At 63.4% G+C, this 56,445-nt stretch carries 53 protein-coding genes, 1 tRNA gene, 2 rRNA genes and 3 pseudogenes (2 of these 59 running past the window's edge); 35 read left to right on the top strand and 24 right to left on the bottom strand.

The features are described from left to right. From gndA to X773_RS46655, 6 genes are all read right to left on the bottom strand, one after another. Positions 1-336, bottom strand: partial view of an NADP-dependent phosphogluconate dehydrogenase gene (gene gndA / locus X773_RS46680; RefSeq protein ID WP_023675215.1) — the beginning only. 1,089 nt of this gene lie to the left of the window's left edge; the window shows 336 of its 1,425 coding nt (coding positions 1-336); the start codon lies at positions 334-336; its stop codon lies beyond the left edge, outside the window. A 140-nt stretch (positions 337-476) separates the two neighbouring features. Then, positions 477-2,102, bottom strand: coding sequence for a copper resistance CopC/CopD family protein (locus X773_RS46675; protein ID WP_023675214.1), 1,626 nt, complete (start codon positions 2,100-2,102; stop codon positions 477-479). Positions 2,103-2,158: 56 nt separating this feature from the next. Then, on the bottom strand, positions 2,159-2,677 hold the full coding sequence (locus X773_RS46670; protein WP_023675213.1) for a YcnI family protein: 519 nt from the start codon (positions 2,675-2,677) through the stop codon (positions 2,159-2,161). A 25-nt stretch (positions 2,678-2,702) separates the two neighbouring features. Continuing rightward, positions 2,703-3,239 carry a copper chaperone PCu(A)C gene (locus tag X773_RS46665; protein ID WP_023675212.1) on the bottom strand — a complete coding sequence of 179 codons (537 nt, stop codon included), beginning with the start codon at positions 3,237-3,239 and terminating at the stop codon, positions 2,703-2,705. 101 nt (positions 3,240-3,340) lie between these two features. Beyond that, complete coding sequence (locus X773_RS46660) at positions 3,341-3,697, bottom strand: DUF2946 family protein (protein WP_023675211.1); 357 nt, start codon at positions 3,695-3,697, stop codon at positions 3,341-3,343. Between the two features lie 119 nt (positions 3,698-3,816). Further along, positions 3,817-4,719, bottom strand: a complete 903-nt coding sequence (locus X773_RS46655; protein WP_023675210.1) for a GntR family transcriptional regulator — start codon at positions 4,717-4,719, stop codon at positions 3,817-3,819. Between the two features lie 256 nt (positions 4,720-4,975). Between X773_RS46655 and X773_RS46650 the strand changes: the two genes are divergently transcribed. The 5 genes and pseudogenes from X773_RS46650 to X773_RS46630 all read left to right on the top strand — a co-directional run bounded on the left by X773_RS46650 (position 4,976) and on the right by X773_RS46630 (position 11,523). Beyond that, positions 4,976-6,481 (top strand): altronate dehydratase family protein, encoded by a 1,506-nt coding sequence (locus X773_RS46650; RefSeq protein WP_023675209.1) that lies wholly within the window; start codon positions 4,976-4,978, stop codon positions 6,479-6,481. A 329-nt stretch (positions 6,482-6,810) separates the two neighbouring features. Then, entirely contained in the window at positions 6,811-7,806 is a 996-nt protein-coding gene (locus tag X773_RS46645) for an ABC transporter substrate-binding protein (protein WP_023675208.1), read from the top strand. 103 nt (positions 7,807-7,909) lie between these two features. Continuing rightward, on the top strand, positions 7,910-9,463 hold the full coding sequence (locus X773_RS46640) for a sugar ABC transporter ATP-binding protein (RefSeq protein WP_023675207.1): 1,554 nt from the start codon (positions 7,910-7,912) through the stop codon (positions 9,461-9,463). After that, a pseudogene (locus X773_RS46635) lies at positions 9,460-10,436 on the top strand (ABC transporter permease). Before X773_RS46640 ends, X773_RS46635 begins: the two are co-directional and overlap by 4 nt. A 70-nt stretch (positions 10,437-10,506) precedes the next feature. Continuing rightward, positions 10,507-11,523, top strand: a complete 1,017-nt coding sequence (locus X773_RS46630) for a zinc-binding alcohol dehydrogenase family protein (protein WP_023675206.1) — start codon at positions 10,507-10,509, stop codon at positions 11,521-11,523. A gap of 18 nt (positions 11,524-11,541) precedes the next feature. Here the strand turns inward: X773_RS46630 and phnF are convergent, their stop codons facing one another. Beyond that, positions 11,542-12,285, bottom strand: a complete 744-nt coding sequence (gene phnF, locus X773_RS46625) for a phosphonate metabolism transcriptional regulator PhnF (RefSeq protein WP_023675205.1) — start codon at positions 12,283-12,285, stop codon at positions 11,542-11,544. Positions 12,286-12,420: 135 nt separating this feature from the next. Between phnF and phnG the strand changes: the two genes are divergently transcribed. The 11 genes and pseudogenes from phnG (at position 12,421) to phnE (X773_RS46575) (ending at position 22,805) form a co-directional block, all read left to right on the top strand. After that, positions 12,421-12,882 carry a phosphonate C-P lyase system protein PhnG gene (gene phnG, locus X773_RS46620; RefSeq protein ID WP_023675204.1) on the top strand — a complete coding sequence of 154 codons (462 nt, stop codon included), beginning with the start codon at positions 12,421-12,423 and terminating at the stop codon, positions 12,880-12,882. Then, positions 12,882-13,490 (top strand): phosphonate C-P lyase system protein PhnH, encoded by a 609-nt coding sequence (gene phnH, locus X773_RS46615; RefSeq protein WP_023675203.1) that lies wholly within the window; start codon positions 12,882-12,884, stop codon positions 13,488-13,490. Before phnG ends, phnH begins: the two co-directional genes overlap by 1 nt. Before the next feature lies 1 nt (position 13,491). Beyond that, positions 13,492-14,604 carry a carbon-phosphorus lyase complex subunit PhnI gene (locus X773_RS46610; RefSeq protein ID WP_023675202.1) on the top strand — a complete coding sequence of 371 codons (1,113 nt, stop codon included), beginning with the start codon at positions 13,492-13,494 and terminating at the stop codon, positions 14,602-14,604. Between the two features lie 265 nt (positions 14,605-14,869). Next, a pseudogene (locus tag X773_RS0137305) lies at positions 14,870-15,697 on the top strand (alpha-D-ribose 1-methylphosphonate 5-phosphate C-P-lyase PhnJ); the annotation flags it as partial. Between the two features lie 163 nt (positions 15,698-15,860). Further along, positions 15,861-16,637 carry a phosphonate C-P lyase system protein PhnK gene (gene phnK, locus X773_RS46605; protein ID WP_023675200.1) on the top strand — a complete coding sequence of 259 codons (777 nt, stop codon included), beginning with the start codon at positions 15,861-15,863 and terminating at the stop codon, positions 16,635-16,637. A 211-nt stretch (positions 16,638-16,848) separates the two neighbouring features. Further along, positions 16,849-17,556, top strand: coding sequence for a phosphonate C-P lyase system protein PhnL (phnL, locus tag X773_RS46600; protein ID WP_023675199.1), 708 nt, complete (start codon positions 16,849-16,851; stop codon positions 17,554-17,556). Further along, a complete protein-coding gene (locus tag X773_RS46595) occupies positions 17,553-18,170 on the top strand; it encodes a DapH/DapD/GlmU-related protein (RefSeq protein WP_023675198.1) in 618 nt (205 codons plus the stop codon). The genes phnL and X773_RS46595 overlap by 4 nt, the downstream gene beginning before the upstream one ends. A gap of 236 nt (positions 18,171-18,406) precedes the next feature. Continuing rightward, entirely contained in the window at positions 18,407-19,255 is an 849-nt protein-coding gene (gene phnC / locus X773_RS46590) for a phosphonate ABC transporter ATP-binding protein (protein WP_023675197.1), read from the top strand. Positions 19,256-19,345: 90 nt separating this feature from the next. Next, positions 19,346-20,254, top strand: a complete 909-nt coding sequence (gene phnD, locus X773_RS46585) for a phosphonate ABC transporter substrate-binding protein (RefSeq protein WP_023675196.1) — start codon at positions 19,346-19,348, stop codon at positions 20,252-20,254. Positions 20,255-20,413: 159 nt separating this feature from the next. After that, on the top strand, positions 20,414-21,370 hold the full coding sequence (gene phnE, locus X773_RS46580; protein ID WP_023675195.1) for a phosphonate ABC transporter, permease protein PhnE: 957 nt from the start codon (positions 20,414-20,416) through the stop codon (positions 21,368-21,370). A gap of 67 nt (positions 21,371-21,437) precedes the next feature. Further along, complete coding sequence (gene phnE, locus X773_RS46575) at positions 21,438-22,805, top strand: phosphonate ABC transporter, permease protein PhnE (protein ID WP_023675194.1); 1,368 nt, start codon at positions 21,438-21,440, stop codon at positions 22,803-22,805. Positions 22,806-22,829: 24 nt separating this feature from the next. On the opposite strand, the gene X773_RS46570 is transcribed toward phnE (X773_RS46575), so the two are convergent. The 3 genes from X773_RS46570 to X773_RS46560 all read right to left on the bottom strand — a co-directional run bounded on the left by X773_RS46570 (position 22,830) and on the right by X773_RS46560 (position 26,251). Beyond that, positions 22,830-23,681, bottom strand: a complete 852-nt coding sequence (locus tag X773_RS46570) for a sugar phosphate isomerase/epimerase (protein WP_023675193.1) — start codon at positions 23,679-23,681, stop codon at positions 22,830-22,832. Positions 23,682-23,857: 176 nt separating this feature from the next. Then, positions 23,858-25,045 carry a Gfo/Idh/MocA family oxidoreductase gene (locus X773_RS46565; RefSeq protein WP_023675192.1) on the bottom strand — a complete coding sequence of 396 codons (1,188 nt, stop codon included), beginning with the start codon at positions 25,043-25,045 and terminating at the stop codon, positions 23,858-23,860. Positions 25,046-25,195: 150 nt separating this feature from the next. Then, positions 25,196-26,251 (bottom strand): sugar phosphate isomerase/epimerase, encoded by a 1,056-nt coding sequence (locus X773_RS46560; protein ID WP_023675191.1) that lies wholly within the window; start codon positions 26,249-26,251, stop codon positions 25,196-25,198. A 392-nt stretch (positions 26,252-26,643) separates the two neighbouring features. On the opposite strand from X773_RS46560, the gene X773_RS46555 reads away from it, so the two are divergent. Genes X773_RS46555 through X773_RS46535 form a run of 5 tightly spaced genes read left to right on the top strand, consistent with a single transcriptional unit; the run spans position 26,644 to position 30,881 of the window. Then, a complete protein-coding gene (locus X773_RS46555; RefSeq protein WP_023675190.1) occupies positions 26,644-27,531 on the top strand; it encodes a sugar phosphate isomerase/epimerase in 888 nt (295 codons plus the stop codon). Between the two features lie 54 nt (positions 27,532-27,585). Further along, positions 27,586-28,755 carry a mandelate racemase/muconate lactonizing enzyme family protein gene (locus X773_RS46550; RefSeq protein WP_023675189.1) on the top strand — a complete coding sequence of 390 codons (1,170 nt, stop codon included), beginning with the start codon at positions 27,586-27,588 and terminating at the stop codon, positions 28,753-28,755. Position 28,756: 1 nt separating this feature from the next. Further along, positions 28,757-29,473, top strand: coding sequence for a FadR/GntR family transcriptional regulator (locus tag X773_RS46545; RefSeq protein WP_023675188.1), 717 nt, complete (start codon positions 28,757-28,759; stop codon positions 29,471-29,473). 1 nt (position 29,474) lies between these two features. After that, entirely contained in the window at positions 29,475-30,455 is a 981-nt protein-coding gene (locus X773_RS46540) for a hydroxyacid dehydrogenase (protein WP_023675187.1), read from the top strand. Between the two features lie 42 nt (positions 30,456-30,497). After that, complete coding sequence (locus X773_RS46535) at positions 30,498-30,881, top strand: DUF6748 domain-containing protein (RefSeq protein ID WP_023675186.1); 384 nt, start codon at positions 30,498-30,500, stop codon at positions 30,879-30,881. Between the two features lie 14 nt (positions 30,882-30,895). Here X773_RS46535 and X773_RS46530 read toward each other — a convergent pair whose 3' ends face one another. Then, complete coding sequence (locus X773_RS46530; protein WP_023675185.1) at positions 30,896-32,191, bottom strand: amidase; 1,296 nt, start codon at positions 32,189-32,191, stop codon at positions 30,896-30,898. Between the two features lie 120 nt (positions 32,192-32,311). On the opposite strand from X773_RS46530, the gene X773_RS46525 reads away from it, so the two are divergent. Continuing rightward, entirely contained in the window at positions 32,312-32,659 is a 348-nt protein-coding gene (locus X773_RS46525; RefSeq protein WP_023675184.1) for a GFA family protein, read from the top strand. On the opposite strand, the pseudogene X773_RS46520 reads toward X773_RS46525, so the two are convergent. Next, positions 32,656-33,953 (bottom strand): annotated as a pseudogene (locus tag X773_RS46520) (MFS transporter). The gene X773_RS46525 and the pseudogene X773_RS46520 overlap by 4 nt on opposite strands. Positions 33,954-34,047: 94 nt before the next feature. Between X773_RS46520 and X773_RS46515 the strand changes: the two are divergent. Next, positions 34,048-35,028 (top strand): AraC family transcriptional regulator, encoded by a 981-nt coding sequence (locus tag X773_RS46515; protein ID WP_023675183.1) that lies wholly within the window; start codon positions 34,048-34,050, stop codon positions 35,026-35,028. 12 nt (positions 35,029-35,040) lie between these two features. On the opposite strand, the gene X773_RS46510 is transcribed toward X773_RS46515, so the two are convergent. From X773_RS46510 to X773_RS46475, 8 genes are all read right to left on the bottom strand, one after another. Further along, a complete protein-coding gene (locus X773_RS46510; protein WP_023675182.1) occupies positions 35,041-35,322 on the bottom strand; it encodes a hypothetical protein in 282 nt (93 codons plus the stop codon). 246 nt (positions 35,323-35,568) lie between these two features. Beyond that, a complete protein-coding gene (locus X773_RS46505; RefSeq protein WP_023675181.1) occupies positions 35,569-36,672 on the bottom strand; it encodes an ABC transporter ATP-binding protein in 1,104 nt (367 codons plus the stop codon). Beyond that, complete coding sequence (locus X773_RS46500) at positions 36,672-37,775, bottom strand: ABC transporter ATP-binding protein (protein ID WP_023675180.1); 1,104 nt, start codon at positions 37,773-37,775, stop codon at positions 36,672-36,674. Before X773_RS46500 ends, X773_RS46505 begins: the two co-directional genes overlap by 1 nt. Then, positions 37,772-37,993 (bottom strand): hypothetical protein, encoded by a 222-nt coding sequence (locus X773_RS46495; RefSeq protein WP_023675179.1) that lies wholly within the window; start codon positions 37,991-37,993, stop codon positions 37,772-37,774. The genes X773_RS46500 and X773_RS46495 overlap by 4 nt, the downstream gene beginning before the upstream one ends. Then, the gene (locus tag X773_RS46490; RefSeq protein WP_023675178.1) at positions 37,990-38,949 is read right to left on the bottom strand and encodes a carbohydrate ABC transporter permease; all 960 of its coding nucleotides are present in this window, start codon (positions 38,947-38,949) and stop codon (positions 37,990-37,992) included. The genes X773_RS46495 and X773_RS46490 overlap by 4 nt, the downstream gene beginning before the upstream one ends. A gap of 1 nt (position 38,950) precedes the next feature. Next, positions 38,951-39,856 (bottom strand): sugar ABC transporter permease, encoded by a 906-nt coding sequence (locus X773_RS46485; protein WP_023675177.1) that lies wholly within the window; start codon positions 39,854-39,856, stop codon positions 38,951-38,953. Between the two features lie 73 nt (positions 39,857-39,929). Beyond that, positions 39,930-41,246 carry an extracellular solute-binding protein gene (locus X773_RS46480; protein ID WP_023675176.1) on the bottom strand — a complete coding sequence of 439 codons (1,317 nt, stop codon included), beginning with the start codon at positions 41,244-41,246 and terminating at the stop codon, positions 39,930-39,932. Positions 41,247-41,602: 356 nt separating this feature from the next. Next, on the bottom strand, positions 41,603-42,298 hold the full coding sequence (locus tag X773_RS46475) for a TetR/AcrR family transcriptional regulator (RefSeq protein ID WP_023675175.1): 696 nt from the start codon (positions 42,296-42,298) through the stop codon (positions 41,603-41,605). 107 nt (positions 42,299-42,405) lie between these two features. Here X773_RS46475 and X773_RS46470 point away from each other — a divergent pair, with 107 nt between their 5' ends. From X773_RS46470 to X773_RS46460, 3 genes are read left to right on the top strand one after another with little or no spacing between them, the layout of a single operon-like run. Continuing rightward, on the top strand, positions 42,406-43,602 hold the full coding sequence (locus tag X773_RS46470; protein ID WP_023675174.1) for a Tm-1-like ATP-binding domain-containing protein: 1,197 nt from the start codon (positions 42,406-42,408) through the stop codon (positions 43,600-43,602). An 11-nt stretch (positions 43,603-43,613) separates the two neighbouring features. After that, complete coding sequence (locus X773_RS46465) at positions 43,614-44,486, top strand: phosphoenolpyruvate hydrolase family protein (protein ID WP_023675173.1); 873 nt, start codon at positions 43,614-43,616, stop codon at positions 44,484-44,486. After that, on the top strand, positions 44,483-44,902 hold the full coding sequence (locus X773_RS46460) for a cupin domain-containing protein (protein WP_023675172.1): 420 nt from the start codon (positions 44,483-44,485) through the stop codon (positions 44,900-44,902). The genes X773_RS46465 and X773_RS46460 overlap by 4 nt, the downstream gene beginning before the upstream one ends. A 12-nt stretch (positions 44,903-44,914) precedes the next feature. Here X773_RS46460 and X773_RS46455 read toward each other — a convergent pair whose 3' ends face one another. Beyond that, on the bottom strand, positions 44,915-46,102 hold the full coding sequence (locus X773_RS46455; protein WP_023675171.1) for a Xaa-Pro peptidase family protein: 1,188 nt from the start codon (positions 46,100-46,102) through the stop codon (positions 44,915-44,917). A gap of 362 nt (positions 46,103-46,464) precedes the next feature. Between X773_RS46455 and X773_RS46450 the strand changes: the two genes are divergently transcribed. The 9 genes from X773_RS46450 (at position 46,465) to X773_RS46410 (ending at position 55,036) form a co-directional block, all read left to right on the top strand. Continuing rightward, on the top strand, positions 46,465-48,075 hold the full coding sequence (locus tag X773_RS46450; protein WP_023675170.1) for an ABC transporter substrate-binding protein: 1,611 nt from the start codon (positions 46,465-46,467) through the stop codon (positions 48,073-48,075). Between the two features lie 156 nt (positions 48,076-48,231). After that, entirely contained in the window at positions 48,232-49,218 is a 987-nt protein-coding gene (locus tag X773_RS46445) for an ABC transporter permease (protein ID WP_023675169.1), read from the top strand. Beyond that, positions 49,215-50,045 (top strand): ABC transporter permease, encoded by an 831-nt coding sequence (locus X773_RS46440; RefSeq protein ID WP_023675168.1) that lies wholly within the window; start codon positions 49,215-49,217, stop codon positions 50,043-50,045. Before X773_RS46445 ends, X773_RS46440 begins: the two co-directional genes overlap by 4 nt. After that, positions 50,042-51,037: an ABC transporter ATP-binding protein gene (locus X773_RS46435; RefSeq protein ID WP_023675167.1), complete on the top strand. Its 996-nt coding sequence runs from the start codon at positions 50,042-50,044 to the stop codon at positions 51,035-51,037. The genes X773_RS46440 and X773_RS46435 overlap by 4 nt, the downstream gene beginning before the upstream one ends. Further along, positions 51,034-51,825, top strand: a complete 792-nt coding sequence (locus X773_RS46430; protein ID WP_023675166.1) for an ATP-binding cassette domain-containing protein — start codon at positions 51,034-51,036, stop codon at positions 51,823-51,825. The genes X773_RS46435 and X773_RS46430 overlap by 4 nt, the downstream gene beginning before the upstream one ends. After that, positions 51,822-52,328 (top strand): L-2-amino-thiazoline-4-carboxylic acid hydrolase, encoded by a 507-nt coding sequence (locus X773_RS46425; RefSeq protein ID WP_023675165.1) that lies wholly within the window; start codon positions 51,822-51,824, stop codon positions 52,326-52,328. The genes X773_RS46430 and X773_RS46425 overlap by 4 nt, the downstream gene beginning before the upstream one ends. A gap of 308 nt (positions 52,329-52,636) precedes the next feature. Further along, the gene (locus tag X773_RS46420) at positions 52,637-53,017 is read left to right on the top strand and encodes a transposase (RefSeq protein WP_245274633.1); all 381 of its coding nucleotides are present in this window, start codon (positions 52,637-52,639) and stop codon (positions 53,015-53,017) included. Beyond that, positions 53,014-53,358: an IS66 family insertion sequence element accessory protein TnpB gene (tnpB, locus tag X773_RS46415; RefSeq protein ID WP_023675163.1), complete on the top strand. Its 345-nt coding sequence runs from the start codon at positions 53,014-53,016 to the stop codon at positions 53,356-53,358. Before X773_RS46420 ends, tnpB begins: the two co-directional genes overlap by 4 nt. A 73-nt stretch (positions 53,359-53,431) precedes the next feature. After that, positions 53,432-55,036, top strand: a complete 1,605-nt coding sequence (locus X773_RS46410; protein WP_023675162.1) for an IS66 family transposase — start codon at positions 53,432-53,434, stop codon at positions 55,034-55,036. 186 nt (positions 55,037-55,222) lie between these two features. On the opposite strand, the gene X773_RS46405 is transcribed toward X773_RS46410, so the two are convergent. The 3 genes from X773_RS46405 to X773_RS46395 all read right to left on the bottom strand — a co-directional run. Next, positions 55,223-55,299 (bottom strand) — tRNA-Met (locus X773_RS46405). 130 nt (positions 55,300-55,429) lie between these two features. After that, a 5S ribosomal RNA gene (gene rrf, locus X773_RS46400) occupies positions 55,430-55,544 on the bottom strand. A 96-nt stretch (positions 55,545-55,640) separates the two neighbouring features. Beyond that, a 23S ribosomal RNA gene (locus X773_RS46395) occupies positions 55,641-56,445 on the bottom strand; it runs 1,994 nt beyond the window's last position.

The raw sequence follows: 56,445 nt of genomic DNA, 5'->3' as shown, positions 1-56,445 counted from the left end.
CCGCATCGTATCGCGGAAATTGGCATTGCCGGCGTCGATGACGATGTCGTTGGCCGACAGCACGCCGCGCAATGCCGCGATCTGCTCGTCGACCGGCTTGCCGGCCAGCACCATGATGATGATCGGCCGCGGCGGCCGGATCGCGGCGGCCAGTTCTTCGAGGCTGTAGCAGGGCACCACCCTATCCCGAAGCGCGCCGGCATTTTCGACAAAGGCATCGGTGCGCGCCGCGGTGCGATTGAAGACGGCGATGCGGTGCCCCTTCTCGGCGATATTGAGCGCCAGGTTGGAGCCCATCGTGCCAAGGCCGATCAGGCCTATTTCGGCTTTTTCCATCGTTTCTTCCCTGCTTTCGGATCTTGTTGGTTTGAGCCCGCGATTGGGTTGGACGCCCGTTCTTGATGGCGATGATTGACGGGGGTTCGCGGCCGCGTCAACCGCCTCGCCGAATTGTGTTGCGCGGACCAGCGCCGTCTTCACGGCCTGATGTCGATCGGCGCCTCTATCTTCACCATCTCGAAATCCGAGACCAGGATGTCGAGCCGCGCCGTCCACCGGCCGGCGACCGGGATGACGAGATCGTCGACGCGCCAGGTACCGTCGCCGGGCTTCGTCGCCGGGCGCTTGATGGGTTCGATGCCGGAATCGGGCTTTGACAGCACCAGCGTTACCTGCTTGGCGTCGAGCGGGCCGAAATCGCCGGTCATGATGAAGATCGAAGCGGCAACAGCTCCGGCATGGCCGGGCGCAATGCTGAGGTCGGCCATCGCTTGCAGCGTGTGGATATGCACCGACGCCGGCTGTGCCGCGGCGATCGCCAGCGCGCGCGGCGGCGGCGTGAAGCGCCAGCCGGCGGCAACGCCGAAGATCGCCAGCACGATCAGCAGCTCGATGGCGATCGAGCGGGCCAGCCGCCGCTGGACTTCTGTTTCGCCCGCCTCAGCCGGGGCCGTAAGCTTGAAGCGATTGACGGCGGCGAGTGTGAACAGAAAGACGAGCAGCACCAGCTTGAGCAGCAGCAGCCGGCCGTAAGCGGTATGGACCAGCACCGACGTCGTTTGCACCTGGATGACGGTGAGCACGATGCCGGCTGCCGCAAGCACCGCCACGACGAACAGGATCGCTCGTGAAAACCGGCGCAGCAACGGCCCGGCTTTGTCCGGCTGCCGTTTCAAGGCAAGACCGAGCGGCGCCAGCGCCCCGGCCCAGACGGCGATACCAGTGGCGTGCAGAAACACCATCGGCCGGGTCAGCCATTGCGGCTCGGCGGCACTGGCATGCCCGCTGGCGGCAAGTGCTGCGCCAACGCCAACCAGTCCGGCCAAGGCCAGCGGCTTTGCGTCGGCGGGCGGCACGACCAGCGATAGCAGGCCAAGGCCGAGCGCCATCAGCGCGATCAGCACCGTCCAGCCGAAGCTGGTGCCAAGCCCGGTCTGCCAGATGACCGGCTGCGCCAGCCGGGCAAGCGGCGCGCCGAGTGCATCCAGCCCCTGGAAACCGAGCGACAAGAGTGCGGCGGCCAGCCCGCACAGGATCGCGGCGACGATCATGTTCTGGCCGGATCGGCCGCCTTGCGCCAGCCAGGCCTGCGCAAAGGCACCGCCGACGCCGAAAAACAGGCCGATGTATAGAAAAACCTTGCCGATCCAGATCGCCGTTCGAAGCGCCCGGTCGACAGCTTCGGAGGCGGCCGGCGCAGCACTCGGCGCACCGACCGAGAACAGCACCGAGCCGCCGACCGGATGCCCGTCGGCGGAGATTACCCGCCAGCTCAGCACATGCGTGCCCGACGTCAGCGCCTGCGGATTGTCAATCTCGACGGTCTGGCCGCTGAGCCGGAAAGAGCTCAGCGGGATCGACGTCCCGTCGGGCCGCACCAGCGTCAGCACCAGCGGCGAAACCGGCTCGCTGAAGGTCAGCGACATCTGCGACGGGCTCTGCGCCAGCACCGCACCGTCAGCCGGCTCGGCCTTGATCAGCGCCGCATGGGCGAAGGCTGCGTTTGGCGCGGCAATGGTGGCAAGCAGCACAATCGCAGCCAGCAGGCCTATGGCAAGCCGGCCGGTTGTGCAGGCCGTTCGCAGGATCGATGCCGCGCTCATGTCACCGCCACAAAGACAGCGGCGCGCTCTTTCGGATAGAGCGCGCCGCGTAAGGATCACTTCTTCGGCAGCAGCTTGAGGCCGGGCGCCGGAAATTCCAGCGCGTCCTCAGCCTGCCCGGCCGCCGGAATCTCGATCCAGCGATCGGCAACCCCGTCACATTCCTGCACCACCGGGAAATGCAGCGTCTGGCCTGCCGGCAGGTCGGACGCCAGCGTCGCGCGAAAGACGAATTCGTCGTAGAACTCGTCCGGCAGGCTGCCGGCGCTCCAGTCGATCTCCTTGACGCCGCTGGTCACTGCCTGGCCGTAGAGCTGGTAGGACTTTTCGTATTTGCCGTTCTTGACCTGCAGTGTCCAACCCGGCTTCGGCATCGGTTTGACCGAGAGCACCCCTTCCGGGATCTGCACGCGCAGCGCGGTCGTCGCCTTGCCCTCGCAGCCATGCGGCACCCGAAGAACCGCCTTGTAGGTCGAGCCCACCGCCGCCTCCGGCGTTTCGAGCGTGATGTGGGCAAAGGCCGCGCTGGTCCCGAGGGCAAGAAGCACGCAGCCGGGCAAAAGAGATTTCTTCATGATGCTACCTCTCGAAGCGGCCAAGTCAGTCGTCGTCCTGGGGCGCCGCGCTGCCGATGCCTTGCACGGCGAATTCAATCTGCACGGGCCCGGCTTTCTCGAAGGTCAGCGTGGCGGAGAACGTTTCGCCCTCCTTGGGCTGCCGCTTCAAATCCATGAACATCAAATGATAGCCGTTAGGCGCCAGCGCGACCTTGCCGCCAGCCGGGATTTCGAGGCCGCCGGTGACCGGCCGCATGGTCATGACGCCATTGCTGACGCCCATCTCGTGCAGTTCGGCCTTGGCCGAAATGTCGGAGGTGATCGACAGCAGGCGATCCGGCGCACTGCCGGTGTTGGTGATGGTGAAGTAGCCGCCGGCCACCTTGGCGCCGGCTGGCGTGGCGCGCGACCAGGGGTGCCCGATCTCGAGATCGCCAAGCTTGAACTCGTGTGCCAACACCGTCTGGGCGCTGGCGAACAGGAGGGCAAGAACGCAAAGGGCGATGCCGAGACGCTGCTCGAAACTACCCAGTGCGAAGCGCCTGCGGCTGGATGCGGCAGCGCGAAAAGAGTGAGACATGATTGCTCCGTGGACTTTAAGGGGGATCGCGCCGATTGCCGGTCGCGAACGATGTCGATAAACGCGCCGGCAAAGCGCTGCGCGGCGCGAACCAGAACGGATCAGGCCGTCGCCGGTGGTGCACGCGGATTGGACGGAGTGCGGGCGCGGGCGAAATCGCGATGCCGGAAGGCCGGCAGGAAAAAGGCGATGGTTTCGATGGAAAGGCTGCGAGCCAGGCTCCCGGCTGCATCCAGCGGCGCGTAGACCGCCGAAACGAGATTGCAGCCAAGCATGCAGCAAGCCGGCATGTGCTGCTGATGCGGATCGCCGGCGGGGAGTTGCGCCGCACCGTCATGGGTGCAGATCGTGTTGCCGAAAGCATCGAATTGCGAGGCGTTCGGCGCGACGCCGGAAGCAAACGCGCCGAATATCGACTGGAGCATGAAAAGCCACGCCGCGGCGAACGCGACCGGCATGCTCCATCGTCTCCGGCGTATGGTCAAGAACCAGCCTCTTCACGCAGCAACGTCAGCTCTCTAGCACGGAGCCGGCGGCCGGAAAATCGCCAAAACGTTGCTGCGGCAACGCAACACAATCACGCGCGTTGCGGCTGCCTGCCCTCGGGAATGGACGTCAGCAGCGTGTGGCGGGCCGATTTCAGGTGCTTGCGGCAGGCGGCGTCGACCTTGGCGAGATCGCGCGATTTGAGCGCGGCGATATAGGCGAGATGCTCCTGGACCGCGACTTCGTTGCGCTCGCGCTCCTGCGCCTTGTTCCACTGGTAGTGGTAGTGGAAGATCATGGCGATGACGTCGTAGAAATCGACGATGAAGCGGTTGTGCGACGCCCGATGGATCAGCCGGTGAAAGCGCTCGTCAAGCTCGGAGAATTCGTTGAAGCGCACGGCGATCTCGCGCTCCAGCCGGTGATGCTCGTCTTCCAGGCGGTCGAGGTCGGTCCACACCGGGCTGTCCTCGGGCAGAGCGGCAAAGGCTGCGGCCGAGCGCAGTTCGAACATCTCGCGGATTTCGGTCAACTCCAGCGCGAAGGCGCGGGTAAAGCCTTTCAGCACCCAGTGGCTGTTGCGGCGCTTCTCGATCAGCCCGAAGCGCGAGAAGCGGATCAGGAATTCGCGCACGCTGGTGGTGCCGACGCCGATCTCACGCGCCAGTTCGAGCTCGTTGATCTGCATGCCGGCTTCGGCACCGCTGGCAAGCAGCCGCCGCATGAAGGAGCGCTCGATGATCTCGGCCAGCGTGTCGGTTTCTTCCTCGGGGAAGAAATCGTCCGGTCGCGGTTCGCGCAGGACCGTCTTGCTGCGCTTGTTCCAGTCGATCAGCCCGGTTTCTTCCATGCGCGCAAGGATAGTGCGGACCGTCGTGCGGCTGACGCCGAGCAGCGTACCCAGCTCCGGCTCCGAAGGCAGGCTCCTGGTTTCGTCGAGCAGCCTCAGACCGCGATTATAGGCGTCCTTGTAAACGTTGTTGCTCTTCGACATCCCCTGCCCCGTGGCGCATCTGCGTTTGCGGCCAGTGTGAAGCGTTTCTCGCGCATGAAACCGGTACCTTTTCGGAAAACATCATGCGCAACGCTAGTTTTGGTTGTAGAGCCTACTTCTCGCATCCAAAAGACGCGTCGCGCTCTGGCGAAAAAACAATTGACGCAAAAATGTTTTTTCACGATAAAAGACATTATATGTTAAGAGCCGCGTGTCAATCCGCTCGCGCACCCAGGAACACACCCAGGAAGCTCCCGTGAACGCCGCAAACAGCATTCTTCTGTCTCCCGCCGACAATGTCGCGGTCGCCAATGGCCGCATCGAGATCGGCACCGTGCTGCCGGGCGGCGCCGTCGCCGCCGCAGTGATCGAGCCGGGCCACAAAGTGGCGATCAAGCCGATTGCGGCCGGCGAGGCCGTGGTCAAATACGCCCAGGCGATCGGCCGCGCCACGCAAGACATCGCGCCCGGCGAGCATGTCCATTCGCACAATCTGGTCTTCGAAAGCGGGCGTTTGCCGGTGGTGCCGCCGAGCGAGGCAGTGCATGCGACTGAGGCCGACCGCGCCCGCACCTTCATGGGCTACCGCCGCGCCGACGGCCGCGCCGGCACGCGCAACTTCATCGGCATTCTCGCCAGCGTCAATTGCTCGGCCACCGTCTGCCACGCCATCGCTGACGCGGCGAACCGCACGCTTCTGCCGCAATATCCCGGCATCGACGGCTTCGTCCCGATCGTCCACGGCCAGGGCTGCGGCATGAGCGCCACCGGCGACGGCATGATGGTGCTGCATCGCACGCTGGCCGGCTACGCCCGTCATCCGAATTTTGGTGGTGTGCTGATGGTCGGGCTCGGCTGCGAGGTCAACCAGCTCACCCTCTACGGCCAGAAGGGCGTTGCCGCGGGAAAACGTCATTTCAACATCCAGGAAGCCGGCGGCTCGCGCAAATCGGTCGAGAAGGCGTTGGTCGTGCTGGCCGAGATCGCCGAGGAGGTCGGCAAGCTTCAGCGTGAGCCGATCCCGGTCAGCGAGATCGTCGTCGGCCTGCAATGCGGCGGCTCCGACGGTATGTCCGGCATTACCGCCAATCCGGCGCTGGGTGCCGCGGTCGACATTTTGGCCGGCGTCGGCGGTGTCGGCATCCTCTCCGAGACGACGGAGATCTACGGCGCCGAGCACCTGCTCGCCTATCGCGCCGCCACCCCCGAGATCGCCGCCAAGCTCGACGGTTACGTGAAATGGTGGGAAGACCATGTCGCCAAACATGGCGCTTCCATCGACAACAACCCCTCGCCGGGCAACAAGCGCGGCGGCCTGACCACCATCCTGGAAAAGTCGCTCGGCGCGGTCGCCAAGGGCGGCCAGACGCCGCTCAACGGCGTCTTCGGCTATGCCGAAAAGGTCATCGGGCACGGGCTGGTGTTCATGGACACGCCCGGCTACGACCCGGTCTCGGCCACCGGCCAGGTGGCGGGCGGCGCCAACGTCATCGTCTTCACCACAGGCCGCGGCTCCTGCTTCGGCTGCCGGCCGACGCCGTCGATTAAGGTCGCCAGCAACTCGACCATGTATCACACGATGGAAGAGGACATGGACGTGAATTGCGGCGTCATCGCCTCGGGCGAAAAGACCATCGCCGGCATGGGCCGCGAGATCTTCGAACTGATCGTCGAGACGGCTTCGGGCCGCAAGACCAAGAGCGAAGAGTTCGGCTACGGCGACAACGAGTTCGTGCCTTGGCATCTCGGAGCGACGCTCTAAGCCGGACATGCGCAATAGTCGCGAACACCGGACGTGATCGCCAGGCGTCACAGTTCCAACGCTCCCGAAAAAGAATGAACATTCCATATTGACTGGATGATGGAATTAATATTCCATGCGACGTATTGGAGGAGATTGGCAGCGGAGTTCCGAGGGAGCAAGCTTTCCCGCCCAGCCATTCGAGCGGCCATCAAACATCGCTTGCGCCGACCGAGGTGATGCACTATCAAAATGCGGTAAATGTTTTTTATTGATAAAGTTCCGTTTGGGCCGCGCCATCCGAATGGAGCTTCCGTAACATTCACCGGGCGACTTAGGGAGGACTCCTAATGAAATTCGTGACCAGCATTCTCAATCGCCGCGCCTTCGTGGCACTCGCAGCCGCCTCGATGCTTGCCGGCGTGATGCATTCGGCGCCGGCATCCGCGGCCGACGCGACCATTCCGATCATCGTCAAGGACACCACGTCCTTCTACTGGCAGATCGTTCTGGCCGGCGCCCGCAAGGCCGGCAAGGATCTCGGCGTCAACGTGCCGGAGCTCGGCGCCCAGGCCGAGACCGACGTCAACGGCCAGATCTCGATCCTCGAAAATGCCGTCGCCGGCAACCCGGCGGCCGTCGTCATTGCGCCGACCGAAGCCAAGGCGCTCGGCAAGCCGATCGACGAGGCCGCCACCAAGGTCAAGATCATCGGCATCGACTCCGGCGCCGACTCCAAGGCCTTCACCTCGTTCCTGACCACCGACAACATCCAGGGCGGCCGCGTCGCCGCTGACGGCCTTGCCGCAGCCATCGGCGAAGCCAATGGCGGCAAGGTCGAGGGCGACGTCGCCCTGATCACCGCGCTTCCGGGTGCCGGCTCGCTCGAACAGCGCGCCCAGGGTTTCAAGGAACAGCTCGCCGCCAAATATCCCGGCCTCAAGCTGGTCGCCGACAAATACGCCGACGGCCAGGCCACCACCGGCCTCAACATCGCCACCGACCTGATCACCGCCAACCCCAACCTCAAGGGCATCTTCGCCTCCAACCTGATCATGGCGCAGGGCGTCGGTCAGGCGATCGCCGAGAACAGTCTTGCCGGCAAGGTCGGGCTGGTCGGTTTCGACAGCGACGAGAAGCTGATCAAGTTCCTCAATGACGGCGTCATTTCGGCTCTCGTCGTTCAGGATCCGTACCGGATGGGCTATGACGGCATCAAGACGGCGCTCGCCGCCTCGAAGGGCGAGAAGGTCGAGGCCAATGTCGATACCGGCGCCAATTTGGTTACCAAGGCCAACATGAAGGATCCGAAGATCGACGCGCTGCTCAACCCGAAGCTCGACTGAGCATAGCCGCAAGTGAACTGTTTCCGGGGCCTTTCGCCCCGGAAACATCCCACTCGTGCCAATCGCGAGGCCAATCTTTGGGGGCCAATCTGGGAGGATTGTCATGATGTCGACGGCGCAGGAACTCCATCCGGCCCCAACGCTGGAACCGGGCAGGACCATCCTCGAACTCCGCGGGCTGGAAAAGCGCTATCCCGGCACCCATGCGCTGAAGCCGGTCGATCTCGCCTTCAAGGCCGGCGAGATCCACGCCATCGTTGGCGAGAACGGCGCCGGCAAATCCACCCTGATCAAGCTTCTTACCGGCGTCATGCCGCGCACCTCCGGCGACGTCATCTGGGAGGGCAAGCCTGCCGCATTGGCAACGCCGCATGAGGCGATGGCGCTCGGCATCAATGCCGTGCATCAGGAAGTCGTCCTGTGCCGCCATCTCACCGTCGCCGCCAACATGTTCCTCGGCGAAGAGGATTCCCGCTTCGGCATCCTGCAGCAGCGGGCGATGATCAGGCAGGCGCAGAAGATCATCGACGATCTCGGCTTCGACCTGCCGGCGCATGTCATGCTGGGTGACCTGACCATCGGCCAGCAGCAGTTGATCGCCGCCGCCCGCGCCACCGTGCGCGGCACCAAATTCCTGATCTTCGACGAGCCGACCGCCTATCTTACCCGCAAGGAGGCCGACCAGCTGTTCACGCTGATCCGCCGGCTGAAGGGCGAAGGCGTCACCATCATCTACATCAGCCATCGCATGGAAGAAGTGTTCGAGCTCGCCGACCGCGTCTCGGTGCTGCGCGACGGCACGCTGGTCGGCACCAGGAACATTGCCGAGACCAATGACGCCGAGCTGGTCAAGATGATGATCAACCGCTCGATCGAGCAGGTCTACCACAAGGAGCATTTCACCCCCGGCGCGACCATCGTCGAAACCAGGAACCTGTCCGGCAAGGGTTTCGAAAATGTCTCGATGTCCGTCCGTGCCGGCGAGATCGTCGGCCTCTATGGCCTGATCGGCGCCGGGCGCAGCGAGTTCGTCACCACGCTCTATGGCCGGCACCGCAAATCGGCCGGCCAGATCCTGTGGGAGGGCAAGGAGGTCAAGGTCAATTCCGAACATGACGCGATCAGGCTCGGCATGGCGCTGGCCCCGGAAAGCCGCCGCGACCAGGGCCTCTGCCTCAACCTGCCGGTCGGACTCAACCTCAATCTGCCGATCTACAAGCGCATCTCGAGCAATCTGCTGATCTCCCGCGCGCAGGAAAAGGCGCAAGCCGATCGCCAGATCGCCGACCTGCGCATCAAGACGCCGACGCGCGGCGCGCTGGCCTCCAGCCTGTCCGGCGGCAACCAGCAGAAGATCGTCATCGGCAAATGGCTCGCCCACGGCGCCAAGCTATTCATCTTCGATGAGCCGACTGTCGGCGTCGATGTCGGCACCAAGGCCGAGATCTACCGCCTGTTCGGCGCGCTGTTGTCCAAGGGAGCCGGCATCATCCTGATCTCGTCCTACCTGCCCGAGGTCTATGAGCTCGCCGACACGCTGCACGTGTTCCGGCGCGGCAAGCTGGTGGCCACGCATGGGTTTCGTACCGCTGATCACGAGGAGATCCTCACCCAGGCGCTGGCCGAGAAACAAGAAAGACCGGGAGGGAAGATATGAGCACCGAGGCGATCGCTGCCGAAAGGCCGAAACGCAACTACAACGCCCTGTTCGGGCTGACACTGCTGGCGCTGCTGGTTCTTTTATGGATCATCCTGTCGGTGGCGACGCCGAGCTTCGCCTCCGCCAACAACATCTCCAACCTGTTACGGCAAGGGTCGATGATCGCCATCCTGGCGGTCGGCCAGACCTTCGTCATCATCACCGGCGGCATCGACCTTTCCGTCGGCGCCGTGGTCGGCTTCGCCACCGTCATCGTCGCGATGCTGATCAACGCCGGCACACCGGTTTTCCTCGCCATCCTGATCACCTTGCTGGTCGGCGTCGCCATCGGCATGTTCCATGGGTTCGGCATCGTCAAGATGGGCCTGCCGCCCTTCATCATCACCCTGGCAACGCTGACCTCGCTGCGCGGCATCGGTCTGTTGATGACCAATGGCAACTCGATCTCGATCAACAACGACGCCTTCCAGACGTTCTCGCGCAGTTCCTTCGCCGGCGTCCCCAATCTGTTCTGGATGGTGATCCTGGTCGGCATCCCAGCCTACATCTTCCTGCACCACAGCCGCTGGGGCCGCTATCTGTTCTCGGTCGGCTCCAACGCCGAGGCGTCGCGCCTGTCAGGCGTCAACGTCCAGCGCACCATCTACATGGCCTACACGCTGTCGGGCCTGTGTGCGGCCTTCGTCGGCGTGCTGCTTGCCTCGCGCATCGGCATCNCATCGGCATCGGCAATCCGACACAGGCCGAGGGCTGGGAATTGCAGGCGATCGCCTCCTCGGTGATCGGCGGCACCTCGCTGTTCGGCGCTGTCGGCTCCGTGCACGGACCGCTGCTCGGCGCCTTCATCCTTGCCACCATCAACAACGGCGCCAATCTGCTCAACGTCAACGCCTTCTGGCAGCGCATCATCACCGGCGTGCTGATCATCGTCATCGTCTATTTCGACGGGCTGCGCCGCCGCGGCAAATAGACTGCCTCCCAATAACCGCCGGCCTCGCGACAGCAGGGCCGGCGGTGCCATGAACCGACTGGATTGAAGCATGAAAGCCGTCGTCTGCCGCTCGCCCGGCGAACTTGTCCTCGAAGACCGTCCGGCGCCTGGCGCGCCCCCCGCCGGCTGGGCGCTGGTCGCCGTCAGCCATGTCGGCATCTGCGGCACCGACTATCACATCTTCGAAGGCAAGCACCCGTTCCTCGCCTATCCCCGCATCATGGGCCACGAGGTTTCCGGCACCGTGATCGAGGTTAGTGAGGACGTCGATCTCGCCGTCGGCGAAGCGGTGATCGTCAATCCCTATCTCGCCTGCGGCAAATGCATCGCCTGCCGGCAAGGCAAGCCGAATTGCTGCGTCAGGATCGAGGTGCTCGGCGTCCACCGCGACGGCGCCATGTGCGAGCAGATCCTGGTGCCGGCGCAAAATCTTTATCCGGCAAACGGCCTGTCGCTGGCCGATGCCGCCGCCGTCGAATTCCTGGCGATCGGCGCCCATGCCGTGCGGCGCTCGCTCGCTGATCCAGGTGCGCGCACACTGGTCATTGGTGCCGGCCCGATCGGGCTCGGCACGGCGCTGTTCGCCCGCATCGCCGGGCTCGACGTGACGCTGCTCGACATGAGTGCGGAGAGGTTGGGTTTCGCCGAAAGCGAACTCGGCTTCGCGACCCTCGACGGCTCGCGGGGCGCTGCTGCCGACCTGGTGCGGGAAGCAACCGGCGGCGACGGCTTCGACGTGGTTTTCGATGCCACCGGCAACACCCGGTCGGTGCAGTCGGCCTTCGCCCATGTCGCGCACGGCGGGGCGCTGGTCCTGGTTAGCGTCGTCAAGGACGACATCGCCTTTTCCGATCCCGAATTCCACAAGCGCGAGATGATGCTGATCGGCAGCCGCAACGCCCTGCGTGCCGATTTCGACCATGTCGCCGCCTCGATCCGCAACGGCGCGCTGCCGCTGACAAAGCTGGTCACCCACCGCACCACGCTTGGCGAGACGCCGCACGACCTCGCCCGCTGGGCGCATGAGAAGTCCGGCCTGATCAAGGCCGTCATTCAAGTCGGATGATGCCAGGGCTGCCGCATCTCAGAGCGCCGACAATTTGAGCTCGATCCGCTCGGCCGGGAAGCGCGACTCCGAAAACTGTATCGGCTGACCGTCGGGCGTGACGTTGACGGCGACCGTCACCAGCACGATGGCGCCGGGCTGCAGCTCGAGGTCCGCAAGGTCGGCGGCATCGGCATGGCGCGCCGACAGCACAGTCGATTGCCTGAGATAGTCGTCGATGCCGAAACGTGCCAGCGATGCGGTGATCGAACCGGTTTCCGCCATGGCGGCATCGATGCCGGCAAAGCGCCTGGCATCGAACCAGCCGGCCGCACGAGACACCGGCATTCCATCGGCTTCGCCGCGCGTTTCCAGGCGTATCACATCGGCCCCCGTCGCAAGGCCTAAGCCCTCTGCGACACGACGGTTGGCCGGCTCGATCGATGACGCGAGCAAGGTGATATGCCGCTCGGACGCCTGTCCTTGCAATCCCTCGGAAAAGCGGGTGCGGGCGCCGATCGGATAAGACAGCCGCTTGCGCGACAGCACGAAGGTGCCGCGCCCTTGCTCCGCCCTGAGCACGCCCTCCTGCACCAGCGCTGCGATAGCGCTGCGCACCGTGTGGCGGTTGACGCCATAGCGTCCGGCCAACGCGATCTCCGGCGGCAGCGCCGCATTTTCGGGAAAATCGCCGACGGCAATCGAATGCAGGATCTGATCGGCGATCTGCCGCCACAGCGCGACACCGCTGCGCCGCTCGATGCTGTTGGCTTGTCCGATCATCTCCCGCCCCAATTCCTCGCGCCGATCTTTTGGCCCGTGTCACGTGCCCGTCATGGACACGCGCTAGATAATGGATATAATTTGTATAGTTGTCTATATCAATAGACAAAATGAACGCAGACGAGGAGCACCGCCATGCGAGGACGGGAAGCGCGAGAGCAGGCCGAGCGCAAGGCCGTGATGGCGACGCTGGCGCAATCGGCCGGCGACGACATCGTCCGCCTCTGGGACGAAGCCGGCCTGCCTTGCGAAGCGGAACTTCTGCGTGGCCCCGAAACCGGCCTGGTTACGGTACGCGGCCGCATCGGCGGCGGTGGTGCCCCTTTCAATGTCGGCGAGGCGACGGTCACCCGTGCCACGGTGCGGCTTGCGTCCGGCCATGTCGGCCACTGCTACGCGCTCGGCCGCGACAAGCAGAAGGCAAGGCTGGCGGCAATCGCCGATGCGCTGTGGCAGGACCCGGCCCACCGCAATGAGGTCGAGATCAGGATCGTTGCGCCATTGCAGGCGGCACTGGCCAAGGCGCGTGAACAGCGCCGCGCCGAGACGGCGGCGACCAAGGTCGATTTCTTCACCATGGTGCGCGGAGAAGACTGATGGATATCGCCGCTCAATCCATTGAAGGCGGCTTCGCCGATCCGGTATTCAATGCCCAGACCGTATTCCGTGCCGTGATGGACGCGATGGCGCGGCCGGGCAGCGTCCAGCCCTTGCCGGCCCTTGCCCACCCACCGGCGCCGCTGTCGGCCACCGCCGGCGCCGTTGCGCTGGCGCTGTGCGACAACGACACGCCGCTCTGGCTCGACCCGGCTTTGCAGGTGTCGGCGGTGAAATCCTGGCTTGGCTTCCATACCGGCGCGCCGCTGGCCAACACCCCGGCCGACGCGCATTTCGCGCTGATCGCCACGCCGGCCGAGATGATGGCGCTCGACGGGTTTTCGCAAGGCACCCAGGATTATCCCGATCGCTCCACGACGCTGATCCTCGAGGTCGGCGATCTCATCTCCGGCGCTGCGCTGCTGCTCGAAGGCCCGGGCATCGAGAAGACGGCGACGATCGCGCCGGCGCAAATGCCGCGCCATTTCGTCGAGCAATGGAAGCAGAACAACCAGCGTTTTCCGCGTGGCGTCGATATCATCCTCGCCACGTTCGACGCAATTGCCTGCCTGCCGCGCACGACGCGCATCAAGATGATGGAGGCGTAGCATGTATGTTGCGGTAAAGGGTGGCGAGACGGCCATTCGCAATGCTCACAAACTGCTCGCCGACCGCCGGCGCGGCGACCGTTCGGTGCCCGCACTTCGTCTAGACCAGATCGTCGAGCAGCTGGCGCTCGGCGTCGACCGGGTGATGAGCGAAGGTTCGCTCTACGACAGGGAACTGGCGGCATTGGCGATCGTCCAGGCGCGCGGCGACATGATCGAGGCGATCTTCCTGGTTCGCGCCTATCGCACCACGCTGCCGCGTTTCGGCTACACCAGGGCGATCGACACCGGCACGATGCTGGTCGAGCGGCGGGTGTCGGCGACCTACAAGGATCTGCCCGGCGGCCAGTTGCTCGGCCCGACTTTCGACTACACCCACCGGCTGCTCGATCCCGAACTTGCTGCCGGCGGCGATGTCGCCGAGCCGGAACAGCGTGCAGGCGAGGCGGAGGCGATGCCGCGCGTCTCGGCCATCCTCGCCCGCGAAGGCCTGATCGAGCCCGACGGCGACATGCCCGGCGATCATGTCCCCGGCGACATCACCCGTGAGCCGCTCGAATTCCCGATGGCGCGTGACATCCGCCTGCAGGCGCTGTCGCGCGGCGACGAGGGGTTTCTGCTGGCGCTCGGCTATTCCACCCAGCGCGGCTACGCGCGCAACCATCCCTTCGTCGGCGAGGTTCGCATCGGCGAGGTCGAACTGGAACTGGACGTGCCGGAACTGCCCTTTGCCGTGCCGCTCGGCAGCATCCGCGTCACCGAATGCCAGATGGTCAACCAGTTCAAGGGCTCGGCCAAGGCGCCGCCGCAATTCACCCGCGGCTACGGCCTCGTCTTCGGCCAGAGCGAGCGCAAGGCGATGGCCATGGCACTATGCGACCGCGCGCTGCGCGCCTCGGAGTTGGGTGAGGATGTCATCGCCGCCGCGCAGGACGAGGAGTTCGTCATCTCGCATTCCGACAATGTCCAGGCGACCGGCTTCGTCGAGCATCTGAAGCTGCCGCATTATGTCGACTTCCAGGCCGAGCTCGACCTCGTGCGCCGCATACGCACCGAGCACGACGCCCGCGAAAATGCCGGCAAGGACGAAGAGAAGAGGCAGGCAGCGGAATGACTTCAGTTAGCTCCACCACCGTGACCTCCCCCGTCTGGGGAATGGCCTCCGGATCCGCCGTAACCGCTACTGCCGCCAATGGTCTCGCCTTGCGCGCCTTCCCTCGGCTCAGGAAGAACTATTCTTCGAAGCACAAAGGCAACCACCCCGACGAACACCAGCAACAGGATCCCGAGGCGCATCCATCCGGTCGGGGTCATCGGAGCCCAGCCCCTTTTCCGTGTCTTGGAACTCAATTCGGTAGCACAGAGCGGAAGCGATCGCCATGACCGACATCGCCACCTACAACTTCGCCTATCTTGACGAACAGACCAAGCGGATGATCCGTCGGGCGATCCTCAAGGGCATCGCCATTCCTGGCTATCAGGTGCCGTTCGCCTCGCGCGAAATGCCGATGCCCTATGGTTGGGGCACCGGCGGCGTCCAGGTCACCGCTTCGATCATTGGCCCGGACGATGTGCTCAAGGTCATTGACCAGGGCGCCGACGACACCACCAATGCCGTCTCGATCCGCGCCTTCTTCAAGAAGGTCGCCAATGTCGCGGTCACCACCGAGACGGCCAAGGCGACCATCATCCAGACCCGCCACCGCATCCCTGAATATCCGCTGAGTGCCGGTCAGGTGCTGGTCTACCAGGTGCCGATCCCCGAGCCGCTGCGCTTCCTCGAGCCGCGGGAAACGGAGACGCGCAAAATGCATGCGCTGGAGGAATACGGCCTTATGCATGTGAAGCTCTACGAGGACATCGCCAGGCACGGCCGCATCGCCACCACCTACGCCTACCCGGTCAAGGTTGAGGGCCGCTATGTGATGGATCCCTCGCCGACGCCGAAATTCGACAATCCGAAGATGCACCGTTCGCCGGCTTTGCAATTGTTCGGCGCCGGCCGCGAAAAGCGCATCTACGCGCTGCCGCCCTTCACCGATGTGGTCAGCCTCGATTTCGAGGACCATCCGTTCGAGGTGCAGACCTTCGACCAGCCCTGCGCTCTGTGCGCGGCCGAGAACGTCTATCTCGACGAGGTCATCCTCGACGATCATGGCGGCCACATGTTCGTCTGCTCCGATACCGATCATTGCGAGAAGCGGCGCAACGCCCCTACCTCCCCCTTGTGGGGAGGTCGCGCCGAAGGCGCGGGTGGGGGTACTGCCACCGCCTCACCCNGGGGGGGGGGGGGGGTACTGCCACCGCCTCACCCCCCACCCCGGCGCTACGCGCCGACCCTCCCCACGAGGGGGAGGGTAAGGAGAAGCAATGACCGACGAACCTTTGCTGCGCGTTTCGGCGCTGTCCAAATCCTACGGCTCGCGCGTCGGTTGCGAGAACGTCACTTTTGACCTCTGGCCGGGCGAAGTGCTGGCGGTGGTCGGCGAATCCGGTTCCGGCAAGACGACTTTGCTCAACTGCCTGTCAACTCGACTGCTGCCCAGCTCCGGCACCGCCAGCTACCGGATGCGCGACGGCCAGTTTCGCGAACTCTACCGCATGAGCGAGGCCGAGCGCCGCTTCCTGATGCGCACCGATTGGGGTTTTGTCCATCAGAACCCGGCCGACGGGCTGCGCATGACGGTGTCGGCCGGCGCCAATGTCGGCGAGCGGCTGATGGCGGTCGGCGACCGTCACTATGGCAGGATCCGCGCAACGGCGGTCGACTGGTTGTCTCGTGTCGAGATCGACGAAGACCGCATCGACGACGAGCCGCGCGCCTTTTCCGGAGGCATGCGCCAGCGCCTGCAGATCGCCCGCAACCTCGTCACCGGGCCGAGGCTGGTGTTCATGGACGAGCCAACCGGCGGCCTCGACGTCTCGGTGCAGGCGCGCCTGCTCGATCTGTTGCGCGGCCTGGTCACCGATCTCGGCCTGGCCGCCATCGTCGTCACCCACGATCTCGCCGTGGCGCGGCTGTTGTCGCAGCGCATGATGGTGATGAAGGACGGCCGCGTCGTCGAAAGCGGCCTCACCGACCGCGTCCTCGACGATCCGCGCGCGCCTTATACCCAGTTGCTTGTCTCCTCGATTCTGCAGGTGTGACGATGATTGCTCCGGCGTACCCCCCTCTGGCCTTCCGGCCATCTCCCCCTCAAGGGGGGAGATCAGCAGCTTTTATGTCCCGCCCGTTCTGCGACACAGGAGAATGGCGAAACCGAATGCGACAGCCAATCTCCCCCCCTGAGGGGGAGATGGCCGGCAGGCCAGAGGGGGGTGTTGGCCCGCAGACGAATGACGATTGGAGAACCCTCTGATGGCAACCCCGCTCGTTGTCTCCGATGTCGCGAAGAGCTTCACCATGCATCTGCGCGACGGCATCAAACTGCCGGTGGTCGCCGGTGTCTCGTTCGCGATCAGGGCCGGCGAATGCGCCGTGCTCGGCGGCCCGTCCGGCGCCGGCAAGAGCTCGATCCTGAAAATGCTCTACGGAAATTATGCCACCGATGAAGGCCAGATCATCGTCCAGCACGAGGGCGGGCTCATCGATCTCGCCTCGGCCAGCCCGCGCACCGTGCTTGCCGTGCGCCGGCTTACCATCGGCTATGTCAGCCAGTTCCTGCGCACCGTGCCGCGTGTCTCTGCGCTCGACGTCGTGGCCGAACCGCTGGTCGAGCGCGGCGAGGAGCGCGAGGTCGCGCACGGCAAGGCACGCGCCTTGCTGGCGCAGCTCAACCTGCCGGAGAAGCTCTGGGCGCTGCCGCCGGCGACGTTCTCCGGCGGTGAACAGCAGCGCGTCAACATCGCGCGCGGCTTCATCACCGAGCACCCGATCCTGCTGCTCGACGAGCCGACCGCTTCGCTCGATGCCAGGAACCGCGATGTGGTGATTTCCCTGATCGTCGCCAAGAAGGCAGCGGGCGTCGCTTTGCTCGGCATCTTCCACGATCACGACGTGCGTGAGGCGGTCGCCGACCGCGTCATCGACGTGACCGCTTTTGCCGCCGGGAAAATCGCCGCATGACCAGGAAACTGTCGGAGGCGCCGCTGATCCACGAGACGGCGGAAGTCGAGAACTCGACGCTCGGCCGCTGGACCGAGATCGCCGAGCGCTGCCGGGTTTCCGAAAGCACGCTCGGCGACTATTCCTACATGATGCAGGACTGCGGCGTCTGGTGCGCAACGATCGGCAAATTCGCCAACATCGCCGCAAGCGTGCGCATCAACGCTACCAACCATCCGACCTGGCGGCCGACGCTGCACCATTTCACCTATCGCGCCTCGGATTATTGGGACGACGCCGAGCACGAGAGCGAATTCTTCGCCAAGCGCCGCGCCAAACGCGTCACCATCGGCCACGACACCTGGCTCGGCCACGGCTCGACCATCCTGCCGGGCGTCACCGTCGGCGATGGCGCGGCGGTCGGTGCCGGTGCGGTGGTGTCGAAGGACGTCGCGCCCTACACCATCGTCGCCGGCGTACCGGCCAAGCCGATCCGCGAACGCTTCGACCGCCGCACCGCGGAGCGCTACCAGGCGCTCGCCTGGTGGGACTGGGACCATGCAAGGCTGCGCGCCGCGCTCGACGATTTTCGGGAATTGTCGGCGGAGACGTTTCTGGAGAAATATGGCGGCTAAGGGATCGTGAATGGTGAATGGTGAATAGTGAATGGGGGCAGCGGACAGGTTTCGAGGCTCAGGGAAGCCGTTCTTATCACCATTCACCATTCGAGCTTCTCGCGCCGAGTTGATCCCGCCCCGCTCCAGGCTGTGGGCAGTAACAAAACTGACATCGTTCCGACACCGCAGGTTCATGCGGCTGCGCTAGCCAGGGTAAACAGACCTTCAATTGCGATTGGACTGGAGCCTGCACCATGTCAGCTACGCTCGAAATCCGCGGCGTCACCCGCCGGTTCGGCAAGAACACCGCCGTCAGCAATGTTCACATCGCGATTCCGCAAGGCCAGATGGTCGGCATCATTGGCCGCTCCGGCGCCGGCAAATCGACGCTGCTGCGCATGATTAACCGCCTCATCGATCCCAGCCAGGGATCCATCCTGTTCAACGGCGTCGAGGTCTCCGGGTTGCGCGGCTCGCCGCTCCGGCGATGGCAGCGCGACTGCGCCATGATCTTCCAGCAGTTCAATCTCGTGCCGCGCCTCGACGTGCTGACCAATGTGCTGCTCGGCCGGCTCAACCACCGCTCGACCCTGTCCAACCTGTTCGGCATGTTCTCCCGCGGCGAATGCGCCGAGGCGGTTGCAGCCCTCGAGCGCCTCGACATCGCCCGCACCGCCCTGCAGCCGGCCGGCACGCTTTCCGGCGGCCAGCAGCAGCGCGTTGCGATTGCGCGCGCCATGATGCAGCAGCCGAAGGTGTTGCTGGCGGATGAGCCGATTGCCTCGCTCGATCCGCTCAACGCCAAGGTGGTGATGGATTCGCTGCAGGACATCAATTTGCGCGAGGGCATCACCGTCATCACAAATCTGCATACGCTGGATACGGCCCGCACCTACTGCAACCGCATCATCGGCATGGCCGCCGGCAAGGTCGTCTTCGACGGCCCGCCCGAAGCCCTCAACCGCGAGGCCGTGCGCATGGTCTACGGCGCCGACAGCAATGGCGGCGAAATCTCCGAGGCCATCACCTCCACCAGTGTCGCCATCAAACAGAAAATCGCTGCATCCGCCGGACCGCTCGAGCCCGCATTCCCGGGATATTGAGAACGGCCTGATCGCCCGCCCGCGTCAAAGGCACCTGTCAAAAAATTCGTACGCTACCGGCGCGAGGCCGGGACCAACAGGAGAGAGATAATGTTCAGGAAGATGGTTTTTGGCGCCGTTTCATTGCTCGCTATCGCGGCAAGCGCCGCTCACGCCCAGGATATCAAGGAATTCCGCATCGGCATCCTTGGCGGTGAAAACGAAGCGGACCGGCTGCGCAACTTTCAGTGCCTCGCCGATCACATGAAGTCCGAATTCGGCTTCGAGAAGGTCTCGCTGTTCCCGGCCGCCGACTATGACGGCGTTATCCAGGGCCTGCTCGGCGGCACGCTCGATTTCGCAGAGCTTGGCGCGTCGGGCTATGCCAGCGTCTACCTCAAGGATCCGAACGCCGTGACCCCGATCCTCACCACCCAGCAGACCGACGGCGCGACCGGCTATTATTCGATCGGCCTTGCGCTGAAGTCGTCCGGCATCACCGACATCAAGTCGGCCAAGGGCAAGAAACTCGGCTATGCCGACCCGGATTCGACCTCCGGCTACCTGATCCCGCTGACCCAGATCCCGAAGGACACCGGCGCTTCGAACGAAACCTTCTTCGCCTCGACCCAGTTCAATGGCGGCCACGAGAACAACCTTCTCGCGGTTCGCGACGGCAAGGTCGATGTTGCGGTTGACGATTCCTCGGGCATCGGCGACTTCAAGAACGGCTACACCTCCGGCACCTTCCACAAGGAAGTCGCCAAGGGCGCCGTGGACCCCAACGATTTCGTCGAAGTCTGGCGCTCCGGCTCGATCCCGAACGGCCCGCTGGTCGTGCGCACCGCACTCGGCGGCGATATGAGCGCCAAGCTCGCCAACTTCTTCACCAGCCTGCCGGCCAAGGACAAGCCTTGCTTCGAGGCCATCGAAGGCGGCGATTTCACCGGCTACGTTCCGGTGAAGCCGGACTTCTACAGCGTCATCGTCGAAGCCCGCAAAGCCGCGATCGGCGGCTGACGACAATTGCGGAAAGGGCGGCGTCCATTAGAGCGACGTGCGTCCACTTGGACGCACAAAGTACGCTCTAACACTTAGATGCCGCATCGTGCTTTCCGAAAGTCAACTTTCGGGCCGATGCGGTCGCCGCCCTTTTTGCGTGTCCGCTCGTGACCCCGTATGACCTTCGCCGCTACAATTCGTTCAGACGCGGTCCGGCAGGCAGCAGACGCCTGGCGACGCCAGACGTCCTTGCGCCGGTTCTACACGGCGCTCGGCATCGGCTCACTGCTTGTCGCCATGTGCACAGCCATGTGGTTCGCCGACGAGGCCAATGCCGGACATTTCTTCGATCGGCTGCCGCACATACTGGATTTCCTTAGTTGGCTTGTTCCCAAGGACTGGAACGACGTCTGGCGGGCGCTGTTCGACATCGCATCGCCGCACGACAAGGGCAGCCAAGAGTTCAACTTCCCGCTTGGCCGCGTCTATCTCTGGGGCGGCTTTTATCTACCCGAATATTTCGAGCTGATGCTCACCACGCTTAACGTGGCGCTGGTTTCCACTTTCATCGGCTTTGTCTTTGCGGTGCCCTTTTCCTTCATCGCCGCGCGCAACTTGACGCCCAGTCCGGTGCTCAGGCTCGTCGTCAAGCGCTTCATGGAACTGCTTCGCGCCTTCCCCGAGATCGTCATTGCCGGCCTGTTCGCAGCCATCCTCTCGACCGGCCCGGTCGCAGCCATCATCGCCATCGGCCTGCATTCCATCGGCGCTCTCGGCAAGCTCTTCTACGAGATCAACGAAAACATCGACATGCGCGCCGAAGAAGGCCTGCGCGCGGTCGGCGCCAACTGGTTCGAGCGCGTGCGCTTTGCCGGCCTGCCGCAAGTGCTGCCCAATTTCATGTCCTACACGCTGCTCAGGATCGAGATCAATGTGCGTATCTCGACCATTATCGGTGCGGTCGGCGGTGGCGGCATCGGCGAGGAACTGAAGCTCTCCATCTCGCGCGGCTTCGGCGCCAAGACGCTGGCATTGGTGCTGCTGCTGTTCACGACGATCTTCCTCGTCGACCAGTTTTCCGCCTGGCTACGCCGCAAGCTCGTCGGCGAGCAGGCATTCATGATGGGTGCCTGACCATGATCCCAAAAAGTGGATTCCGGTTTTTGGAAAAGATCATGGCAAATCAACAAGAAGACTGCCCATGGCCGCAATGACCGCCGATCAGATGCGGTCGATCGAGGAGCGCTTTCCCCAAGTGTTCCGGCGGCCCTTGTACAAACGCTTCGGCCCGCTGGTCCTGTTCACCGGCATCCTGCTCTACCTCGTCTATGCCTTGTGGTTCTTCAGCCTGCCGCAAGTGCTGAGGGAATCGCACTGGGAGCGCCTGCCGCTCTTCCTGACGCAATGGATCAGCTACGATCTGCAGCCGGAATTCCGTCTCGACCAGCCTCAGATCACACCCAGATATCCGCGTTTTTCGGCGCTCGGCGAAGACCCGCATCCCGATTGGGTCATCACCAACGCCAACGGCTCCTACACCATCCTGATCGACGGCCGGGCCAAATCGGTCACCTTCGACAAGACCGAGGCGACGCTTGTCGCCAATGGCCAGACGGTGCCGGTGTCCTTGGCCAGCGGCAAACCGGTAATATCCGGCCCGGTGCCGGAGTGGATCACCGCGCATGACGATGAGATCGTCGCCAGGATGGGCTTTGCCGGCGAGGTCCGTATAACCGTCGATCGCGTCAAGGTCCGCAAACGCTTCCTCGGCTGGGCGAATTTCGTCTTCGACACACGCTCGCCCTTCTTCGGCAAGTCGCCCGGCGAGGTGGTCTCGTTGCTGATGTCCGGACCCCAGCTCAAGCCGGGCACATCAAACATTGCGCTGGCCGCCGACAATATCTGGAACAACGCCCAATGGCAGCATGGCGACGTCTGGACGAAGCTGTTCCAGACCATCGTCATGGCGTTTCTCGGCACCTTGCTCGGCGGCATCGTTGCCTTCCCGCTCGCCTTCTTCGCCGCCCGCAACATCACCCCGAGCGGCCTGCTTAGCCAGGTGCTAAAGCGGTTCTTCGATTTCATGCGTTCGGTCGACATGCTGATCTGGGCGCTGTTCTTCACCCGCGCCTTCGGCCCGGGCCCGCTTGCCGGCAGCGCCGCGATTTTCTTCACCGAGATCGGCACGCTCGGCAAAGTCTATTCGGAAGGCCTCGAGAACATCGACGACAAGCCACGCGAGGGCATCCAGTCGACCGGCGCCAACGGCTTGCTGGTGCAGCGCTATGGCGTGCTGCCGGAAGTGATCCCGGTCTTCATCAGCCAGACACTCTATCAGTGGGAATCCAACACCAGGGGCGCGACGATCATCGGCGCCGTCGGTGCCGGTGGCATCGGCCTGAAGCTCTGGGAGGCGATGCGCACCAATTCCAACTGGGCCAATGTCTTCTACATGGTGCTCTTGGTCCTGCTCGTCGTTTTCATCTTCGACAGCATTTCCAATTTCCTGCGCCGCCGCTTGAGCAGGACGATCCACGACTACAACCGGATCCAGGCCGGCCAGGGCTGACGGGGGCGTTACGCAGACGTGCGGTTAGGGCGCCTTCCTCCATCCATTCCTGATATGCCTGTAGCCGTCGCGGTAAACAGCTTCCGGGCCTTCGGAAAAGTCGCGCCACACCTTGGTGGCCGCGGCCAAATCCTTCAGCGAACGCCCGAACGCCTCGATCGTCAGCCAATCGTCGTAGCCGCTCTTGCGAATGGCGGAGAAAGTCTCCTTCCAGGGGACGTGGCCGCGGCCCGGCACGCCGCGATCGTTCTCCGAAATATGGATATGGACGATGTTCTTGCGGTTGCGCGTATAGGCCCCGATCGGGTCAGCTTCTTCGATATTGGCATGGAAGGTATCGTACATCGCCTTGACGTGCGGCCGGTCGATCGCGTCGATATGCTCCGACAAATCGTCCATCGTGTTGAGCAGATAACATTCGAAGCGATTGAGCGCCTCCAGCCCGATAGTGACGTTTCTGTTGCCGGCATGATCGCCGATGGCGCGTTGCGAAGCGACCGAGCGCTTTTTCTCGGCCGCCGTCGGCCCGCTGCCGGAAAAGGCGCCAAGCGTCGAATGCAGCGGACCGCTCAAAGTGTTCGCGCCAAGCGCCTGAGCGCAGTCGATCGCCGATTTCATGTAGTCGATACCGGCCTTGCGCGTCGAGGCGTCGGCCGAGATCAGGTTCATCGCCGGATCGCCCATCGCCGAGACGGCGGTGCGTTGCAGCCCGATACGATCGAGCAGCTCGCCGAGCTTCTTGTAGTCGTCCGGCGTGCCGGAGAAGATCGGTATCTCGACGCCGTCGAAGCCGGTCGCCTTGATATCCCTCAACAACGGCTCGTGTTTTTTCGTGACACTGGTCGTCCACAACAACATGCACATGCCGATTTTCATCGACGCCCCTCCCCTTCATTCGCTCGATCGCCGGAGGGGTGGTGAGATTCAGGTCAGGCCGAGCCGAAAATGGTGGGTTCCGAGAACCGGAGCGGAGCGTACTTTTGGTACATGAGCACCGGAAGCGCAGGAAACTGCCATTTGCAGGCCGGTCTCACCTGAATATCACCACCCCTTCAGAGCTTCGTCCACGCTCCATTCTTCTTCGCCGATTTCACGCAGGCCTCGATGAAGGCCATGCCTTCGACGCCGTCTTGCACAGTCGGGAAAACGACATCCTTAGCCGGCTTGCCGCCCTTCCGGCGCGCCGCACGAATGGCCCGCGCGGCTTCCTGGTAGATGTTGGCGAAACCTTCGAGATAGCCTTCCGGATGGCCTGGCGGAACGCGGCTGACGCGCCCGGCGACGGGCAACGCTCCCGCGCCGTTTCGGGTGATCAACTGCTTCGGCTGGCCGAACGGCGTGTACCAGAGATAGTTCGGATCGGCCTGCACCCATTCGAGCCCGCCCTTCGAGCCGTAGATGCGCAATTTCAGGCCGTTCTCGTGGCCGGGCGCCACCTGGCTTGCCCAGATCATGCCCTTGGCGGAGTGCGACCCGCCGACCGGCTTGAAGCGCAGCAGCACATTGATGTTGTCGTCGAGCAGCCGCCCCGGTACGAAGGCATCGAGATCGGCCGACAACGAATCGAGCTCCAGCCCGGAGACGAAACGGGCGAGGTTGTAGGCGTGCGTGCCGATATCGCCCAGCGCACCGCCGGCACCGGCCTGCTTGGGGTCTGAGCGCCACGCAGCCTGCTTCTGGCCGGTGGCGGCCAGATCTTCGGTCAGCCAGTCCTGCGGATATTCCGACTGCACGATGCGGATATCGCCGAGCTGTCCTTTGGCCACCATCTCGCGTGCCTGCCGCACCATCGGATAGGCGGTGTAGTTATGCGTCAGCACAAACACCTTGCCGGTCTTTTCGACCAGCGCGGCCAGCTTCTTTGCCTCGGCCAGCGTCGTCGCCAGCGGCTTGTCGCAGATGACGTGGATGCCGGCCTCGAGAAAAGCCTTGGCGGCCGGCACGTGCACATTGTTCGGCGTGACGATGGCCACCACCTCGATGCCGTCCGGCCGCTTGGCCTCGGCCTGGGCCATCTCGGCATAGGAGCCGTAGCTGCGTGCCGGATCGAGCCCAAGCTCGGCCGCCGAGGCCTTGGCGCGCTCCGGATTCGACGACAAGGCGCCGGCAACCAGCACGAACTCGTTATCAATGCGCGCCGCGATGCGGTGCACCGCGCCGATAAAGGCGCCTTGTCCGCCGCCAACCATGCCGTAGCGGATCGGACCGCCTCCCGTTTCCGTCTTCGATGCGCCAACCACGATTTTCTCCCTCGTTATCTGAGATACCCCTCCCCCCTTGAGGGGGAGGGTCGACGCGTAGCGCGGGTGGGGTCGCCGGGCATGAAGCTCGGCATGGACCGACCCCACCCGGCCCTCCGGGCCACCCTCCCCTCGGGAGGGATATCTGTGCTAGATCCCCATCATGCCGCGCAGCACCTTTTTATCGGTCGTGCCGCCGGCGAAATCGTCGAATGCTTTTTCCGTCACCCTGATGATGTGGTGCTGGATGAAGGGGGCGCCTTCGGCAGCACCATCCTCCGGGTGCTTGAGGCAGCATTCCCATTCCAGCACCGCCCATGAATCGTAATTGTATTGGGTGAGCTTGGAGAAGATGCCGCCGAAATCCACCTGCCCGTCGCCGAGCGAGCGGAAACGCCCGGCGCGGTTGGTCCAGCTCTGGTAGCCGGAATAGACGCCTTGCCGCCCGGTCGGATTGAACTCGGCGTCCTTGACGTGGAACGCCTTGATCCGCTCGTGGTAGATGTCGATGAATTCGAGATAATCGAGCTGCTGCAGCAGGAAGTGCGACGGGTCGTAGTTGATGTTGCAGCGCTTGTGGCCGCCGACCGCATCGAGGAACATCTCGAATGTCGCGCCGTCGAACACGTCCTCGCCCGGATGGATTTCGTAGCCGATATCGACGCCGTTCTCGTCATAGACGTCGAGGATCGGCTTCCAGCGCTTGCCCAGCTCGGCAAATGCTTCCTCGATCAGTCCCGCCGGCCGCTGCGGCCATGGGTAGAGGTATGGGAAGGCCAACGCGCCGCAAAACGACACCGACGCCTTGAGCCCGAGATTCTTCGACGCCTTGGCGGCGAACTTCATCTGTTCGACCGCCCATTGCTGCCTGGCTTTTGGATTGTTGTGCACCGCAGCCGGCGCAAAGCCGTCGAACTGCGCGTCATAGGCGGGATGCACCGCCACCAGTTGCCCCTGCAGATGCGTCGACAGTTCGGTGATTTCGACGCCGGCATCGGCGCAGATGCCCTTCACCTCGTCGCAATAGGCCTTGGAGGAGGCTGCCTTCTCGAGATCGAACAGTCGAGCGTCCCATGTCGGGATCTGCACGCCCTTGTAGCCCAGACCAGCCGCCCATTTGGTGATCGAGGCCAGCGAATTGAACGGCGCGGCGTCGCCCGCAAACTGCGCCAAGAACAGACCAGGCCCCTTCATCGTCGTCGGCATCGGCATCTCCCTATGTTTCACGACCAAGCATAGCGCCGATTGAAAACAGGGCCAGCGTCTTTGGTCTCTTTGCACAGCGCACTCAGCGCTGCTATTCTGGTATTACCAAATGCCGAAATCTGGTCAAGCCATTTGACGCGCTGCGACGGTCCTGCAACCATGCCGAGTTAAGCCACATGTTTAAGAATAATCAATAGCATAGACAGGAGCCAACGCTTGATGGCAGCAGTTCTTGCCGTCCAGATGAAATTACTGTAGACCTCCCTTCAAGCCCAATTGGTCGAACCAGTTTGCAAAAAATGCTGGGACGCCTTGGGGAGGAATCATGCGGCACGCTTCGGCAGAGTGCGCCGCAGGCGAACTGGTACAGGCGATTCTGGGAAGGATAGACCATGCATCTTTCGACGCACAATTGGATGCGGGCGGAGCCGCTGGAAACGACGCTCAAGCGCATCAAGAAATTCGGCTACGAGTCGATCGAGATCTCCGGCGAACCCGAACAGTACAAGCCCAAGGAGACGCGCGCACTGTTGAACGAGTACGGCATTCGCTGCTGGGGAGCGGTGACGCTGATGCTGGGCGAGCGCAATCTCGCCGCCAAGGACCAGGGCCAGCGCGAGCGCTCGGTGCAGTATGTCAAGGACGTGCTGACCATGGTCAGCGAACTTGATGGCGAGATCATCACGCTGGTTCCGGCCACCGTCGGCAAGGTGGTGCCGGACGGCACCGAGGAAGAGGAGTGGAAATGGGTGGTCGACGCCACCCGGGAATGCTTCACCCACGCCAAGAAGGTCGGCGTCAAGATCGCGGTCGAGCCGCTCAACCGCTTCGAGACCTATCTGTTCAACCGCGGCGCCCAGGCACTGGCGCTGGCCGATGCGGTCAGTCCCGAATGCGGCGTCTGCCTCGACGCCTACCACATCCACATGGAAGAATTTAACGTCTACGACGCCATCCGGCAGGTCGGCAAGCGCCTGTACGACTTCCATGTCGCCGACAACAACCGCTTCGCCGCCGGCCTCGGGCAGATCGACTGGCCGAAGATCGTCGGCACGCTGAAGGAGATCGGCTATGACGGCGCGCTGACCAATGAATTCGTCGCCCCCGTCGACCGCACGCCGGCTGCCCCCTATCCCGACATGGTCGAACGCAACCCCGTCGACATCTCGCCGGAGCAGCTGAAATTCATTCAGGACCACGGCTCCAGCGTGCTCACGGAGAAATTCTACACCGACCAGATGCGCATCAACGCGGAAACGCTGCTGCCGCTGATCAAGTAGCCGAGCCGTTTGGAAAAGCCCTTCCGCCTCACCGCGGCCGGGCCGAGGATTAACATGCGCATCAAGACGGTCCAAGCCTGGTGGGTCCGCATACCAATCGAAGCCGCGAAGCAGCACCGCAGCGACTTCGGTCAGGTGGCGACGTTCGACGCCGCCATCCTGCGCATCGAGACGGACGACGGGCTGGTCGGCTGGGGCGAAGGCAAGAATGCCGCCGGCAGCGCCGGCAGCTACGGCGCCCTTGTCCATTTGCTGAACTACGAGGTCGGCCCGCAGCTGGTCGGCCGCGACCCGGCTGACATCGGCGTCATCTGGGAGATGCTCTATAATGGCACGCGCCACGACAGCGCCGCTCGCGCCGGCCACGCCATGCCGCAATTGGCGCGACGCGGCATGAGCATCGCCGCTATCAGCGCCGTCGACATCGCATTGTGGGACATTCTTGGCAAATCGCTCGGCGTTCCGGTCTGGCGGCTGCTCGGCGGCCGCAAGCTGGACCGCATGCCGGCCTATGCTTCCGGCGGCTGGGCCACTGCGGAAGCCATCGGCGACCAGCTGCAGTCCTACATCACCAAGGGCGGTTTCAAGGCGCTGAAGATGCGCGTCGGCGCCATGGACGGCGCCCCACATATCTCGGCCGCTCGCGTCCGTGCCGCCAGACAGGCGCTCGGTCCCGATATCGACCTGATGGTCGACGCGCACGGCACCTACACGGTGGCCGAAGCCAAGCGCTTTATCCATCTCGCCGGCGACCTCGATCTCGCCTGGTTCGAGGAGCCGGTGATCGCCGACGACAAGCCCGGCATGGCCGAGGTGCGCGCCTGCGGTTCGATCCCGATCGCCACCGGCGAAAGCGAGGCGACGCGCTATGCCTTCCGCGACCTCGCCGTGCTCAAATCCGCCGATATATTCCAGCCGGATCCGGCCTTTTGCGGTGGCATCAGCGAGGCGATGAAGATCGGCACCATCGCCAGCGCCTTCAATCTGCGCTTTGCGCCGCATCTTTGGGCCGGCGCGCCCTGCTTCTTTGCCGGGCTGCATGTCTGCGCTGCGTCGCCGGCGAGCTTCACCGTCGAATATTCGCTCGGCGCCAACCCGATGATCCACGATCTGATCGAAGAGACTGTCGAAGCAAAGGACGGTATGGTAGCGATCCCTGATAGACCCGGGCTGGGATTCACCATTTCGGAGCGGTTCCTGGAGGCGCACGCGCAACACGGCTGACATGAAAGAAAAGAACCTTCTCGCGGAACTCGCCGCCTATCTGTTCTCCCATTCGGACAAGGAGACGGGCCGCACGCCGTCGGAGCGCGAACTGGCAGAGCATTTCAGCGTCAGCCGCGGCCAGATCCGCGAGGCGCTGGCCATTCTCGAGGCCATGCGCATCGTCGAGCGACGGGCGAAATCCGGCATCTACATCGATACGAAGCAGGCGAGCGTCGAGGCGATGGCGCTGTTCGCCCGCGCCGGCCTGCCGCTCGATCCCGTCCAGATCTACGAGACGGTCGAGTTGCGCAAGATCCACGAGATCAAGGCCGCCGAACTTGCCTGTTCACGCGCCACCGAGGAGAATTTCGAGCGGCTGCGCGAGATCCTGAAGGCCTCCGAGGATCGCATCGCCGCCGGTGAAGGGCTTGCCCGGGAAGACCGCGAGTTCCACCTCGAGATCGTGCGGGCGACCAAGAACAGCGTCTTCCACAATATCTGCAGCGTCTACTACATGATGGGTGAACTGCGCCTGCCGATCTATTTCAACGATCCCGAACGCAGCGTGCGCTCCCATGCCGAGCATATCCAGATCTACGAGGCGCTGCTGCGCCGCGATGGCAATCTCGCCCAGGCGCTGATGAGCGCCCACCTGCAAGGCGCGGAAAGCTACTGGAAGGGGCTGATCGAGGGGCGTGGGACGGAACCGGAAAGCCCTGCGCTCGAAAAGGCCTGAAATGCCCAAGATCCTGTCAACACACAGACTGCACCCTCGTGCCGCTTCCATGCTGACCGGGGCCGGCGAACTCGTCGTTGCTTCCGCCCTCGATGCGGCCACGCTGGCCGCCGAGGCGAGGAACGCCGATGTCATCATCGTTCGCGCTCCCTTGCCTGCGGCGCTTTTCGAAGGCGCGAAGAAGCTCAGGGCCGCGATCCGCCACGGCGCCGGGCTGGACATGGTACCGATGGAAGCGGCCAATGCGGCCGGCGTGCTGGTGGCGAACGTGCCGGGGGTGAACGCGCGATCTGTCGCCGAATATGTGATGTTCGCGGCGCTGGCGCTGCTTAGGCGCTTCCGTGTGTTGGACCGCGACTTGCGTGCGAAGGGCTGGCTGGCGGGCCGCGAACACACGGTGGTGGCCAGCGAGCTAGCGGGCAAGACGATCGGCATTGTCGGCCTCGGCGCGATCGGTCAGGCGGTTGGCCACATCGCCGCCCATGGGTTCGATCTGAATGTGGTGGCGACGACGCGCAGCATGCGGCCGGCGCCGGACAGGGTCGGCTTCCTGTCGATCGATGCACTCATCGAGCAGAGCGACATCATCGTTCTGTGCTGCCCGCTGACGCCCGAAACACGGGGGCTGATCAGCCGCGAGCGCATTGAGCGGATGAAGCCGGATGCGCTGCTGATCAATGTTTCGCGCGGGCCGGTGATCGATGACAACGCGCTGATCGAGGCCTTGCAGAAGGGCCGCATCGGCGGCGCTGCGCTCGATGTTTTTGCTACACAACCGCTACCGCCCAACCATCCTTATTTCGGCTTCGACAACGTCATCGTCACCCCGCACATGGCTGGGATTACCGAGCAGTCGATGATGCGCATGGGCGTCGGCGCGGCTGGCGAAGCCTTGCTGGTGCTGGCCAACAGATTGCCGGTCAATCTGCGCAACCCCGAAGTGGTCGAGCACTACCGGCGGCGGTTCCTTGCCGATTTCTGAAAGCGCCCCAATTTTCCCGAATTCGCCGGCGATGGTGCCGGCATGGCAAGCGTCACAAAGTTCCTACTGACCGCCGGCTTCTGCGTGGCGACGGCGCAAGCCTTCGCCAACGGACAGGGTAGCTACGTGTTCTGCGACAACGGCATACGCTGCGTGGCGGCACCCTGTCCATCGAACAGCGCACTCGACCTCGCTGCTGGGAAGCTCATCAAAGGCGTTTCAATCGACATCGATCGCCTGCCGCAGCAAGACAAGGCGCTCGATCTTTCAGACAAGCTCTATGCCGGCAAGGTCGTTGTTGTCGGCTCGATCGAGAACCGCACCCGGACCTTCAACGGCAAGCGGTACACCCTGCCTTGGCTGGTCGCCACCAGCATCGAACGCGCCGCCAAGGACAGCGAACGCGGCCACTGCTCGTCGCGCTGACACGCGCTATCCGATCAATTTGCAAGCAGCCCCTCCACGCCAGTTGCGATGCGCAGCAGGTGGTGGTCATGGCCATTGCGCGCCACCAGCATCAGCCCGGCCGGACGCGTCATTGCCGGCATCGGCAGCGAGATGGCTGATAGATCGAACTGGTTGGCGACCTGCGTGTTGCGCAGCAGAAGGCCTTCCGTCCTGTTGCACAGAGCCTCGTCGCTGGTCATCGACACGATCGTCGGCGCCGTCACCGGTGTGGTCGGCAGGGCCAGCACGTCGACCGACGCCAGCCGGTCATCCATCGCGGCGGCCAGCGCCGTGCGGCGGCGCATTGCCCTGATATAGACCGTGGCCGGAATGGCGGCGGCGCGCGACAATGGCCCGCTTACCCGCGGGTCGACCGGCCGCGTCGCTCCCGTCGCCAGCCAGTCGGCATGGATCTCCGCCCCTTCCATCGCCGCGATCGACGCGCGTTGGGTTGCCACGCGCAGATCGGCAAGCAGGTCGTCGATCGACAGCTCCACAAGCCGTGCGCCGCTAAGCTCTATCTTGCGCAGACACCGGTCGAACGTCGTCGCGACCTCTTCCTGCGTATCATCGAACAGCACGCCGCGCGCAATACCGATGCGCAGGCCGTCCAGCGGCAGCGGCAACAGTGCCGCCAGGTTTTCGCCCGACATCACTGCATCGGCCGCCGCACATTCGGCGACGGTGCGGGCCAGCGGACCGATCGAGTCCAGCGTGGCTGACAGCGGAAACGCACCCGCAAGCGGCACGCGCCGCGCAGTCGGCTTGAAACCGACGACGCCATTCAGCGATGCCGGAATGCGCACCGAACCACCGGTATCGGAACCGATGGAGATTTCGCTGGTGCCTTCGCCCACCGAAACGCCGGCGCCTGAGGAGGAGCCGCCCGGAATACGGCTGGCATCGCTAGCATTGCCGGGCGTGCCATAATGTGGATTGACGCCGATCGCAGTAAAGGCGAACTCGGTCATGTTGGTCTTGCCGAGGATGATTGCACCGGCCTGGCGCAACTGTTGCACGACAATGGCATCCCGCAGCGCCGGCGCTGCGTTGGCGAGCAGCAGAGAGCCCGCCGTGGTCGGCTCGCCGGCGACATCGAAAAGATCCTTGATCGAGACGATCGCCCCATCGAGCGGCCCGAGCGTGACGCCGGCTTTTCGCCGCGCATCGGTGGCGTCCGCCGCCGCCCGTGCGGCTTCCGGGTAGAGCTTTACGAAAACCCTCTCATCGTCGACGCGAGCGGCAAGAGGCGAAAGAATTGCTTCGAGGTGATCGCGGGCTGATTGCATTTTTCGGTGTCGGACTCCGCGCGCTTGCAACGTCTTAAGGTAGTAGCCAGAAACTGGCCGCAGGAGACATAGCCCGGCACGGTCGGATTTGCACCTGTCGAACCGAAGGAGGAAGGCCCGATGCTCTACCAAGGCAGCTGCCACTGCGGCAAGGTCGCGTTCGAGGTCGAAGGCGAGCTGACCGGAGCCGTTCGGTGCAATTGCTCGATCTGCTCGCGCAAGGGTGCACTGCTATGGGCAGTTCCGCATGAGAGCATGCGGGTGCTTGCCTGGGGCGATGATCTCGGCCGCTACAGCTTCGGCAACCATGTCATCGCCCACCGCTTCTGCCGCAGCTGCGGCATTCACCCCTTCGCCGAGGATGTCGGCGAAGGGAGCGGGCGAAGTGCCTATATCAATATTAATTGCATCGAGGCGTTGGACGTCGCCGCCGTGCCGGTCTTCGACTTCGACGGCCGTTCCGTTTAGGCCTTGGGGTCGTCGATCGGCTTGGGGCCAAGGAAGAACGCCGCCAGTGCCGCAAGCAACGTCGCCGCCGCGCAATAGGCGAAGGCGGTGGCAACGCCGGTATTGTCGACCAGCAGGCCGCCGAAGACGGCGCCCAACGCGATGGCGACCTGGAACGTCATAACCATGAGCCCACCGGCGCTTTCCGCCTGATCGGGGGCGGCCCGCACCAGCCAGGTCTGCAGCCCGACTGGGACGGCGCCGAAGGCAAAGCCCCAGCTGGCCACTGCTATTGCAGCCACGACGGGTGAACCTCCGACCACCAGCAGCAGGAGCGCCGAAAACGCGATCAGCAGGGGCGCCAGGCTGACGGCTGCCTTGAGGCTGCGTTCGGCAATGAAGCCGCCGGCAAAATTGCCGAAGAAGCCACCAATGCCGTAGGCGAGCAGCACAAGCGAGATCGTCTCGATGTCCAGCGCGGGGACCTTCTCGAGAAACGGGCGGACATAGGTGAAGCCGGCAAAATGTCCCGAGGCGACCAGCAGCACCACCAGCAGTGCCACCCTGATCATCGGCCGCTTCATCACCTCCAGCAGCGTGCGAAAACCTGCCGTACCTGCAGGCGGCAGCTTCGGAATGGTAGCCACCTGCACCAGCAGCGCCAGCGCACCGACCACGGCGGCGATCATGAACGCCGTCCGCCAGCCCCAGATGTCGCCGACATAGGCGCCGACCGGAGCCGCGCAGACCGTCGCCACCGAAACGCCGGTGAGAATGATCGACATGGCGCGCGGCATCAGCCGCATCGGAACGAGCCGCATCGCCATGGCTGCCGACATCGACCAGAAGCCGCCAAGACTGATCCCGAGCATGATGCGGGCAATCAGAAGAACGGGAAGCGAGGACGCAAACGCGGCCACCAGATTTGACAGCACAAGCAGCACCGTCAGTGCCCACATGACCAGCCTGCGGTCCAGCCGCTTGGTGACAATAGCCATGGTCGGCGCCGCAATCGCGCCAATGACGGCGGTGGCCGTTACCGCCTGCCCGGCGGCGCCTTCGGTGATGCCGAGATCCTGCGCAAGCGGCGTCAGCAGGNGGCGGTGGCCGTTACCGCCTGCCCGGCGGCGCCTTCGGTGATGCCGAGATCCTGCGCAAGCGGCGTCAGCAGGCTGGCAGGCAGAAATTCCGCGGTCACCAGGCCAAAGACTCCGAGCGCCAGGGAGACCACCGCCCCCCATGCGGGCTCGGATCGTTCGCCGGTTTCCGATGGGTCGAGAACGGCGTCCATGACGCCTGTCGCGGGTTCGGTCATGAGGGATCTCCGGTCTGTTGCAGCGCAGCATTTGGCTGCAATGCAAGCAACATAGGGAGTGACTAGCTGGAGTTTCCATGCTAGAAACACCATTATGTTTGACCGTTCGTCCAAAATTCCAATCACCGGCGATCCGCTGACAGACATATTGCGGGGATTGCGTCTCGAAGGCGTCGATTACGGCCGTTGCGAGATGAAGGAACCCTGGGGCATCCATTTTCCGGCTCAGGCGGCGGCACGGTTTCATTTCATCGGCCGCAAAGGCTGCTGGTTGCTGCAGCCGTCCGGTGAATGGGTCGAGCTCAAGGCGGGCGACGCGGTATTGTTGCCGCGCGGCTCAGCCCACACGCTGGCGAGCGAGCCGGGTATCGAGGCGGCGCCGATCCACGGCTATGAGGTCGAGGAAATCTGCAAGGGTGTCTATTGCATGTCGAATGACGGCATGCCCGGCTGCCGTCCGGGGACCTTGCTGTTTTTCGGCAGCATGTATTTCAATCTCGATGGCTTGCACCCCTTGCTCGGCATGATGCCGGACGTGATGCGCGCACATGAGTTGGAGGCCTATGAGCCAGGTATCCCGCATTTGCTGGAAGCGATGGCCCGCGAGGTGACGATGGAGCGCGTCGGCTCTGGCGGCATCCTGGCGCGGCTGGCCGATGTGCTCGCCGCGACCGTCATCCGCTCATGGGTCGAGCGCGGCTGCGGCGACTCTTCCGGTTGGATTGCGGCGGTCAGGGACCGCGAGATCGGCCGGGTGCTGGCCGCGATCCATCTGGAACCGAACCGCGACTGGACGGTGGAGGCTCTGGCGAAGATGATGGGTGCCTCGCGATCAGGTTTCGCCGAGCGCTTCGCAACCATTGTCGGCGAAACACCGGCAAAGTACGTCACGCAGGTGCGGATGCACCAGGCGAGGCAATGGCTGGTCCGCGACCGGCTCAAGATTTCCGTCGTCGCGGCGCGCCTCGGCTACGAATCCGACGCCTCCTTCAGCCGCGCCTTCAAACGGGTCATCGGATCGCCGCCCAGCCATTTCCGGGCCGAGGAACAGGCGGAGATCCGCCAGGCCGGCTAAACGTTGGCCGGCTTATTGCTCGGTGATGCAGGCCGAGCCGGCGCTGCTCTTGCAATATTTGCCGGAGGCCCCGCACCTGCCATCCGAGACTTCCACGACGGTGCCGCTCAACAACAGCTTGCAGTCGCTGGTGGACAGATTGACCGTGCCGTTGAGGTCCTTGATCTTCTTGGCGTCGACCTTCGCGCCGGCGACAACTTTCTTGGCCGCCTGCGCCTCGCCCAGATGCGCCGCCGACAATCCCATACCGGCGACGAGCAGGATCATCGCAAAACTGCGGAACAGATTTCCCATAGCCAACCCTCCGTTTTGGGCCTCCAAATTGGGCTTGCAAAGCCCGTTTGGGACCAAAGGATCAGCCTATTCGACAAATCGGAGCATCCGCATCCCCCGTACGGGGGATGACGGGAAGACTCGAGCATTTCGCAGCCAAGCGGAATCACTTGGCGTCGCACAAATGCGGCTAAAACACATGGATAGAGCGGGATGCACGGTTCACTTTGAACGCATCCCGCTCTAGCGCAGTAAAGACGCTTGTACTTAGCCGGCGTGACGCAGGCTTATTCCGCTGCCCTTGTCGAACAGCACCACCTTGTCCGGGTTCCAGGCAAAGCGTACCGGCTGCTCTATCTGGACGTCGGTCCTGGCCGGCACGGTGGCGCGCAGCATGGCGTCGCCGACCCGCAGCGTCAGGATCTTCTCGACGCCATGGTTCTCGACGTCATGGACCCGCGCCTCGACCGGCGCGCCGGTCTCGAGATAGACGTCCTCGGGACGAATACCGAAGACGAGCGGGCGACCGTCGGTCGCCGCGCCCGTCTTGGCACCCCCCGAAGTCTTGGCACCCCCTGCAAACGGCAATTCGAAATTGAGCGGCGCCATCACCGCACGTCCGTTGACGAGCTTGCCGTCGATGAGATTCATCGGCGGCGAGCCGACGAAGCTTGCCACGTAGGTGTCGCGCGGATTGTTATAGATCTCGTACGGCGTGCCGGTCTGGACGATGCGGCCATGGTTGAGCACGCCGACCTTGTCACCCATCGACATCGCCTCGATCTGATCATGCGTCACGAACAGGAAGGTGGCGCCAAGCTGCATCTGCAGGTTCTTCAATTCGGTGCGCAGCGCCTCGCGCAATTTGGCGTCGAGCGCCGACAACGGCTCGTCCATCAGGAATACCCGCGGCTTGCGCACGATGGCGCGACCGATCGAGACGCGCTGCATCTCGCCGCCTGAAAGCCTGTCGGTCTTGCGGTCGAGCAGATGCTCGATCCTCAGCGTCCTGGCCGCGCGGTCGACACGATCCTTGATCTCGGCATCGGGCAGCCGGCGGATCTTCGGCTTCAGCGGAAATTCGAGGTTCTGGCGCACCGTATAGCGCGGGTACAGCGAATATTGCTGCAGCACCAGCGCCACGTCACGCTCGGCCGCGCCCCAGTCGGCGACATCGACGCCGTCGATGAAGACCTGGCCTTCGCTCGGTTTTTCCAGGCCGGCAATCATGCGCAGCGTCGTCGTCTTGCCGGCGCCGGTCTCGCCAAGCAGAACGAAGAACTCGCCATCGGCGATGTCGAGATCGAGCCCGGTCAAAGCAGTATGGTTGCCGAACTTCTTCGAGATGTTCTTGAGCTGGATGTGGGCCATCAGAGTCTCACTCCCAGCGATTTGCCGCTCGCCGTGTCGAAGAAATGCGCCTGGCTGGGATCGATTCTGACGAAGACTCTTTCGCCGGGGCCGCCGATGAAGCCGCTCTTGGTGCGCGCACGCAGCATCTTGGAGCCGACCTTGAGGTCGACGATGTCGAAGGACCCGAGCGGCTCGACGATCTGCGTCTCCACCGGCAGGAACCCCTCGGCGGCTTCGCGGCGGACGAGGACGCCTTCCGGCCGGATGCCGAGCGCGAGTTGGCTGCCGGCATGGCCGTTGAGCTTCGACAGCAAGGCGCGCGGGAATTCGAAACCGGCGGCCGCATCGCCGACCGTGACCGAGGCCGATGAGGCTTTCTCGGTCACCGAAGTGTCGGCGACGTTCATCACCGGGCTGCCTACAAATTGCGCGACGAAAAGATTCGCCGGGTGCGAATAGACCTCGTCCGGCGAGCCGACCTGCTGCAGCACACCTTCATGCATGATGACGATGCGGTCGGCGAGGCTCATCGCCTCGATCTGGTCGTGGGTGACGTAGATGCTGGTCGAGCCCTGCTTGATGTGCAGCCGCTTGATCTCGGCCCGCATCTCCTCGCGCAGCTTGGCATCGAGCGCCCCGATCGGCTCGTCCATCAGCATCGCCTTCGGCCGCCGCACCAAGGCTCGGCCGATCGCCACGCGCTGCATGTCGCCGCCCGACAGCGCCGACGGTTTCTTGGCGAGGAGATCGCTGATCTGCAGCGTCTTGGCGACCGAGCGCACCTCGCTGTCGATCTCGGCCTTGCTCTTGCGCGTCGCCCTGAGCGGAAAGGCGATGTTCTCATAGACGCTCATATGCGGATAGAGCGAGAACGACTGGAAGACCATGGCGATATCGCGATCGGCGGCCTTGAGGTGCTGGACCGGCTTGCCGTCGATGAGGATGTCGCCGCCGTCGATCGTCTCCAGCCCGGCAATCGCCCTGAGCGTCGTCGTCTTCCCGCAGCCCGACTGGCCGAGCAGCACGATGAACTCGTTGTCGTTGATCTTCAGGTTGAGGTCCTTGATGACCTGGACGGCGCCGAAATATTTCTGGACGCCTCGAAGCTCGATCTGGGTCAATGCTGTGCCCCCGGATTTGCCCCTTGCCCGGTGCCGGCCTTCTCCTCCGGCGCGATCTTGGAGGTGATGTTGAAGCCGATCAGGCCGATCAGGATGATGGTCACGCCATAGCTGTGCAGCAGCATGTTCCACGGCTGGCAGAGCGCGATGATACCGAGCACCATCAGCACCTGGCTGCCCGGTTCGAGATATTTCTGGTTGATGTCGCGAAAGCTCATTTGCGGATCGCTCCAAACGACATGCCGCGCAACAGGTGGTTGCGGAGCAGGAAGGTGAAGATCGCGACCGGCAGCAGGAACAGGAAGGTTCCAGCAGCGATCACCGTCCAGTCCGGCAGGCCGGAGCCGATCTGGCTGGGGATGAAGGGCGGTGCTGTCTGGGCACGGCGGCTGGTCATGATCAGTGCGAAGGCATATTCGTTCCACGCCGTGATAAAGCAGAAGACGGCGGTGGCGGCGATGCCGGTGGCGGCTTCCGGCAGCACGATCTTGAAGAAGGCTTCCATGCGCGTGTAGCCGTCGACCAGGGCCGCCTCCTCATACTCCTTCGGGATCTCGTCCATGAAGCCTTTCATCAGCCAGACCGAGAAGGACAGGTTGAAAGCGGTGTAGAGGATGATCAGGCCGAGGTGGGAATCGTTGAGGCCGACCGCCCGGTACATCAGGAACATGGGGATGGCGACGACCACCGGCGGCAGCATGCGCGTCGACAGGATGAAGAAGAGCAGGTCCGCCTCTCCCTTCACCCTAAAGCGCGAGAAGCCGTAGGCGGTGAAGGTGCCCATGCCGACCGCCAGTACCGTCGAGGTTATGGCCACGATCAACGAGTTCATGAAGCGGCTCGGATAGCCGGACCACTGCACCTGGCCCTTGCCGTCACGCACGATCTTTTCGCCGCCGTCGAAGACGACGCGCTCCCACCAGGGAGCGGCTGCATACTCCTCCGGCGACGCTGGGTTGCGTAGCTGCGAGCGCTTGGTGAACAGCTTGACGAAAGGCGATATTTCCGGCTGGAAGACGACCGTCGGCGGGATGGTAGTGGCGAGATTGCGCGGCTTGAACGCCGTCGAGGCAATCCAGTAGATCGGCGCCAGGAAGATGATCGTCACCAACAGGACGGCGACGATTGCAACGCGATTGAAGCCGATTTCGGAGGAGGTGCGCACGGCAGCCATCTCAGCGCTCCTTCACCTTGTTGAGGTATTTGACATAGATATTGGTGATAGCCAGCACCATGATCAGCACGATGTAGGCGAGTGCGCAGGAGCGCCCGGTCTGCCATTCTTGGAATGCCATCTTATAGAGCCGGATCGAGATCAGTTCGGCCGTCGGCTGGCTGGTCAGGATGTAGGCGAGATCGAAGGTCTTGAATGCCTCCATGGTGCGGAAGATGACCGCGATCATCAGGATCGGCGCCACCAGCGGCAGCGTGATGCGGAAGAAGGTGTAGAACGGCCCGGCCCTGTCGATCGCGGCTGCCTCGTAGAGATGCTTGGGCACGGCCGACAGGCCGGCCAGCGACAACAGCATGACGAAGGGCGACCACATCCAGATGTCGGTCAGCGCGACCGCATAGAGCGCCATTTTCGGATCCGACAGCCATTCGAAGGTGCCGAGGCCGAGCGCATAATTGATGATGCCGAAGGACGGATCGTAGAGCAGCTTCCAGAACAGGCCGACGACGGCCATCGACAGCATCATCGGCAATAACAGGAGCGTCGTCAGCAGGCCCTTGAGCGGAATGTCGCGGTTGAGCAGCATGGCGACGCCGAAGCCGACGAGCAGCTGGCCGGCGACCGAGATGATGACGTATTTCGCGGTGATGGCGAAGTTGGACCAGACATAGGGATCGCCGAGCAGGTCGCGATAGTTTTGCAGCCCGACGAAATTCGCCGCCGCGCTGGTCGAGGCGCGGAAATCGGTGAACGAATAGCCCAGCGAATAGATCAGCGGGAAGATGTTGAAGACGATCAGAAACAGGATCGTCGGGATGATGAAGAGATTGCGGATCGAAATGTCGCTGAGACCGCGAGCGGCGGCCCGCGAGGACCTGTCCAGCGTGGTGATCATCGTGGTCGCCAAGACCCTGCTCCCGGTTCAAAAATCAGAAAAGAAACGGAGGAGGCACGAACGCCCCCTCCGTGAAACTTCATACTTATTGGCCGCGGCCGTATTTCTTGAAGGTCGCGTTCCAGTCGGCTGCCAGTGCGTCCAGCGTCTCCTTGGCGGTGCCTTCGCCGCCGATCATGTAGGGGTAAACGCGCTGGTTGAGCTGCTGCAGCAGTTCGGCATATTCCGGAACCGCCCAGAAGTCCTTGACCTTGAACATGGTCTCGTAGAACGCCTTGTTGTACGGCGTGGCGTTCTGGAATTCGGGCGACTTGAGCACGGCGGCACTGCAGGTGTAGCCGCCGAGCGCTGCCCATTTCTTCTGGGTCTCGTCCTTGATGAACCATTCAAGGAACTTCGTCGCCTCTTCCTGCTTCTGCGAGTAGGAAACGATGGAGATGCCCTGACCGCCGAGTGCGGCGAACTGGTCGCCGCCAGGTCCGGCAGGATTGGCGAAGAAGCCGGTGTTCTTGGCGTTCGGGTTCGACGCCTCGTTGATCAGCGAGGGGAAGAACGCGAAGTAGTTCATGCTCATCGCGGCCAGGTTTTCAGTGATCGCCTGGTTGTCCTCGACGAAGAACGACTTGGCCCAGCCCGGAGGCGTGAACTTGTAGAGTTCCTTGTAGGCGTCGAGCGCCGCGATCGCCTTGTCGGAGTTGATGAAGCCGTCGACCTTGTAGGTCTTATAATCACCCAGCTCGCCGCCAAAGGAGAACAGCGCGTTTTCGAAGCCCATCGCCATCGCGTCATAGGAATTGTCGGTGTAGATGGCGATGCCGTATCGCTTCTGATCCGGCCTGTAGAAGAATTCGGCGATGTCGCGTAGCGCCTTGAAATCCTTCGGCACGTCGAGATCGTAGCCATACTTGGCCTTGAAGGCTTCCTTTTCCTTGGGGTCTTCGAACCAGTCCTTGCGGTAGGACCAGCCGACGGCGTCGCCTTCGAGCGGAATGGCCCAGTACTTGCTGCTGCCGCCCGGATATTCGGCATAGTATTTCACCGTCGCCGGTGCCATCACTTCGCCGACCTTGTGCTTGTTGAAGAAGTCGGTCAGGTCGACATAGTGGCCACCGGTCGAGCCGGCGCCGAGCCATTGCGAGTCGCCGACGACCATATCATAGGCGTCGCCATGGGCGTTGAACTCGGTGAAGGCCTTGGTCTGGAAGTCGGGCCACGGTGTGGTTTCCACCGTGATCTTGACGCCGGTTTCCTTCTCGTACTCGTTGCCGAGTTCCTGCAAGTAATTGGCCGGATCCCATTCCGCCCAGAATATGGTGAGTTCCTTTTCCTGCGCGTAGACGGACGTTCCGCAGGCGAGCACTAAGCCGATACCAGCAAGCACGCTGGTCATTGTCTTGCGCATAATGATTTCCTCCCTTGTGCGCATTCTACCGTTCATGAGAACCGGCAGCGAGGCCGGCCCTGGTAGTCCTCCCGTGACGGCACCGTTCCGGTTTGTGAGCCTCCTCGCTCGACCGAAACGGATCTCAGCCTTCACCTTTATCCGCTTTATTTATTCTAATCTGGTATTACCAATTTCAGAGGCACGTCAAGCCCTTTCTTGGCCGATGGCGGGCAGGCTGGCAAGTCGGTTTCCGCAGTATCTCCCTGTTTTCCCTGAATTTTCCTACTATTTGATATACAAGGGCCTTGCCTGGACCGCTGCATCGCCAATAGTATGGGTATGCAGGGTGCAAATCTGGTCGAACCAGATTGGCGTCATCTAGCGGCCGTCGCCGGTGCGATCCCATCTCCTTCAATCATCGATTCCGTCACCGCCGCGCGTACCAGCGCGCTGGCTGCCCATTGCGCGACCGACATCATCCTGCGGCTATCCAATCCCCATATATCCTTCAATACGATCAGCATCTCAACGCCGAAGATCAGCGACAGCGCTTGCGCGAGCCGCTTGAATTCGCGCGGCGGCAACCGGCCCTTGAGCGGCGCGATCGCATCCTTCAAAAGCTCGACGCGATGGCCGCGCGTGAAGGTCGGCTCACCGCCCAGCGTGCCTGCCTGTCGCTGCGCCCACTGGTCGAGCGACAGTTTCAGCGCCGCCTTGAACGTCGCCTCGAAGGCCTCGATGCGCGGCATGGCGGTTTCGAACAGCTCGGCTATCCGGCACTCGGGATCGGTAGAGTTCGATCGCCAGGTGAGGATCGGCCCAAGCCCTTCATCGACGACCGCCTGCACCAGCGCCGCCTGGCTCGGAAAATACCGATAAGCGGTGGCGCGGGAGACTTCCGCTGCTTCCGCGACCTCGCTGACCGACGGCGTGGCGCCCGCCTGCATCAACCTTGTCGCCGTCTCCAGCATCAGCCGCCTGGTGCGGGCGCGGGGCCCGCGCTCGGCCCGCGGGTTCGCCCCTTGGCCGGCATCGTCGTTCACCGTCGCTTGTTGACGTGAGACATCCATGTCAATACGATACGCGCGTCTCAAAAAATTGCAATGGCCCTTCGCGCCGTCGAACGGCCGGGCAACGGGGCGGCAGCGCCGAGCACGCCCAAGACCGGGGAAACGCGATGAAGCGCATCTATGTGGTGGGCACCGCCGACACCAAGGGCGAGGAGCTCGCTTTTCTGGCCGATGCGGTCGCCGCAACCGGCGCATCGATTGCCCGTGTCGACATCGGAACACGCGAGGCGACCGTGCCGGTCGATGTTTCGGCAGACGAGGTCGCCAGCCATCATCCCGGTGGCCGCAATGCCGTGCTCGGCATCGACGACCGCGGCACATCGGTGGCGGCAATGGCCACCGCCTTCGCGCGGTTTGTCCAGTCGCGCAGCGATATTGCCGCGATTATCGGCATTGGCGGCGGTGGCGGCACCTCGATCATCACCGCAGGCATGCGAACGCTGCCGCTCGGCCTGCCCAAGATCATGGTTTCGACTTTGGCTTCCGGCGACACCGCGCCCTATGTCGACGTCTCCGACATCGTCATGATGCCGTCGGTGACCGACATGGCCGGCCTCAACCGGCTTTCCCGTGTCGTGCTGCACAATGCCGCCCAGGCGATATCAGGCATGGCGGCGAAGCCGGCCCCGCCGCCTGACGGCAGACCTTCGCTCGGCCTCACCATGTTCGGCGTCACCACGCCATGCGTGACGGCGATCGCCGATGAGCTTCGTTCGACCTATGACTGCATGGTCTTTCACGCCACCGGCACCGGCGGCCGCGCCATGGAGAAGCTTGCCGATAGCGGCCTGTTGTCCGGCGTCATCGACATCACCACGACGGAAGTCTGCGACTTTCTGTTGGGCGGCGTGCTGCCGGCGACCGACGATCGCTTTGGCGCCATCGCCCGCACCAGGCTGCCCTATGTCGGCTCGGTCGGCGCGCTCGACATGGTCAATTTCTGGGCGCCGCCGACAATTCCGGAACGCTATCGCAGGCGGCTGTTCTACGAGCACAATCCAAACGTCACGCTGATGCGCACCACCGCCGACGAAAGCCGCACGATCGGCGAATGGATCGGCACAAGGCTGAGCCTCTGCGAGGGTCCGGTTCGTTTCCTCATTCCGGAGAAAGGCGTGTCGGCGCTCGACATCGAAGGCGGCGCCTTCTTCGATCCTGAAGCCGATGCGGTGCTGTTCGAGGCGATCGAGCGCACGATCAAACCCGACAAGAAGCGCCGCGTGCTGCGCCTGCCGCTGCACATCAACGACCCGGAATTCGCCTGGGCTGCGACAACGGCCTTCCTCGACATCGCCAGACAGTGAGACACCAAGACATGCCCGCCATACCGCGCAAGAAAATCCTGGAAAAATTCCGCAAGATGATCGGCGACGGCGTGCCAATCGTCGGCGGCGGCGCCGGCACCGGCCTCTCGGCCAAGGCCGAAGAAGCCGGCGGCATCGACCTGATCATCATCTACAATTCCGGCCGCTACCGCATGGCCGGGCGCGGCTCGGCCGCCGGCCTGCTCGCTTATGGCAATGCCAACGAGATCGTCAAGGAAATGGCCTACGAAGTGCTGCCGGTGGTGAAGAAGACGCCGGTGCTGGCCGGCGTCAACGGCACCGATCCCTTCGTCATCATGCCGCTGCTGCTGGCCGAACTGAAGACGATGGGCTTTTCCGGTGTGCAGAACTTTCCGACAATCGGCTTGTTCGACGGCCAGATGCGGCAGAGTTTTGAGGAAACCGGCATGGGGTTCGGGCTCGAGGTCGACATGATCGCCGAGGCACACAAGCTTGACCTGTTGACCACGCCTTATGTCTTCAATCCAGACGAGGCGCGCGCCATGACAAAAGCCGGCGCCGACATCGTTGTCGCCCATATGGGGGTGACCACCGGCGGCTCGATCGGGGCAACCTCGGCCAAATCGCTGGACGACTGTGTGAGGGAAATCGACGCCATCGCCGAAGCGGCACGCTCAGTGCGCGAGGATATCATCCTGCTTTGCCACGGCGGACCGATCTCGATGCCGGACGACGCCAAATATATTCTTGAGCGTTGCAAGAGCCTGCATGGTTTCTACGGCGCCAGTTCGATGGAACGGCTGCCGGCGGAAGCCTCGATCGCGAGACAAACGGCGGATTTCAAGGCCGTCACGTTCGGCGCGGCACAAAAACAGCAAGAAAAACAAGGGATGAGACGATGACGGACAACAGCAAGGTGTTCGTATACCCGAAGGACGTCAGCGCCTTCGGCTTCGACTGGGGCAAGCTGTCGCTGACGATCGCTCCCGAAGTGAACGGCGCGACGCGCTTTTCCGGTGGTGTCGTCGACCTGCCGTCGGGCAAGGGCCATACGCGTCATAACCATCCGGGTGCCGAGGAGATCATCTTCGTCATCTCAGGCAATGGCGAGCAGATGGTCGAGGACGAGAAGGGCAACCCGGTCGTCGAGAAGGTCGGCCCCGGCTGCACCATCTATGTGCCGGAAAGCCGCTTCCACTCGACGCTCAACACCGGCGACGGGCCGATGCAGCTCTTCGTCGTCTATTCGCCGGCCGGGCCGGAACTGGCACTGCGGGATTTGCCGGATTTCACGCTGCTGCCGCCAGGCGGGAAGTGAGATAGAAGGCGCCTAAGCCCCGCCCCTGTTCCAGCCCCTGCCCCGGTCGCCGAACATGACATAGCCGGCATCGGTGACCGCCACCGTATCCTCGAGCTTGATGAAGCCGCGTGTCGGGTGGAGCATGGTCGTCTCGACCGAGAGCACCATGTTCTTCTCCAGCGGCTTTTCGGCAAAGGTGCCTTCATACGTTACCGGATGGTTGGTCATCAGGAACGGCGCTTCATGCGTGATCAGCCCCATGCCGTGCGCGAAGAAATCGGTATAGGGCGCAACCTTGGATTTCTTCAGCACGCCTTCGGCATGAGAAATCATGTCACCGCCCAGCGTGCCCGCCTCGACTTTGGAGAAGGCCGCCTGCTGCACCGCCTCGACCTCGGCCAGCAGATCCTCGAGTTCAGCGTCCGGCTCGCCCAGAATGCCCATGCGGCAGAGGTCGCCGATATAGCCGTGGTAGTTGCCGCCGGAATCGATCGACATCACCTCGCCCTTCTTCCACGCCTGCGGCGACGCGGCGCGGTTGTGGCTGGAGCCTAGCGTCAACAGGCAATATTCGAAATGCGCGCCGCGATTGGTCTCCTCGCGCCTGAGCTGCTCGATGATCTCGCTCTTGCTCGTGCCTTCGCGCGCCCAGCCAATGGTCGCCAGCATGGAATCGGTGATCAGTTCCGAGGCGATGCGCAGCTTCTCCAGCTCCGCCTCGGTTTTGATCGCCCGCATGCGCTCAAGCATATGCGTCGCGTCGATCAGCTTGGCGTCCGGCAGTGCGTTGCGGATCAGCATATAAGCGTCGGACGGCAAAAAGCCCGGTTCGATGCCGATGCGGGCATTGCCCTTGCCGATCTTCTGCAAATGCTCGACCGCGAGATTGGCAGCATCGAGCGTGCCCCAGCAGGCGGCATGCAGTGTCGGCGTCCAGAACGGGTGGTTCTGGTGCTCGCCGCCCTCCATGCGGTTGCCGATATAGGCGGCATGCTCCGGGCCGCCTTTCTCATAGACGACAACAGGCAAATAGCGGCTGTGGCCGATCGCATCCATGGCGGCGAAGAAGATGAACTTGTAGCCGCCAAGCAGATATTGCGTGTTGTGCTTGGATGTGGCGAGCAGCACGTCGATGCCGTCCTCCTCCATCAGCCCGTCCACCCTGGCCTGGTCGAACGGCACGCTGCCGACGGCATTCTTGCCCGGGGCAATGTTCATGTCTCTCTCCCTGAAATCCCTTAGCCAGCCGCTCGGCGGTGCCGGCTTTTCTGGCTCTGATCCTCGGCTATGCTTAAAACTGCATCATTTTGCCCGATCTGGTCCAGCCAGAATGGCGAACGAGCCCCAAAAGCTCCTTCACCTGCTGCACTCCCTCCAGTCTGGTCCTGCCAGAATCCGCGCATCGAACCGTTTCTGTACAACTGGTCCAGCGGACGGAAATTTCAAAGCCACGCGAGGATGCGCCAATTCCGTCTCTGGCGAAACCCCCGACAAGGCTCATAATCACGTTGTGGAACGCTTATGAGCGTCCGAGGGGTACGGCGGACCCGGCCGGGTCGCGGAGAGGACGGAGTTCGATCATGTCAGAGTTCACCATTTCCAGACGCACGATGCTGGCCGGTTCGGCATTGCTGCTGGCTTCCACGGCCATGCCGACGATCGGCTGGGCGCAAACGCCGAAAAAGGGCGGACGACTGGTCGTTGCCGCCGATTCCGAGCCGCGCAATCTCAATCCGGCGATCGTCGCCTCGAACGGTGTCTTCTTCATTTCTAGCAAGATCGTGGAAACCTTGGCCGAGGCATCCTTTGACGGCAAGGACGGGCTCGATCCACGCCTGGCGCTGAGCTGGGAAGGCGACGCCGACGGCCTGTCGGTGACATTTAAGCTACGCGAGGGCGTCAAATGGCATGACGGCAAGCCCTTTACCTCCGCCGACGTCGCCTTCTCGGCGCTGCAGGTCTGGAAACCGCTGCAGAATCTCGGCCGCACCGTGTTCAAGGATCTTGAGGCCGTCGACACGCCGGACGAGGCCACCGCCGTGTTCAAATTCGCCAAGCCGACACCGTTCCAGCTGATCCGCAATGCCTTGCCGGCTCTCACCAGCGTGGTGCCGAAGCACATCTATGAGACCGGAAAGATTGAGGACAACCCGGCCAACAACGCACCGGTCGGCACCGGCCCATTCAAATTCGCCGAATACAAGCCCGGCGAATATTACCGGCTGGAGAAGAACACCGATTATTGGGGCAAGGACCAGCCCTATCTCGACGAGATCATCTATCAGGTGCTGCCCGACCGCACCTCCGCCGCAAGCGCGCTCGAAGCGGAGGAAATCCAGCTCGCCGCCTTTTCCGCCGTGCCGTTGGCCGATCTCGACCGCATCTCCAAGGTGCCTGGCCTCAAGGTTATCACCAAAGGCTACGAAGCGCTGACCTACCAACTGATCGTCGAGATCAACCATCGCCGCAAGGAGCTGGCCGACCTGAAAGTGCGCCAGGCGATCGCTCACGCCATCGACAAGGATTTCGTCGTCAAGACGGTATTTCTCGGCTATGCCGCGACCGCCACCGGCCCGGTGCCGAAAAACGATCCGCAATTCTACACCGCCGACGTGCCGACCTATGACTTCGACGTTGCCAAGGCCAATGCCTTGCTTGACGAGGCCGGCTACAGCCGAGGCGATGACGGCAAGCGCTTTTCGCTGAAACTGCTGCCGGCGCCCTACTTCAACGAGACCAAGCAGTTCGGCGACTATCTGCGCCAGGCGCTCGCCGCCATCGGCATCGACGCCCAGCTGGTCAACAACGACTCGGCCGCGCACATCAAGGCGGTCTACACCGACCACGCCTTCGACCTTGCGGTCGGGCCGCCGGTGTTTCGCGGCGATCCGGCGATCTCGACCACCATCCTGGTGCAGAGCGGCATTCCCGACGGCGTGCCCTTCTCCAACCAGGGCGGCTACAAGAACGCTGAACTCGATGCCCTGATCGCCAAGGCATCGGAGACGCTCGACACCGCCGCCCGCACCGAACTCTACAAGGAGTTCCAGAGAAAAGTTGCCGCCGACCTGCCGCTCATCAACGTCGCCGAATGGAGTTTCATCAGCGTCGCCCGCGACACGGTCAAGAACATCGCCAACAACCCGCGCTGGGCGGTATCGAACTGGGCGGACACTTGGCTGGAGGCTTAGGCAGGTCGGCTCAAGGCTTGCACATCGCCTATGTGGGTGCTCAGCTTCGGCTATGAGAGTTCCTTCGCGCCCCCCTCTGTCCTGCCGGACATCTCCCCCACGAGGGGGGTGCCGAACGCAGCGCCGAAGACTTGGCTCTCCTGTCAGTGCTGCGCCATGACCCGCGCCCTCATCCTTCTTCGCCGCCGTCTCGTTGGCAGCATCTTCGTGCTGCTGATCGTCGTCGTCGGCACCTTCCTTTTGCTCGAAGCAGCGCCCGGCGACGCGGTCGATGCCTATATCGTCTCGACCGGCGGCGACGCCGGCATGATCGAGCTGTTGCGTCACCGCTGGGGTCTCGACCAATCGGAGCTGACGCGGCTGGCCAACTATCTCTGGGCGCTGCTGCATCTCGACCTTGGCCAGTCGGTCACCTTCTCGCGGCCGATCCGCGACGTCATCCTCGAGCGCCTGCCTACCACGCTGCTGTTGATGGGCAGCGCCACCGCGCTCTCCTTCGGCCTCGGCTCGGCGCTCGGCATCTATGCCGGCGCCAGACCCGGCAGCTTCCGTGATCGCTTCCTGTCCATCGGCTCGCTGGCGCTCTATGCCGTACCGGGATTCTGGCTCGGGCTGGTGCTGATCATCGTCTTCGCCGTCGACCTGCGCTGGTTTCCGATCGGCGGCATCGAGAGCATCGCCTCGGGCAAGACCGGCCTCGATCGCGCCGCCGACATCGCCCGCCATCTCGTCCTGCCGGTGTCCGCGCTCGGCTTCATCTATCTCGCGCTTTACCTGCGCATGATGCGCGCCGGCATGGCCGAAGTCTGGCGACAGGATTTTGTCCTCGCCGCCCGCGCCAGGGGACTTTCCCGCCAGCGCATCGTGCTCGCCCACGTCGCCCGCAACGCATTGTTGCCGCTGGTCACCATGCTTGGCCTGCAGTCCGCGCAAATGCTGGGCGGCAGCGTCGTCATCGAAAGCGTCTTTTCCGTGCCCGGCCTTGGCCGGCTGGCGCAGGAAGCGGTGGCCGCGCGCGACACGCCGTTGCTGCTCGGCATCATTCTCGTCAGCGCCGTTCTGGTCGTCATCGTCAACCTTCTCGTCGACATCGCTTACGCCTTCCTCGATCCGCGCGTCGGCGCCAGTGAGGCCGGTGCGTGAGCCCGCTTCGCCGCTTTCTTCGCACGCCGGAAGCGATCGCCGGCGCGGTCTTCCTGGCGGCACTGTTTGCCGTGGCGCTTGCCGCACCTTTGTTCTTTCCCGGCGATCCGCAGGCGATTGCCGGGCCGGCATTGCTGCCGCCATTCCAGGACTGGTCGCTGCCACTGGGCACCGACCGCCTAGGCCGCGACGTGCTTGCCGAGCTTTTCCATGGCGCCCGTACCTCCCTGGCGGTCGGGCTGGCAGCAGCAGCCGCCGCCCTTGCCGTCGGCGCCGTGATCGGCACGTTGGCCGGCTTTGCCGGCGGCCTCGTCGACGAAGTGCTGATGCGCATCACCGACGCTTTCCAGACCGTGCCGGCCTTCCTGCTAGCTTTGGCTTTCGTCAGCATCGTCGGGCCATCGCTCGGCGTCGTCGTCGTGGCGATAGCGCTTGGCGCCTGGACAGGACCGGCACGCGTGGCGCGGGCCGAAGTGCTGTCGATCCGCGAGCGCGATTTTGTTGCCGGCGCCCGCGTCATCGGCATGCATCCGCTGGAGATCGCCTTTCGCGAGGTGCTCCCCAATGCGCTGCCGCCGGTAATGGCTTTGTCGTCGGTGATCGTCGCCGCGGCGATTCTCACCGAAGCGGCATTGTCCTTTCTCGGCCTCGGCGATCCCAACCGGGTTACCTGGGGCGGCATGATCGCCGAAGGCCGCGCCGTGCTGCGCACCGCGCCCTTCCTGTCGATCATTCCGGGCGTAGCGCTCGTGCTCACCGTGCTCGGCGTCTATCTCGCCGGCGAAGGCGTCGTCGAGACCACGGCGATGAGGAGGAGCCTGTCGTGACGGCGCTTGCTTCGATCCGCAATCTGACGGTGACCTATCGCCGCGACGGCGCCGAGGTAGCGGCGCTGAAGAATGTCGGCTTCGACATCACCGCCGGCGAGCGCTTTGCCATCATCGGTGAAAGCGGTTCGGGCAAGAGCACGCTGGCGCTGGCCATTGCCGGCCTGCTACCGGCCACCGCCAGGATCGAAGGCCGCATCGATTGGCTCTTGCGCCCGCCACCAATGTTTGATGCCAAGGCACCCCCCTCTGTCCTGCCGGACATCTCCCCCTCTGAGGGGGAGATCGGCAGTTCCGCAGCCGGTTCCTTTCCGCCAGCTTCGGTGATTGGCGAAGGCAGAGATGAAAGTGCAATCTCCCCCCTTGAGGGGGAGATGTCCGGCAGGACAGAGGGGGGCGCGACGGGACGCCAACCTGCAAGCCTTCGCGACCATGCTCCAATCGGTGGCCGTGACATCGGCTTCATTTTCCAGGACCCATCCGCAAGTCTCGATCCGGTGATGCCAATAGGCAAGCAGATCGCGGAAGTCGCCTACACCCATCTCGGCCTCAGTTGGCGAGACGCCTATGCCAAGGCAAAAACCCTGCTCGAGCGCGTCCGCCTGCCCGATCCGGACGCTGCCCTCTGCGCCTTCCCGCACCAGCTCTCCGGCGGCCAGAAGCAGCGTGTGGCGATCGCCGCAGCGATTGCGGCCGGGCCGAAACTGCTGATCGCCGACGAGGCGACCAGCGCGCTGGATACGATCGTGCAGGCCGAGATCGTCGGGCTGATCCGGCGACTGGTGGCCGAGGACGGTATGACGCTGCTGTTCATCAGCCACGACATCGCGCTGGCCGCTGAGCTTGCAGAGCGCATCGCGGTGTTCCGGCATGGCGAGCTGCTCGAGCTCGGTTCGACAGCCCAAATCGTCAATGCGCCGCGTCACGCATACACTCGTGTGCTGCTTGACGCTCATCTCGGCCTCGACGCCGAGCCGCTGTTGCGAACATGACCGACCCGCTGCTCGCCGTTTCCGGCCTGACCAAACGATACAGTCGCAGCGGCAAGATCATCGCCGCGGTCGACGACGTTTCCTTCCACATCGAACCCGGCGAGACGCTGGCGCTGGCCGGACCTTCCGGCAGCGGCAAGTCGACGATAGCTCGTCTAGTGCTCCGGCTCATCGAAGCCGATACCGGCCGTATCGAATTTGAAGGCAGCGATTTCCTGTCGCTGAACGGCGCTGCCTTGCGCGGCCGGCGCGCCCGTCTTCAGATGGTGTTTCAGGATCCGCTCGCCGCCTTGAACCCGCGCGCCACGGTGGCGCGGGTGCTCGACGACCCCTTGCGCATTCATCACATTGCCTCCGGCCCCGAACGCCCGCGCCGTATTGCCGCTCTGCTGGAACGCGTCGGCCTCAGCTCCGGTCTTGCCGGCCGCGCCATTCACGAAATCTCCGGCGGTCAGCGCCAGCGCGTTGCAATCGCCCGCGCCATCGCCACGAAACCGTCGCTGGTCGTGCTCGACGAGGCCGTGTCGGCGCTCGACGTTTCCGTTCGCGCGCAGATCCTGCAGCTGCTGCTTGACCTTCAACGCGAGGAACGCATCGCCTATCTCTTCATTTCGCACGATCTCGGTGTCGTCCGTGCCATCGCCCACCGGGTCACTATTCTGGAAGCCGGGCGGATTGCCGAGAGCGGCGATGCGCGCAGCGTAATCGACGCGCCGCAATCCGTGATCGGCAAGGCGCTGGTGGCGGCAGCGCCAAGACTGTCAAGGATCGAACGGGACGTATCATGACCGACGCCGAAGCCCGAGCCGAAAAACTGTCGCGCGAACTCGATTCCGCCTTCCGCAACCGCGCCGATCTCTATCGTCTATTCCTCGACGAGCTAACCGCGGAGTTGGGCGCGGAAAAAGCCGAGGCGATCATGATCCGTATAATCGAACAACGCGGCAAGGAGGTTGCGGCGGCGGCCTTTGCCGATTTCGGCCCAAACGACGCACCGGCGATCGGCGAGGCGTTCCTCGCCGTCAGCCCGGATGGCGGTCGCATGTATCCGACCGACGTCGAACGCGGTCCGGACCGCATCGCCTTCAAGGTCAGGCGCTGTCCGCTGAAGGACGCCTGGGTCGAGACCGGCGTCGGCGACGAGAAGCTCGCCACGCTCTGCCGCATCGCCGGCGCCTTCGACCGCGGACTGTTCGAGGCCACCGGAGTGCGCTTCGACAACGTCACCTGGACGCCGGGCCACGGTTCCGGCTGCTGCCACATCGGTTTGACCAACCGGGATGCCGGCTAAAGCTGCATCCATGCAGCACATTTAGGTGCCGGCAGGACGTGGAACTCTGTTTTGGGGCGTGCTGCCAAACACCGAAGCTCGCGCGCCGGGACGGAAAAAAACCCGGCCCCGTAAGGCTACCGTAAGCGCCAAGCTGACCCCATCTGGCGCGGCTTGAGGTGATGAGCGAGACATACTGACACTGAAGCAAGGAGCNCGTAAGCGCCAAGCTGACCCCATCTGGCGCGGCTTGAGGTGATGAGCGAGACATACTGACACTGAAGCAAGGAGCCGAGGAGCTTGCAGTGTCAATTTCTATGTCTGCGCCTATGCCTGATGATAGAAGTTTCCATGTTCTTGAAGCGGTTGCCAACCGACTGGAGGCAAGCCCGCAGCGTCCGCGCCGGCGCTGGTCGGCGGAAGCGAAGTCGCGGCTGATCGAGGCGACACTGAAGCCGGGCGCGAATGTATCGGCCATTGCCAGACAAGCGGGGATGGCGCCGGCCCAGCTGTTCGGCTGGCGGAGCAAGGCGATCAAGAGCGGTGCGGTCACGCCACACAGGGATGCGGAGCGGCTCGGCTTTGTCGAGGTCACGCCGACAGCGTCTGCGTCGGTGGAGATCGAGCTGGGTGGCGTGGTCATTCGCGCCGGTGCCGATATCAATGAGGAGCAGCTGGTGCGGATTATCCGGGCGGTTCGCCAGGCATGATCCCGGCCGGCGTGAAGGTGTTGGTCGCCAGTCATCCCGTCGATTTTAGAAAAGGTCCCGACGGCCTTCTGGCACTGGTGCGCGATGCCGGTTCGGATCCGTTCAACGGCGCGCTTTATGTCTTTCGCGCGAAAAGAGCGGACAGGATCAAGATCGTCTGGTGGGACGGCAGCGGCGTGTGTCTTTATGCCAAGCGGCTGGATGAGGCGAAGTTCTGCTGGCCGCGGATCGGCCACCACCGGGTCCAGCTCAATCATGCTCAGCTCATGGCTCTGGTTGACGGAATGGACTGGAAACGGGTTCGAACGGAGACCGTCAGGCGGCCGCAATCGGTTGGGTAAAACCCTGCGGCATGATGAATCAGGGGCCTGAAAACGCGGGAAAATTGCCCGCGAATATGCTCTGATTTTGGCCATGTCGGCACCCGATCTCGCGCTCCCGGACGACGTTGACGCGCTCAAGGCGATGGTTGTTGCCATGGCCGAAAAAGCCGCCGGTCTGGAAGAGCGTAATGCCGATCTCGAAGCCCACAATACGCATCTCGAGTTGGTCAACAAGAGCGCCGAGGAGCGGATCGCACGACTGACGGCGGTGGTGAAGATGCTGGAGCGGTCGCGCTTCGGCAGCCGCTCCGAAAGGTTGCGGGCCGGTGCGCTGAGCGAGGAGCAGTACGCTCTGGTCTTCGACGAGATCGAAACCGGCGTGGCGGCCATCCAAGCGCAGATGGAGAAGTCTGCGGGCGGCTCGAAAGCGAAGCGCGCCCCGCGCCCTCGCAAAGGCTTTGCGGCCCATCTCGAACGGGTCGAGGTGGTTATCGAGCCCGAAACGCCTGCTGGCTGCGAAGCGCTGGAAAAGATCCTGATCGGCGAGGACGTCTCCGAACGGCTCGATGTCACCCCGGCGAAGTTCCGGGTGATCGTCACGCGTCGCCCCAAATATGCCTACAAGGGTTGGGACGGCGTCATCCAGGCAGCCGCGCCCGCCCGCATCATCGAAAGCGGCATTCCGACCGAAGCGCTGCTGGCGCAGATCGCAGTGTCGAAATACGCCGATGGCCTGCCGCTCTACCGCCAAGAAGCGATCTATGCCCGCGATCAGGTCGAGATCGACCGGTCACAGATGGCGCAGTGGATGGGCAAGCTCGGCTTCGAGCTCGAGCCGCTCGCCGATTACGCACTGGCTCGCATCAAGCAGGGGGAGCGGGTCTTCGCCGATGAGACCACGCTGCCAACGCTGGCGCCGGGATCTGGCAAGGCCAAGACGGCCTACCTCTGGACCTATGTCCGCGATGATCGGCCCTTTGGCGGCAGTGGACCGCCCATCGTCGCCTACCGCTTCGAGGACAGCCGCGCCGGCGAATGTGTCGCCCGTCATCTGGACGGCTATCGCGGCATCCTGCAAGTCGACGGATACGCCGCCTATAACCGGCTGGCCCGATCCGATCGGGGCAATGACGGCGTGATGCTGGCGGCGTGCTGGTCGCACGTGCGGCGCAAGTTCTACGAACTGCATGCCGCAGGCTCCTCCGTTATCGCCTCGCAGACGGTGGCGCAGATGGCCCCACTGTGGGCCGCCGAGGAGGCCGTACGCGGCCAGGACCCGGCAGTACGGATTACTGCGCGTCAGGAGAAATCCGCCGCCATCGTTGCCGCTCTCTTTGCGCTGTGGGAAAAGGAGCTGCCCAAGCTGTCGGGAAAATCGAAGCCCGCCGAGGCGATCCGCTATGCGCTCGGCCGGCGTGGCGCGCTCGAGCGCTTCCTCACCGACGGCCGCATCGAAATCGACTCCAACACCGTCGAGCGCGCCATCCGGCCGCAGACAATTACCCGAAAGAACAGCCTCTTCGCGGGCAGCGACGGCGGCGGACGGACATGGGCCACCATCGCAACCCTGCTGACCACCGCCAAGATGAATCAGGTCGATCCACACGCCTGGCTCACCCTGACCCTCGAGCGCATTGCCAATGGCTGGCGAAACAGCGATATCGACGCCCTCATGCCATGGAATTACCAGCGCTGAACGGCCTCAGCTGCCCGCTTACAGGCTACCGGGGTTTTTGATGCTCGCATGCAAGGAATTTGGTTGCGGGGGCTGGACCTTCCTTGGTGTCTCGCTGTGCCTGCTTCGTGCGAGGCCTGACGGGGATCGAACCAATCGGCCAGCAAAACGAAAACGGCCCGCACAAGGCGGGCCGTTTTCGTATTTTGGTTGCGGGGACAGGATTTGAACCTGTGACCTTCAGGTTATGAGCCTGACGAGCTACCGGGCTGCTCCACCCCGCGTCAACCCTAAAGGTAAGCCTTGGCTCACCGGATTCAAGCTTCCGCCAAATGAAAGGGCCGCTTGCGCGGCCCGATATCCCGTTGGCGGGCCTGTTCGTAAGGAGAAGATTAAACAACGTGCGCTTGGCAGACCTGGCAGCGACCTACTCTCCCGCGTCTTGAGACGAAGTACCATCAGCGCTGGAGCGTTTCACGGCCGAGTTCGGAATGGGATCGGGTGCAGCCGCTCCGCCATAACCACCAGGTCGGCAAAACGCACGTTGCTCGAGAAGCTGTTTTCTGTGCCATCCATCTCGGCGCAATCCAAGGATTGTCACCAGAAATGGGCATTAGGAATGAGAACGATCAAGCCGATCGAACTATTAGTACCGGTAAGCTTCAAGCGTTGCCGCTCTTCCACACCCGGCCTATCAACGTGGTCGTCTTCCACGGTTCTCAGGGAATACTCGTTTTAAGGTGGGTTTCCCGCTTAGATGCCTTCAGCGGTTATCCCGTCCGGATATAGCTACCCTGCTATGCGGCTGGCGCCACAACAGGTCCACCAGAGATCCGTCCATCCCGGTCCTCTCGTACTAGGGACAGATCCTTTCAATATTCCTACACCCACGGCAGATAGGGACCGAACTGTCTCACGACGTTCTGAACCCAACTCACGTACCGCTTTAAATGGCGAACAGCCATACCCTTGGGACCTGCTCCAGCCCCAGGATGCGATGAGTCGACATCGAGGTGCCAAACAACCCCGTCGATATGGACTCTTGGGGGTCATCAGCCTGTTATCCCCGGCGTACCTTTTATCCGTTGAGCGATGGCCCTTCCACGCGGGACCACCGGATCACTATGACCGACTTTCGTCTCTGCTCGACTTGTCAGTCTCGCAGTCAGGCAGGCTTATGCCATTGCACTCAGCGAACGATTTCCGACCGTTCTGAGCCCACCATCGCGCGCCTCCGTTACTCTTTAGGAGGCGACCGCCCCAGTCAAACTACCCACCATACATTGTCCCGGACCCGGATAACGGGCCGCGGTTAGACATCCATAGTGATAAGGGTGGTATTTCAAGGGTGGCTCCACCTGAGCTGGCGCCCAGGTTTCAAAGCCTACCACCTATCCTACACATGCCACTACGAATGCCAATGTAAAGCT

Source organism: Mesorhizobium sp. LSJC280B00, assembly GCF_000502835.1.
Lineage (GTDB): Bacteria > Pseudomonadota > Alphaproteobacteria > Rhizobiales > Rhizobiaceae > Mesorhizobium.
The sequence above is the reverse complement of the archived record's forward strand: the minus strand, read 5'-3'. Positions and strand labels throughout refer to the sequence as shown.

What these genes read in the sequence shown, in the direction of transcription:
- phnE (WP_023675194.1), top strand. Translation starts at nt 21,438, where the DNA reads ATGGCCGCAATGACCGCCGATCAGATGCGGTCGATCGAGGAGCGCTTT.
- X773_RS46560 (WP_023675191.1), bottom strand. Translation starts at nt 26,251, where the DNA reads ATGCCGACGACGATGAAGGGGCCTGGTCTGTTCTTGGCGCAGTTTGCG.
- X773_RS46430 (WP_023675166.1), top strand. Translation starts at nt 51,034, where the DNA reads ATGACCGACCCGCTGCTCGCCGTTTCCGGCCTGACCAAACGATACAGT.
- X773_RS46445 (WP_023675169.1), top strand. Translation starts at nt 48,232, where the DNA reads ATGACCCGCGCCCTCATCCTTCTTCGCCGCCGTCTCGTTGGCAGCATC.
- X773_RS46670 (WP_023675213.1), bottom strand. Translation starts at nt 2,677, where the DNA reads ATGAAGAAATCTCTTTTGCCCGGCTGCGTGCTTCTTGCCCTCGGGACC.
- X773_RS46570 (WP_023675193.1), bottom strand. Translation starts at nt 23,681, where the DNA reads ATGAAAATCGGCATGTGCATGTTGTTGTGGACGACCAGTGTCACGAAA.
- X773_RS46455 (WP_023675171.1), bottom strand. Translation starts at nt 46,102, where the DNA reads ATGAACATTGCCCCGGGCAAGAATGCCGTCGGCAGCGTGCCGTTCGAC.
- X773_RS46665 (WP_023675212.1), bottom strand. Translation starts at nt 3,239, where the DNA reads ATGTCTCACTCTTTTCGCGCTGCCGCATCCAGCCGCAGGCGCTTCGCA.
- X773_RS46425 (WP_023675165.1), top strand. Translation starts at nt 51,822, where the DNA reads ATGACCGACGCCGAAGCCCGAGCCGAAAAACTGTCGCGCGAACTCGAT.
- X773_RS46545 (WP_023675188.1), top strand. Translation starts at nt 28,757, where the DNA reads ATGAAAGAAAAGAACCTTCTCGCGGAACTCGCCGCCTATCTGTTCTCC.
- X773_RS46630 (WP_023675206.1), top strand. Translation starts at nt 10,507, where the DNA reads ATGAAAGCCGTCGTCTGCCGCTCGCCCGGCGAACTTGTCCTCGAAGAC.
- phnC (WP_023675197.1), top strand. Translation starts at nt 18,407, where the DNA reads ATGTCAGCTACGCTCGAAATCCGCGGCGTCACCCGCCGGTTCGGCAAG.
- X773_RS46530 (WP_023675185.1), bottom strand. Translation starts at nt 32,191, where the DNA reads ATGCAATCAGCCCGCGATCACCTCGAAGCAATTCTTTCGCCTCTTGCC.
- X773_RS46655 (WP_023675210.1), bottom strand. Translation starts at nt 4,719, where the DNA reads ATGTCGAAGAGCAACAACGTTTACAAGGACGCCTATAATCGCGGTCTG.
- X773_RS46540 (WP_023675187.1), top strand. Translation starts at nt 29,475, where the DNA reads ATGCCCAAGATCCTGTCAACACACAGACTGCACCCTCGTGCCGCTTCC.
- X773_RS46505 (WP_023675181.1), bottom strand. Translation starts at nt 36,672, where the DNA reads ATGGCCCACATCCAGCTCAAGAACATCTCGAAGAAGTTCGGCAACCAT.
- phnE (WP_023675195.1), top strand. Translation starts at nt 20,414, where the DNA reads ATGACCTTCGCCGCTACAATTCGTTCAGACGCGGTCCGGCAGGCAGCA.
- X773_RS46410 (WP_023675162.1), top strand. Translation starts at nt 53,432, where the DNA reads ATGTCGGCACCCGATCTCGCGCTCCCGGACGACGTTGACGCGCTCAAG.
- X773_RS46460 (WP_023675172.1), top strand. Translation starts at nt 44,483, where the DNA reads ATGACGGACAACAGCAAGGTGTTCGTATACCCGAAGGACGTCAGCGCC.
- phnH (WP_023675203.1), top strand. Translation starts at nt 12,882, where the DNA reads ATGGATATCGCCGCTCAATCCATTGAAGGCGGCTTCGCCGATCCGGTA.
- X773_RS46525 (WP_023675184.1), top strand. Translation starts at nt 32,312, where the DNA reads ATGCTCTACCAAGGCAGCTGCCACTGCGGCAAGGTCGCGTTCGAGGTC.
- X773_RS46640 (WP_023675207.1), top strand. Translation starts at nt 7,910, where the DNA reads ATGATGTCGACGGCGCAGGAACTCCATCCGGCCCCAACGCTGGAACCG.
- X773_RS46515 (WP_023675183.1), top strand. Translation starts at nt 34,048, where the DNA reads ATGTTTGACCGTTCGTCCAAAATTCCAATCACCGGCGATCCGCTGACA.
- phnK (WP_023675200.1), top strand. Translation starts at nt 15,861, where the DNA reads ATGACCGACGAACCTTTGCTGCGCGTTTCGGCGCTGTCCAAATCCTAC.
- X773_RS46470 (WP_023675174.1), top strand. Translation starts at nt 42,406, where the DNA reads ATGAAGCGCATCTATGTGGTGGGCACCGCCGACACCAAGGGCGAGGAG.
- X773_RS46550 (WP_023675189.1), top strand. Translation starts at nt 27,586, where the DNA reads ATGCGCATCAAGACGGTCCAAGCCTGGTGGGTCCGCATACCAATCGAA.
- X773_RS46645 (WP_023675208.1), top strand. Translation starts at nt 6,811, where the DNA reads ATGAAATTCGTGACCAGCATTCTCAATCGCCGCGCCTTCGTGGCACTC.
- phnL (WP_023675199.1), top strand. Translation starts at nt 16,849, where the DNA reads ATGGCAACCCCGCTCGTTGTCTCCGATGTCGCGAAGAGCTTCACCATG.
- phnD (WP_023675196.1), top strand. Translation starts at nt 19,346, where the DNA reads ATGTTCAGGAAGATGGTTTTTGGCGCCGTTTCATTGCTCGCTATCGCG.
- tnpB (WP_023675163.1), top strand. Translation starts at nt 53,014, where the DNA reads ATGATCCCGGCCGGCGTGAAGGTGTTGGTCGCCAGTCATCCCGTCGAT.
- X773_RS46420 (WP_245274633.1), top strand. Translation starts at nt 52,637, where the DNA reads ATGCCTGATGATAGAAGTTTCCATGTTCTTGAAGCGGTTGCCAACCGA.
- X773_RS46450 (WP_023675170.1), top strand. Translation starts at nt 46,465, where the DNA reads ATGTCAGAGTTCACCATTTCCAGACGCACGATGCTGGCCGGTTCGGCA.
- X773_RS46475 (WP_023675175.1), bottom strand. Translation starts at nt 42,298, where the DNA reads ATGGATGTCTCACGTCAACAAGCGACGGTGAACGACGATGCCGGCCAA.
- X773_RS46465 (WP_023675173.1), top strand. Translation starts at nt 43,614, where the DNA reads ATGCCCGCCATACCGCGCAAGAAAATCCTGGAAAAATTCCGCAAGATG.
- X773_RS46495 (WP_023675179.1), bottom strand. Translation starts at nt 37,993, where the DNA reads ATGAGCTTTCGCGACATCAACCAGAAATATCTCGAACCGGGCAGCCAG.
- X773_RS46555 (WP_023675190.1), top strand. Translation starts at nt 26,644, where the DNA reads ATGCATCTTTCGACGCACAATTGGATGCGGGCGGAGCCGCTGGAAACG.
- phnG (WP_023675204.1), top strand. Translation starts at nt 12,421, where the DNA reads ATGCGAGGACGGGAAGCGCGAGAGCAGGCCGAGCGCAAGGCCGTGATG.
- X773_RS46480 (WP_023675176.1), bottom strand. Translation starts at nt 41,246, where the DNA reads ATGCGCAAGACAATGACCAGCGTGCTTGCTGGTATCGGCTTAGTGCTC.
- X773_RS46595 (WP_023675198.1), top strand. Translation starts at nt 17,553, where the DNA reads ATGACCAGGAAACTGTCGGAGGCGCCGCTGATCCACGAGACGGCGGAA.
- X773_RS46490 (WP_023675178.1), bottom strand. Translation starts at nt 38,949, where the DNA reads ATGGCTGCCGTGCGCACCTCCTCCGAAATCGGCTTCAATCGCGTTGCA.
- phnF (WP_023675205.1), bottom strand. Translation starts at nt 12,285, where the DNA reads ATGATCGGACAAGCCAACAGCATCGAGCGGCGCAGCGGTGTCGCGCTG.
- X773_RS46535 (WP_023675186.1), top strand. Translation starts at nt 30,498, where the DNA reads ATGGCAAGCGTCACAAAGTTCCTACTGACCGCCGGCTTCTGCGTGGCG.
- X773_RS46510 (WP_023675182.1), bottom strand. Translation starts at nt 35,322, where the DNA reads ATGGGAAATCTGTTCCGCAGTTTTGCGATGATCCTGCTCGTCGCCGGT.
- X773_RS46610 (WP_023675202.1), top strand. Translation starts at nt 13,492, where the DNA reads ATGTATGTTGCGGTAAAGGGTGGCGAGACGGCCATTCGCAATGCTCAC.
- X773_RS46660 (WP_023675211.1), bottom strand. Translation starts at nt 3,697, where the DNA reads ATGCCGGTCGCGTTCGCCGCGGCGTGGCTTTTCATGCTCCAGTCGATA.
- X773_RS46675 (WP_023675214.1), bottom strand. Translation starts at nt 2,102, where the DNA reads ATGAGCGCGGCATCGATCCTGCGAACGGCCTGCACAACCGGCCGGCTT.